We start from the raw sequence: 52,419 nt of genomic DNA on the forward strand, positions 1-52,419 counted from the left end.
TCGAAATTGCGGCATAAAATCATCTCCTTATCATATAAAAATATTATACCAACAAAATGCTAAAAAGTCAGAAAATTAGATTAGTAACTTACCAATCTTGATGTTGCATTTCTTCTGCAACCATTTGAAGATCATAGGCATTGATTTCAATGATTTGATACGGATGGGTTTCGCTAAAGCGTTGAGCTAATTTTTTCACGTATTTTGGAGATGCTTCATTGTCCTCGTCATATATAAGAAGAAGGGCATCTGTATTTTGAATAATAAATTTATCCCTTTCGATAAACTGCCAAGGTGCTTCGTAAGGTCGCTTTGTAACGCTCGTGACAAAATCCGCATGAGCAACAATGAATTGGTATTTTTGTTGCTTTAGTTCATTCCAGTTTTTCTCTTGCTCTAGGAAGGGGGTAATAACAGAGTATTTTATATTATATTCATTTTTAAGTTGGAGTATGACTTCAGCAGCCCATGTTTCAACGCCTTGTTGACCACTAATAACTACCCATTCAAGTCCGTCATCTAACAAAATACGTAATTGGTTTTCAATGGCCTTTTTAATAATTGCTACACCAGGATGTTTATCATTAAAAATCCCCAGCTCATGGGGTCTATATCCAGTTAAATAAATTGTTTTCATTCCTTTCACCTCATGTTTTATCATAACGCAAAAAAGGAAGTATTCGAAAGAATTCGAACACCTCCTAGAAATGGTAAAAAATTATTAGTGTACCAGGTATGCTGTATTAAGCGAAAACTTTTCTAATACGCTCTAGTGCCCAATCGATTTCTTCTTTAGAAATAATTAGTGGTGGAGCGAAACGGATTACAAAGTCGTGCGTTTCTTTACACAATAGTCCTAAGCTCATTAATTCTTCGCAATATTTACGAGCAGGTTCGTTTAATTCCACACCGATGAATAATCCTCTACCACGAACTTCTTTAATAGAAGGGTGGTTGATGGAACGTAATTGTTCTTGGAAGTAGTTTCCGAGTTCAAGGGATTTTTCAGTTAAGTTTTCTTCTTCAAGCACTTCTAAAGAAGCTAATGAAACTGCACATGCTAGTGGGTTACCACCGAATGTTGAACCGTGAGAACCAGGGTTTAAAACACCAAGAATATCATTGTTTGCTACAACAGCTGAAATTGGGAATACACCGCCACCTAATGCTTTACCAAGGATAATGATGTCTGGCGTTACGTCTTCCCATTGGTGAGCGAACATCTTTCCAGTACGAGCAAGACCTGTTTGGATTTCGTCTGTAATGAATAAAACATTATTTTCTTTACAAATTTGTTCTGCTGCTTTTAAGAAGCCTTCTGGTGGCATAACGATCCCAGCTTCCCCTTGGATTGGCTCAAGCATAAACGCCGCTGTATTTGGAGTAATAGCAGATTTAAGCGCCTCAATATCACCATAAGGAATTAGTTTAAAGCCTGGTAACATTGGTCCAAATCCACGTTGGTACTCTTTTTCAGATGAAAGGGAAACAGCACCCATTGTACGACCGTGGAAATTTCCGTTACAGCCGATAATTTCAGCTTTGTTATCTTCAACACCTTTTACTTCATATGCCCAACGACGAGCCACTTTAATAGCAGATTCAACAGCTTCAGCACCAGTGTTCATTGGTAATACCATGTTTTTACCAGTTATTTTCGTTAATTTGTCGTACCAAGGACCCAGTTGATCATTGTGGAATGCGCGAGAAGTTAAAGTAACACGATTTGCTTGATCAATTAACGCCTGAATAATCTTTGGATGACGGTGACCTTGGTTTAGTGCCGAATAAGCAGAAAGCATATCCATATATTTATTGCCTTCAGGATCCTGCACCCATACACCTTCAGCTTCCGAAATAACGATTGGAAGTGGATGATAGTTGTGTGCACCAAGGTTTTCAGTTAACTCAATTACTTGTGATGATTTCGTAGTCATTAAAATTCCTCCTTATTATGTGAACGTCAAAAATCGTTTGTCGCCATTATATAATTGACTGTAAAAAAACTATTATTACATTATTAATTCCCCATCAATCATAAATTATTGATTTATCTTCAAAATGCAATTCGTTATACTTAAAGTATAAGCAATTTTTATGCCAATTAATGAAGCCAGTATTATTGATTAGTCTGGATAAGTTTGCAAAATAATTTTGCGCAAAAAAATTAAAAATAAGCTTTTCGCAAAATAATTTTGCGGATATGATTGTGTTTGAGGTGTGAAAATGAATTTAAAGCAATCAATTTTAACTAACTTATATAAAGAAATTATTGAACGTGTTAGTGTAGGCATTCACGCGGTAGATTATGAAGGTAAAACCATCATATATAATAAAAAAATGCGAGAAATGGAAGCAATGGATGGAGAAGATGTTTTAAATAAAGACGTTCGTGATGTATTTCAGTTTCAGGAAAATCAAAGTAGTACACTATTACAATCACTTGAACAAGGCGAAGAAATTATCAACGTAAAACAAACGTACTTTAATAATCGTGGAGTTGAAATTACAACAATTAATAATACATTTCCTTTAAGAATTAATGGGAAAATCTGTGCCGCGGTTGAGATTGCAACGGATGTTACGAAGATGGAGAAGCTAGTGCGTCGAAATTTGCGCCAAACTAAAACCGACTTTACATTTGAGCATATTATAGGTTCTAGTATTGAGTTAAAAGAAGTTATTACACTAGCCAAGCGTGCAACTCGTACGAACTCCAGTGTATTGATCATCGGTGAAACAGGTACAGGTAAAGAACTTTTTGCTCAAAGTATCCATACCGAAAGCGATCGTGCAAGTGGACCATTTATTTCACAAAACTGTGCGGCATTGCCGGATTCATTGATTGAGGGGATGCTCTTTGGCACAACAAAGGGAGCTTTTACAGGGGCTATTGATAGTCCGGGTTTATTTGAACAGGCACAAGGTGGAACTCTTTTATTAGATGAATTGAATTCACTAAATATTTCACTACAAGCAAAACTTTTACGCGTTTTACAGGAGAGAAAGGTGCGTCGAATAGGCGGAGCAAAAGAAATTCCTATCGATGTTCGTGTGATTGCAACCATTAATGAAGATCCAATTGATGCAATTGCCAATAACCATTTACGAAAAGACTTATATTACCGATTAGCAGTTGTGACTCTTTTTATTCCACCGTTGCGAGAGCGAATTGGGGATATTCCCATTTTAGTAGAGGCATTTATTAAAAAATATAATCAATTATTTAATTTGGATGTACAAGGGGTTTCTAGTCAGGTATTTCAATTTTTTGAATCTCATAGTTGGCCGGGGAATGTTCGAGAGTTGGAGCACGTAATTGAAGCATCGTTAAATTTACTGAACCATGAGCAATTAATTGAGTTTCATCATCTTCCATATCAATATCGAAAAAGTGAACCGAAACAACATATTTCAACTGAATCAATTGAGATTAAAAATAATGCTAAAACTACTTTGCTTGATCAACTAGCTTCTTTTGAAAAGCAATACATCGAGCAATCACTAAAGAAACATAACAATCATATTACGAACACAGCACAAGGTTTAGGAATTAGCAGACAAAGCCTTCAATACCGGATGAAGCGTTTAAATATCAAAATTTAAAGCATTAGGGGGTGTGAAAAATGGATATGACGATGGGGTTACAACAAAAACTAGAAACCAAAATGGCACTTACACCTCAGCTGAAACAATCATTGGAGATTCTACAATATTCATTACAAGAACTTGAAACGTATATTAGAGAGCAAGCAGATTCAAATCCATTGATTGAATTAAAAGAACCTTCAACGATACAGATGGCACGTTTACCAGAAGGAGATTATTCCAGAAATATTAGTAATGAAAATGATTATGACCCATTTAGTCAAATTGCAAGTGGTGAAAATTCACTAGAGCTGTACCTATTAGAGCAGCTTGCGATGCAAAAGGGATTATCGCGAATTGAAAAAAAAGTAATAGTTTACTTTATTCAAAGTTTAAATGATGTCGGGTATTTAGATTGTGATTTAGAAGAGGTTGCTGAGCAATTTGATTTATCTGTTCAGCAATGTGAAACCATACTTCAAATCTTGCAAAGCTTTGACCCAATAGGCATTGGTGCAAGAAACTTGATTGAATGTCTGTCTTTACAATTACGCATTAAAGCTGATGCCCCATCATTGACTTTATTATTTGTTCAAAATCATTTAGAACAATTGGCAGATCGTAAATTTCAACAGTTAGCAGATCAATACGAAATTGAAGTGAAAGATGTTGAGCAAATTTTTACATATATCAAGCAGTTAAATCCACATCCTATCATCGAAGCGAATGTACAAAAAACAGAATATATTATACCGGATATTATCGTAGAAAAATTCAATGGTGAATATATTATTCGAGTAAATGATATTTCTTTACCTCAAATTTCAATTAATTCTTATTATGAAGAATTACTTCGAGCAAATGCAGATGATGAAACAAATCAGTATTTGAAAACAAAACTTTCGGATGCAGTTCTATTAATCAAAGGGATTAAGCAACGTCATGAAACCCTTTATAAAGTAATAAATATTATCTTAAAAAAGCAGAATACTTTTTTAGACCTTGGAAACAAGGGATTAAAGCCATTACGTTTAAAAGATGTCGCTAGTGTTGCAGAACTACACGAGTCTACAATTAGCCGCACAATTCATAAGAAGTACATTCAAACGCCAAAAGGTATTTTTCCAATTAAAGCTCTTTTTGTACGAGGTGTCACAACAGAAAGTGGAGAGACAGAATCGACTATTGTAGTAAAAGAAAAAATTAAATTAATCATCGAAAAAGAAGACACAGCGAAACCATTATCTGATCAAAAGATTACTAAAATATTACTGGATGAAGGTATACAAATTGCAAGAAGAACAGTGGCGAAGTATCGAGAAGAGCTTGGAATTTTGCAATCTACTAAGAGAAAAAAGGCAAAAACGTAAAAAAGGCCATCGCACCTTAGATGGCCTTTTTATGCTTTTGTAATAGCCTTTGAAGAAGGAAATAACTCATGAATATCATCAATAATGATACTGTAAGCCTCAATTTTAGCTTCACAATAATGTGTTAACTCTTTGTAAGTTGAAAACACATCTGCTCGTTCTAAACATTTTTTATGGTATTCCTCTACAAACTTTTTCTTAAATTCTATTCTTTTTAAAAGTTCTTCAATATTTTTCTCCATAAAATCAACTCCCTCCACGAAAGTATGAGTAAATATGTGGAATTTTATACAATATATATGAATAAAATTTCTGTTAGTAATGAAGTGCTCAATAGGGCAATACTAATCATAAAAAATGATGATAGGAGCATAACAATGCCAAGAAAGTCTCCCCAAACAAATGAAGAAACGGATTTAGAGAAAATAGTGCAAATACCAAATAGCCAAATAGAGGAAATCGAAAATTTAACAAGAATGTTAGCTGCTGTGTTAGATTATTTAACAGACGAAGATAATGAGGAAATTGACGTTGAATTTATGTTAGACAATACAGAGGGTCTTCGGGAATGGCATAAACAATACCGAGAAAGTAACCGAAAAGTAATTGAAGAAGAAATTAAAGAATCTCTTGAAAATTTATCTTTTGAGGAACTTCAAAAAATTCGTGAACAAATTAAAGGGAAACCGAACTAAGTAGGGGAAAATGAGTGGATGAAGAAAGAAAAGAACGTTTGGAACAATTATTAGAAAAGCAAAAACAAAAGGAAAGGGAAGTTGAAGAAAAAAGAGAATATGAAATGATACTAGAGGTAGTACAAGACCTATTTCCAGATGGTGCAGTTGAAATTTTATCTAGGGAAGCATCAGATAAAGTTATAGATAAATTATTTGATGAATTCTCATTTGCGTTTACCGGCATTGAATGGTCAGTTATGACTTATAAAGCCGTATTTTCAAACAGTATTGACTATGAAAGTGCATTAGCAGAGTTGCTATTGAAAAATCATAGAATACAAAGTGAATTATGTTATATTATCGATCTGAATCATAAACATGTCATTCAAACGAGATGGATGGAGTTTATTTATAGAATAGAAGAAATTCGAATGTGGGATCGATATATTTATTCGCCCCAACTGAAATTGGTTATCGAATTTCCTTCAAATGATATTAAAGTGGGATGGAAAAAAAGTTAAATATTCAAGTGAACCGAATTGGGCTCAGTTGAACTAAGCTTTTTTAATTAAAAGGGGATAGACAATGAAATTAGAAACTCAAAGACTAATATTAATACCTTGTACAGAAGAGGCATTACAAATGATATCAACAACAGATGAATATAATATAGGCCCTCATATTGATATGTATTTAAGAGAATTAAAAGAGGATTCTTCTCTCATAGGCTGGGGTGTATGGCTTGTTATCAATAAAGAAGATAACACAATTATTGGCGATATAGGATTTAAAGGAAAACCTGATTCAGAAAATACTATTGAAGTAGGATATGGAATGATCCCCTCTGCTCAAAACAAAGGCTATGCAACAGAAGCAGTTAGTGAAATTATAAAATGGGCCTTCTCTTTTGAAAATGTAGAAAAGATAGTCGCTGAATGTTTTAATGATAATCTTGCTTCGATAAGAGTGTTAGAAAAACTGCAAATGAAAAGAACAGAACCTGAGGATAATATGTTGAGATGGGAATTAAATAAAACAAATTGATTCCATGGTCAGTACTTTTTATTAATTTCAAAAAAATAAGCCGTATGAATTCGTACGGCTACTCTTTTAATGGACGTAAAGCGTTTGTTTGTTCGATGTAAATAAAAGCATCGTACCTGCTGCCAACTCTTGAAGGAACGTAATTTCCATAAGCTTCATAATCGGGATCGTATACAACACCGATTGCACGATGGCCAATCCAATCGTTAAATAAATTTCGGTTTTCCTCATTAAAAATTAAAATTTTATCTTCTATACTAGCCGCATGAAGTTGTCCTTCCCACGTTCTAAGTTTTGAGGCAGGAACATCAATGACTTGATAAGGATCCCCCCAACGATCAGCGGCTATAACTGTACCGTGAAACGTACCAAATCCTATAGCAAATGTATTTTCCTTCCCATACTGCTCTCGTATCAGTTGACCTACATTAATCATTTGATCATCTTTCATTGAGGTTTCTGAAGCATCGCCAATATGTGTGTTATGTTCCCAAATAATAATTTTGGCATCTTCCCCGTGATAGTTTAATAATTCATTGATGGCTTCAACCATGTGCCGATCCCGAGTATTCCAAGAAATAGCATCTTTCATCATTTCTCGATAATAGGCTTCTGCATTTTTGGCAACAAGCGCATTCATGAGTACATTTAAATCTTCTTCGTGTTGATCAGAGTACCGTTCTTCATTATTACGTAGAGATGTCAATAAACTAGAAACTTCATTGATACATTCATCCGAAAAATGAGCAGTAGAAAGGGCATAATGTTCAGGCATTCGGTTATAAGGTTCGAAGCAGGTGAAAGCTTTTCTTGCGTGCTCCAAATCAACCTGGTACTGTGGATTTTTCGATAAAAAGTTCAACACTTCATCAATCGATTCAAAGAGACTATACAAGTCAATTCCATAAAAGCCAACTTTATTATCCAATGTGGCGTTCTTTTGTTTTAGCCATTCTGTAAACTGTTCTATCTCTTCATTTGCCCACATCCATGTCGGCCAGCGATCAAAAGACTTTATTAGCACATCTCGAGCTGATTCATTTACTTCTCCAAAACCTTTAACATACCGGTTTACTGCTTGAGCTGATGGCCAATCACCCTCTACTGCAATAATAGTAAAATTTTTCTCAATAATTAATTTTTTAGAAAGCTCTGCACGGATTGAATAAAATTCAGAAGTTCCATGGGATGCCTCACCAATCATGACAATTTTCGCATTGCCAATTGCGTCAATAATCTTGTCCAATCCCTGGTCATTCAATGGAAGGGCGTGTTCCTTTATGGCTGTGACTAGTTTTTTTGGCATGTTTTGTTCCACTCCTCTCGAGTTTAGCATACCCAACCAAGGTCATAGAAAACACTCAAATGTCGGATATGAATGAAAGAACTTACTATGTGGACAAAACGCTACTCTAAGTGAGCAAAACCCTTCTGTAAGTGGACAAAAAGAGCATCTATGTGGACAAAACTTATGCTTAAGTGGACAAAATCTAAGACACCATAAGAAACGCATTAAATTGAACTAGGTTGCCTCCAAAACAGAGCGATAATAATACCAATTATAAGTACAAGCGTTGCAAAATAATATGGGAAGTTTAAATTGATATCAAATAACAAACCACCAATCACTGGCCCAAAGATATTTCCCATACTTGTGAACATCGAGTTCATACCACCGATAAACCCTTGTTCGTTCTCGGCAACTTTTGATAAATATGTCGTGAGAGCTGGACGAATTAAATCAAATCCGATAAAAACAATACAAGACGTTATCATAACAGACCAATATGAATTCACGACGGTCATTGCAAAAACAAGAAGTGCCGAAAGAATAAAACAGTACAATGTAAGCTTTACTTCGCCAAAGTTCCTTGTTAACCAATCAAATAACAAAACTTGGGCAATTGCACCGACTAATCCTCCGCCTGTTACAAAAATTGCAATATCAGTTGGTGTAAACTGAAACTTATGGTCAACAAATAAGCTAAATAAAGATTCAAAGGACGCTAAGCTGAAGGAACTAAAGAAAAGTAACAGAAAGGCAAAAATATAAATTGGTGCAAAAATACGCTTAAAACTAGTTTTGGTTTTAATAGCGTTTGTTTTCTCATGTTTTTGTCTTTCGGGTTCTTTTAAAAATAACAGAGAGATTATAACGGCGACTCCACCTAATATTGCAGCTGCAAAAAAGGGGGCGCGGAAGCCGAAGCCTGCTAAAAATCCACCAATTCCAGGTCCGATAATAAAGCCGGTATTGATTGCTGCAGACATATAACCGAGTGCTTTAGAGCGTTGTTGCTCGGAAGTAATATCCGCAATAAATGCGGTTACTGCGGGCATGATGAAAGCACCACTTATCCCACCTAGTATTCGAGAAATAAACAATACTTCCACAACAGTACCTAAACCGAACAGTAGCTCAGAAAGACTAAAAATAATGAGTCCAGTAATGATCATAATTTTTCTTCCATAACGATCTGTCCATTTACCGGCGATAGGGGAAACAATTAATTGTGCAATGGCGAATGTTGCAACCATATATCCCATAATGGATCCGGTTAAATCCATTTCATTCATAATAGTTGGCATAACGGGAATAACAAGGCCGATTCCGACGAAAGCAATAAATAAATTGCTTAATAAAAGTGCTAATGTAAATTTGGTGTTCTTAGGTATCACTGTCGAATCTCCTTCAATAACTATGTATGTCAATAACATAACAGAAAAAAGAAAGAAAGCCTATTAAGGTGTGTTAATAGGCATATTAAGAGTTCTTATTTTTTCTATTTGTTAGAAGCTAGAGGAATCTCCTTTATGTGGTCCTCTTGGGCGCTTGTGTTTAAATTTTGGGTAGTGATTAGATTCATCCTCTTTAAAGAAATTACTAGATGATGAAGAAGATGAAGAAGACTCTAATAATTCTTCTTTAGGTGGAGTATGGTGTGCATTTAAGTTTAGCAAACCAGGATTTTGCAGTAGAGGAAGTAAATCTAAAAGGGAAATTTCAGGTTTTGCATTCTTTTTGTTGTTAGCAGATGCAGTAGAACACATACATTTACAAACTTCTGGATGTTCCTTCTTATCGTGAGACTCTTTTTTCTCGTTTGAATCCTTTTTAGGAGATTCAAAAGATTTTAGTTTCTCGATAGCAGATTTTAAAAATTCATTTAGAAGTTGAATAGTTTCTTCTGGAAGAATGTAGTCATGACTATTACAACAACTAAAAGAATGAACGTGAGTATGACAATTACAATGTTTATTCAATTTTTCACCTCCTTTCCTGTAACATAATATTCTGTTGATAGAATATGGAATGGACATTTTACCTTAAAAAAGAGAGGAAAATAAAAAACAGTTGCTCTAAGTAGAACAACTGTTAAGAAAGCGATGACGGATTATTTGAGATTTCCGTTATTGGTGCAGGTTGTTTTCGATCATTTAACCCTTTCCCGATTAGTAAAATTGCTAATCCTAATACAACAATTACACCTGCAAACGCTAACGGTGCCTTGAAACTATTAAAATAAGATTCAAACTTACTTGCAAAAATAGGTCCAATTATTTGTCCTAAAGCATAAACAGTAGTTAGAGCTGAAACAACTGCTCCGCTTTGTTTTGGGAATAGCTCTCGGGCATATCCAGTTGATAATGAAACGATCCCGATAAACGTAAAACCAAACAAAAAGGCAGATAGGAAAACGCTCCATGCCGTTTGGAAAAATACCGGTAGTATAATGCCGAAAATCTGTAATATATAAGCAACAGAAAGGACTCTAACTGTTGAAAATTTAGAAATCATTATACTCCAAATAGGAGAGGCAATAGCAGCTGCGACTCCAGTTACGACCCAGCTATAGCCAGCAAATTTTCGTAACCCTTCAATATTGTAGATAATATCAACTAAAAATGTTCCCGTAATGATATAACCTAATCCTTCAAGACCATACGCCAAAATAAGCCATGGCATAAATCCTTGCATAATTTTTGTATCATTAGATTTTTCGACTTTTTCACTATCCTTTATGGAAATCTTCCGCCATAAAACAATCGTTGCAACAAAAAATAGTGCGGATAAAAGACCGAGGCCAATCCACGACCCCTCCCATTGAAAGGACATCTCAATAAACGGTACGAGTAAACCTGATAAAGCAATACCAAAACCAATGCCGGTAAATAAAAAACCTGACCATTTTGTTAAAAAATGTGATGCTAAGTAGTCCATCATAATACTTGAAGTGAGAACAAAAATATATCCTCCTGTAGCACCCGCAATAAAGCGTAAAATAATCCATAACCAAAATGAGTGAGTAAGCCCCATTATTAGGATTGAAGCAACATTTAAAAGTACGTTTATTAGTAAAACGTTCTTTTTATTGCGATAAATAAATCCTGCACCAAGAGCCCCAACAAAGTATCCAATGTAGTTACTGGAAGCTAAATAGCCACCTTCTTCAAACGTAAGCCCTTCATCAATTCTCATAAACGGTAATATCGGTGTGAATGCAAATCGACTAATCCCCATGGCTACAGCTAATAACAATAATCCCCCAATAAGTACCCCTAAGTGTTGACGAGTCATAGAACAACCCCTTTTATTTCAGAAATCTATAAATTTAGAAAACTTTTTTTAATTGTAACATTCTAAAATTTGGAATCAAGAATTATATATTAAAATAAAAGTTTAATCATTCTATAAGCCGATTGATTAACGCGGTAAAAAATGGTGGAATAATTGTAGAAATGAACAATAGAGAAGAGGGTACCACATTGATTTTAAAAGAAATTACTATTCGGCACTTAAAGATGCATTTAAATAGCCCATTTTCTACAAGCTTTGGGACGATTACTGATAAAGAATTTTTACTTCTAGAAGCAAAGGACGAACTTGGAAGAATTGGGTGGGGAGAGTCTGTTGCCTTTGTTGCTCCTTGGTACAATGAAGAGACCCTTAGAACAACTTGGCATATGCTAGAAGATTTTTTAATTCCTATGATTTTAAATAAAGAAATTAAGCACCCAGATGATGTCGGTAAGTACTTTGCAGGTATTCGTAAAAATTATATGGCCAAATCTGCAATTGAAGGCGCAGTTTGGGATCTTTATGCACAATCACAAAATCAGTCTTTAACAGAAGCTCTTGGTGGAAAAAAGGACAAGATTGAAGTTGGGATTAGCATTGGCATTCAACCGACAATTGAAGAACAAATAGCCGTTGTGGATCAAGTAATTAGCGATGGGTACAAACGAATTAAAGTTAAAATTAAGCCAGGCAGGGATGTAAAAGTTATTCAAGCCCTACGTGAGCAATTCCCACATATTCCAATGATGGCGGATGCCAATTCTGCTTACACATTAGATGATATTGGATTACTGAAACAATTAGATGACTACAATCTCATGATGATTGAGCAACCTTTAGCCTACGACGATATTATCGACCATGCCATTTTACAAAAACAAATAAAAACGCCAATATGTTTAGATGAAAGTATTCAATCACTAGAGGATGCGAGAAAAGCAATCGAATTAGGCAGTTGTAAAATTATCAATATTAAAATTGGACGTGTTGGTGGAATTTCCGAAGCAAAAAGAATCCACGATTATTGTGAAGAAAAAGGAATTCCAGTTTGGTGTGGAGGTATGTTAGAGTCGGGTATTGGGAGAGCACATAATATTGCGCTAACAACGCTTTCGAATTTTACATTACCAGGTGACACAGCCGGATCTAGTCACTATTGGGAACAAGATATTATCAAACCAGAAGTAATTGTTGAAGACGGTTATATTAGCGTGCCGAAAAAAATCGGAATTGGTTACGAGCCGAATATAGAAGCGATTAATCATTATACTGTTTCATGTAAAATTTATAATTAGAAATTTCTCCGGGAGTGCACAACAACTCTCGGATTTTTTTCTTTTTTAAGATTAGACAATACGAAAAACCTACAACAATAAAACGTACGTATGAATATAAAAAGAAATCATATCCATATAGAAAGGGGCTTGTTTTAGTATTTCTAAATTTGGAAATGAGGGAATGGGTGAAAAAGAGTTTTCAAATTGGCGGTGCATTCGTAGGGCTTGTGGTAGGAGGTGGTTTTGCTTCTGGACAAGAGATTATGCAATTTTTTACAGGCTTTGGTTTGTATGGGATATTAGGAGCCCTCATAGCCACCATTGGATTTGCTTTTATAGGAATGAATATTGCGCAACTTGGCTATGAGTTACAAACTACATCCCATAAAGAAGTTGTATATCATATCGCTGGTCGACCATTTGGGACAATCTTGGATATACTCATCACATTTTTCTTATTTGCTGTAACCGTGGCTATGTTTGCAGGTTCGGCGTCCACATTTAAACAAATTTTCGGTATTGACCCATACTTCGGAAGCTTATTTATGGCAGCTATAACCGTTTTTACGCTCATGCTCAATGTAAATAGCATTATTAATGTCATCGCAGTTGCTACTCCTTATTTATTCGTCATCATGCTACTAATTGCCATTTACTCAATTTTAACGATGGATTTATCAATAGCTGAACAATCCGCGCTAGCACAACATCAACCAACAGCAGCACCAAACTGGTTAATGGGTAGTTTTCTTTATGTTTCATATAATCTGGCCACAAGTGTCGCCATGCTTACGGTAATCGGTAGTACCGCGCATAGTAAAAAGTCTGCAGGGATGGGCGGAATTATTGGGGGTATTTTACTAGGGATTTTGATTTTATTAATTAACAGTGCGATGTTTGCAAAAATGGATGTCGTTTCTGGTGTAGATATGCCAATACTTGAAATTGCAAAAAGCCTCCATCCGATAGTGGGCATTTTAATGGCAATTGCCTTACTCGGAATGATTTACAATACGGCAGTTGGACTTTTATATTCCTTTATTATTCGTTTTGTTACACCAAAAGATGAAATTTATAAACCAACCGTCATTCTAGTTGGCGCAATTGGTTTTTTGGCAAGCTTTGTAGGCTTTACCACATTAGTAGGAAAAGTGTATTCATTAATGGGGTACTTAGGTTTTGCACTTATGTTAGCGATCATTATTTCTTGGATTAATAGGCGCTAATTGTCTTTTGAAGGAACACCTTCCTAAAGACACTCATTAACTATGGAAAGGACCTTCAGAAAAGAGGATGGAAAATGAATAATTACATTCCTTATATGCAATTTATAGTTGCCAGTAAAGTTGGGGACGTAACAGGTGACGGAATACCAGATTGGATTTACCTGACCGCATTAAAACAAGATCCAAATAGCCCGTATTGGATTAACATAACGCTTCATATTAAAAATGGACGAACAAATCAGACGACTACTTTACCGTTAACTGAAAACCAAGGTTATAATCCGACAATATGGTTAGGTGATTTCACTGGTAATGATGTAAACGATATCTTTGTAGCCATTGATTCAGGTGGAAGCGGTGGCATTGTTTTTGGCTATGTTTACTCATCTATACAAGGTAGAATAACGAATATTTTTGATTCTATTCGGTTTAATGAACAACATCCATATACGGTAAACTACGCAAACAATTATAAAGTAAATGTAAAAAGTGAAAAACCGCCTAAAAAATATATTTTGGACCTTCAATATAAAGGGCAAGAATATTTAAATGAAATTTATCATGCAGACGGTACATTGATACAACCAATCGAAGGCTGGGTTGATCCGGCAAGTGGACTTTACCCAATCGATATTGCGAGAAAAGGTAAATACTATCTACAAGCTCTACAGCAAATTGCAGGTCGTTTCCATGCAGATGGCTTAGGCTATGTAGAAAATTTATTGAACTGGGATGGCTCTCAATTTGTTATTGTACGTCAATCAGTTGCAATTTATGGGGAAGATTTAAAATAACTTCCCGTATAACCTCTAAAAAACGACACAAACTACTTTTATAACAAGTTTAAGGAGGTTATTATGTGAAGAAATTTTTGGCAATCCCATTTGCATTCCTTTTAGCTGGTGCACTAGCAGCCTGTGGTATGACAGATAATGCAGGTGAAAACGATAATGGTGTTATCGACGAAGATTTAACGGATATGAATGACAATACTGGTACTAACAATGGTACTGGTGACGACGGCTTACTCGATGGCAATCAAAATAATGACGGTGCTATTGATACAGAAGATGGAATGGGAACAAATAATAATGGAAATACAAACGGGACAATGAATGGCACTGGTGGAAATACTACTGGTACACCGGGTACAGGAACAGGTACTGATGGAATGGGAACAGGTGGAAACACGAATGATACAGGAACGAATGGCACTGGAAATGCAACAGATGATAATGTAAATACGGATGCTCACAATGGCGTAACAGACGAAGAAAATAATAGATAATTTCATTAAAACTGTAGTTATACTCAAGGAAACGTGAGTGTAGCTACAGTTTTTTAATTCTATTTAGCCGGAAAAACCAATATGTTAAAGAAAGAAATCATTGAAAGTGGGGAAAAAATGATTACATATCCAGTACTAACAAAGCCCGTAAAAATTGGAGTAACTGCACCTTCAGCGGGATTACATTTCGATCAATATTCTTTACTAGAAAGAGCCATTGGGAAATTAACGCAAAAAGGCTATAAGCTAGAAGTAGGAAATACATGTTGGACACAATTTAAAGCGAAATCTGCTCCAGCCAAAGTAAGAGCAGCTGAACTAAATTTAATGCTACATGATGACTCCATTCAAATCATTTTCCCTCCTTGGGGTGGCGAACTCTTAATTGAAATTTTAGAGTTCGTTGATTTTAATTTAAAGAAACCGAAATGGATTTTAGGGTATTCGGATACAAGTGTATTACTTCTTGCCATGACTCTAAAAACAGGACTAGCCACTGCTCATGGAACGAACCTAGTGGACTTACGGGGAGAATTATCAGATCCAACTACCGCTAAGTGGGAGGAAGTATTACACACAAATCAGGGAGAAGAAGTAATTCAATACCCTTCAGAAAAATACCAGTTATTTTGGCAGCATGACTACGAAACGGATTGGATTTATCATCTTACAGAACCAACAAAGTGGAAAACGATATCAAATCAGCCTATGTATATAAAAGGTCGGCTATTAGGTGGTTGTATTGATGTCATTCGGCATATAATTGGAACGGCGTATGGGGATGTTCAAAACTTTCAAACCCATTTTATCAATAATGAACCAATTATTTGGTACTTTGAAAACTGTGAACTAAATGTAACAGACTTGCGAAGATCATTGGTTCAAATGAAGCTAGCAGGATGGTTTGATAACTGTAGTGGAATTCTTTTTGGAAGAAGCGCAGCCAATGAAAAAATGGGAGATTACCATGTGATGGATGTTTATCTCGAACTTGCTGAAGAGTTGAATATCCCTATTGCTTACGACATTGATTGTGGGCACATGCCACCACAACTTACTTTTGTGAATGGTGCTTATGCGGAAATTAGGGTGTATCATACTGGAGGAAGTATGGTTTTGCAGAAATTTATATAATGCAAATAGTGCTCATTCGTATAGAATTGGGCACTTTACTGTTGTAAGATGAATAGACTAGGGGGGGTCACTATGTTCTTATATAAAATTGACGATAATTTATCCTTAAAATTAATTGAATTAAACGATGCAGAAAAGGTTTTGAAGCTAATAGATGCCTCTAGATTGTACTTAAAAGAATGGTTATCATGGCTTGACTCCAATAAAACCATAGAAGATACAAAAGCCTATATCCAAGGATGCTTAAAAGGCTTTGCTGAAAATAATAGTTTAGATACTGTTATTTTATATAACGAAAAGATCGTTGGAGTAGCAGGCTTCACTAACATAAATTGGTCTAACAAAACGGCTACTATTGGCTATTGGCTTGGAGAGGACTACCAAGGAAAAGGGATTATGACAAATGTAGCTAAGGCATTGACCAATTATGCTTTTACTCATCTCAAATTAAATAAAGTAGAAATTCGAGCAGCTGTCGAGAATTTAAAAAGTAGGGGTATTCCCGAGAGATTAGGCTTTGTATATGAAGGTACAATAAGACAAGCAGAATGGCTATATGATCATTATGTGGACCATGCTGTTTATGGGATTTTAGCAGGCGAATGGACACAAAAAAGCACCTAAAGGAATAGGTGCTTTTGTCGTTTCTTATTTTACAATTAAAGCAGGGCAGTTTACACGTTTCATTACTTTATGACTTACACTGCCTAATACCATCTCTTGTAAACTATTTAAACCGCGACTTCCAATGACAACTAAATCGACTTGTTGTTCGTTTGCATAGCGTACAATTTCAGGTCCTGGAGTCCCGCGTAAAATTTTTATTTTATAGGATACATTCGACTCTCGAAGAAGCTGTTCTATGGGAGCAATTTTTTTACGACGTTGTAAATCCAAAGCTTCACTTGATGAAGAATGTAACACGTCAGATTTTGATTTTTCATGGTCTGCCACATAAACAACTTCAATAAGTGCATCATTGCATGTGGCAACTTTTACAGCTTCCTTTGCTGCACGGATTGCATTTTCTGAACCATCTGCAGCTAATAAAATATGCTTATACATGTAAATCCCCCCTTAAATATTGTGTAATTTGGATACCAGCTCTTTACTTGGAGCATCCAATTCGACCACTTCCACGTGTATTCCTTTTTCTCGTAGTAATTCTTCCACTTTTACAAAAGCACCTACACCCGATTCGTCCCATATACGGCAATTAGAAAAGTCGAGTAAAATTTTTGCACTGTTAATTTCATTGTATTTGAAATAATCAATAAAAGAATCAGTAGAAGCAAAGAATAGTTGTCCAGAAACACAATATCGGTCACCGTCTTGTTGAATTTTCACGGATGAAATTTTAACGACAAAGAAAACAGCACTTAAAATAACACCTGCGATAACACCCTTTGATAAGTCATGTGTCCATACAACAATCACAACCGTAGTTAACATGACAATGGCATCTGTTCGGGGAGCTTTTACTAAATATTTAAATGAACTCCAATCAAATGTACCAACACTTACCATAATCATAATGCCGACGAGTACTGGCATTGGGATTTTTATTACAAGATCACCAAGGACCATAATTAAAAAGATTAAAAATAACCCAGCAATCAGTGTAGATAATCGACCACGGCCTCCTGATTTAACATTAATGACAGATTGACCAATCATTGCGCACCCAGCCATCCCGCCAAAGAAACCATTGATCACGTTCGCAATGCCTTGTCCACGAGCTTCGCGATTTTTATTGCTGTCCGTTCCTGTCATGTCATCCACAATTTGTGAAGTTAATAAAGATTCAACTAAGCCCACAATAGCCAATGAAATGGAGAAAGGTAAAATGATTTGTAACGTTTCTAAGTTAAATGGAACATTTGGAATGAAGAAGGTTGGTAATGTTTGTGTAATTGCCCCTAAATCTCCAATCGTTCTTAACTCCACACCGCCATAAATTGCGATGACAGTTAACAATACGATTGCAATTAATGGGGCTGGCACTACTTTAATGAAACGAGGTAGTGTATATACAAGAATTAAGGTGATAGCAACAAATACATATGTCATGGTCGAAATCCCAATAAAATGTGGTACTTGCGCCATAAAAATTAAAATAGCCAAGGAATTGACGAAGCCAATCATAACAGCATTTGGGATAAATTTCATTAACTTTGCAATTTTCAATACGCCGAATAGTATTTGAATGAACCCAGTTAAAATAGTAGCGGTAAATAAGTATTGCAACCCATAATCTCGAACTAATGGAACCATCACCAGTGCCATGGCGCCAGTAGCAGCAGAAATCATCCCCGGACGGCCACCAGCAAATGCAATAATAACTGCAATAATAAATGAGGCATATAATCCTACCATTGGATCAACGCCTGCAATAATGGAAAAGGCGATTGCTTCAGGGATAAGTGCAAGTGCTACGACAATACCGGATAAAATATCGCCACGCACGTTGCCAAACCATTGTTGTTTTAAACTTTGCATGGTAATCTCCTTTATATATTCATTTGTTTATACGAAAAAAATCCTTGATTATCATAACATTTGTATTCCTAAAAAGGAACCTTTTTGGGAAGTTTATTAGGAGCGATAAAATGATTTATGGGTATGTGAGACCTTTATATAATGACAAGCAGTGTTTGAACCAGCTGAATTCGTTAAAAACTGCTTGCGAAAAAATATTTCAAGAAGAGCATGGTGCACCAAAAAAACGGAAAGAGCTTGAATCGTTGTTAATGCAATTACGTTCTGGTGATATCATTATAGTGCAGCGAATGTTTGCTCTTGCTGACACGACAAGCCACTTATTTGAATTACTAAAATTATGTGAAAGAGATCAAGTGACCATACAGTTTTTGCAAGAGGGAATTGAAACAAAAGGCACATTACCATTTAACCTAACCGAACTGGTAAAGGAGTTTTTAAATTTCCAATCGGACATCGTAAAACAATCCACCACTTTAGGAATAGCCCATGCAAAGGAGCAAGGAAAATCCATTGGTCGACCAAAAAAATCCGATGATAATGTGAAAAGGGCAATTTCAATGTATTATTCCGGAGACTATACACTATTAGAAATTAAAAACGAAACTGGAATAAGCAAATCAACACTTTATCGATATTTAGAAGCAGTTGAAGAAAAAGAATAGTATATATTTGATAAAAGGGACTAAAGGTATACTCGACAATAGCGAGTGTATTTTTAGTCTTTTTTTGCGTTTTCAGTTGGAAAGTATTACTTCCTTGTCTTTTCACTGTTACATTAGTAATAACATTTACAGATACTAAAGATGTTGTTTATTTACAAATAATTACACCCTACTGCTCTTGTTATAGATGGGGGTAGATTATATTTCGAAAAAAGTATGCTTCAAAAAGCAGCAGATGCAGCAGCGCTTGCGGGAGCTCAAGAATTACCTTTAGATTCAATTGAAGCAGAGAAGTATGCAAGAGATGTTGCAATAAAAAATGAGATTCTGGATGTAAATACAATCGTTGAATTTGCCTGATAACAAAATGTGGATTAACAACAAGTTCTGATGTACAACTTACTTTTGGAAAAATTTTTGGATATTCCAATGTTCCTGTGGACAGCCACAGCAAAAGTTGAGTTGAACTCTCTATCTTCTGGAACAGGAGTTATACCTCTTGGAATTGATTACAGTGATTATGATAATTGGAGAAGTTGCACAAGTATTGTTCTTAAAATGCTGGAGACAACGGGAATGATAACGGGGAGGGTAATGGCGGAGGAAACGGGAAGGGAAATGACAATGGAGGAAACAACGGAAACGGGAACGCTTTTGTCAGCTCGTTCTTTATTATTTTTCTTTTCACATTTAATATTTTCTCTGCTGCTACTTTAGGTGCGGCATTTGGGGGAATTGCATTTATTGCTCCAAGCTTCTTTTTAGATTATAAAAGAAAGAAAAGAATTAGGTTAATCGAGAAAAACATGGCAGACTTTTTTGACATGGTGACATTATCGATTGAAGCAGGAATGGGGTTAGATCAAGCGATTTCCAATGTATGTAAGCAAATTAAAGGACCTATATCGGATGAGTTTTTAGCCACATTAGAAGATATGAAACTAGGCAAATCAAGAAGAGATGCATTTTTTAAACTGCGCAACCGTGTACCATCTGATCATTTCCAAAGTATTATTACTTCTATCATTCAAGCAGGGGAGTTAGGAATTGGAATGGGTAATTTAATGCGTTCTTTAACTCAACGAATACGAGAGCACCAACGAGAAAAGGTTCGCGAAAAAGGAATGAAAGCGCCCGTAAAAATGCTATTTCCAATGATTTTCTTTATCTTCCCTTCGTTATACATCGTAATACTAGGCCCTTTTGCAGTTGATTTTTTAGTGAATGGCTTATTTTAAAAGACTTGGCCATTAAACCAAGTCTTTTAAAATATTTATTGATAGATGCTTCCAGCAGATTTTTTGAATTCTTCTGCTTTTTCTTGCATTCCTTGTTGGATTGCAACTGCTGTAACGATGTTATGATCTTTTGCGTAATTTCGAATATCTTGTGAGATTCTCATGCTACAGAACTTTGGCCCACACATCGAACAGAAATGCGCTGTTTTTGCTCCTTCTGCAGGAAGCGTTTCATCGTGGTACTCTATTGCGCGTTCAGGGTCCAACGATAAATTAAATTGATCCCTCCACCTAAATTCAAAACGGGCTTTTGATAAAGCATCATCTCTAACCTGTGCACCAGGATGCCCCTTTGCTAAATCAGCAGCGTGTGCGGCTATTTTATAAGTAATTACCCCTTCACGGACATCGTTTTTATTAGGTAGACCAAGGTGTTCCTTTGGGGTAACGTAGCAGAGCATTGCTGTACCATACCACCCAATCATTGCTGCCCCGATAGCAGAAGTAATGTGATCATACCCAGGGGCAATATCCGTTGTTAATGGTCCTAATGTATAGAAGGGTGCTTCTTTACATAGTTGTAGTTGTTTATCCATGTTTTCTTTTATTAAGTGCATTGGTACGTGTCCAGGTCCTTCAACCATAACTTGTACATCATGTTTCCACGCGATTTCTGTCAATTCACCTAAAGTTTCTAACTCTGCAAATTGTGCTTCATCGTTTGCATCACGAATGGAACCAGGACGTAACCCGTCGCCTAAAGAGAAGGCAACATCGTAGGTTTTCATTATTTCACATATTTCTTCAAAATTGGTATAAAGGAAGTTCTCTTTATGATGGTATAAGCACCATTGAGCCATGATTGAACCTCCACGAGATACAATGCCTGTTAAACGTTTTGCTGTTAAAGGAATATAGCGTAATAGTACACCTGCATGGATGGTAAAATAGTCTACACCTTGTTCTGCTTGTTCAATTAAGGTGTCACGGAAAATTTCCCATGTTAGGTTTTCTGCTATTCCATTTACTTTTTCTAGTGCTTGATAAATTGGGACGGTACCAACAGGAACAGCTGAATTACGAATAATCCATTCGCGGGTTGTGTGAATATTTTTTCCTGTAGAAAGATCCATTATTGTATCTGCACCCCATCGAGTTGCCCAAGTCATTTTTTCTACTTCTTCCTCAATTGAAGAGGTAACCGCTGAATTCCCAATGTTTGCATTAATTTTTACATGGAAATGACGTCCAATGATCATAGGTTCTGTTTCTGGATGATTTATATTCGATGGAATAATTGCTCGACCACTAGCTACTTCATTTCGTATAAATTCAGGGTCCATATTTTCTCTAATTGCGATAAATTCCATTTCTGGCGTAATAATTCCTTGTTTTGCATAATGAAGTTGCGTGACGTTTTTACCCTTTTTTGCTCGTAATGGTTTGCGTTTTAATCCAGGGAAAACCTTTTGATTTGCACGAGGATCATTGATATCCTTATAACCATTATCTTCAGGTTGTACTTCCCGACCTTCATATTCTTCAACATCACCACGTTCAACTATCCAATTCATACGTATGTTAGGTAAACCTTTTGTAATGTCGGCTGAAAAATTATTATCCGTATAAGGACCGCTCGTATCGTATACACGTACGGGTACATTTTCTTCCTCACCGAAAGTTCCCGTAGTACGGCTTAGTGAAATTTCACGCATTGGTACTTGGATATCAGGGCGCGAACCGCTTACATATACTTTTTTGCTTCCTGAAAAACTAGACATAATGGAAATATTTTTTTCACTTAATGAAGTTTGTGACATTTGACCAATCTCTCCTTTTGAAATAAAGGACAAGACCTAGATAACAGTGGATGGTAAAAAGAAGTACAAAAAAAGCCGGACCCAAAAAAGAGTAGGACCGGCTACAAATGTAGAAGTTTATATCAAAAGATGTTTTCTAACTTCCCCACGCTGGTATGATCCAGATCAGGTCCAAAGAGTCAAGAAACTTAAACGCGTTTCTTTCTCAGCCCAAGCTATAGGGCTCCCCTAGTTATTTCGATTATTAAATTACAACATTAGTATACATGAACAGTTTCAGGAAAAGAAGGGGTGTTTCGTCCTAATTAATTACCTTAGACGGAGAGTTACGATTAAAATAAAAATTCTGAAAACCCAAAATTTCGTTATAATGGTAGTATCAAAAAATTTGATGGGGGAAAAGGATATGTGGCGTTATGAACATCCAACTGAAATCTTATTTGGACAAGGTGTATCGCAAAATTTAGGTGACTATTTAGAGCGAAAAAATATTAAAAAGGCGCTTCTAATTGCAACGAATTCATTGGTGAAAAACGGCCTGACAGCGGATATTGTAGATAAGAGTGCGGGTAGAATTGTAGGTGTGGTAAATGGTATTGAGCCTAATCCGACAATTGAAAACGTAGAAATGTGTGCAAGCCAAGCGAGGGAACTGGAGGTAGATTACATAATTGCACTCGGTGGGGGAAGTGTAATTGATTGTGCGAAAGCAGTTTGTGCGGTTGTGGCAGAAAACTATACCGCAATCGATTTGATGGAAGGGCAGGACATAACAAAAGCTTTGCCTCTTATCGCGATACCAACCGTGAGTGGCGCAAGTAGTGAAGTTACGGGCACAGCAGTTATTAGCTGGAAGGAGAAAAATTTAAAAAGAGCTTTCACTTCTCCATTGTTATATCCAAAAACGGCTTTTGTAGATCCAGAACTTACCTACAGTTGTCCTAACCATTTAACAGCTATTTCAGGAATTGATATTATCGCTCACTCACTTGATTCTTTAGGAAGTGTGAAGTCTAATCCGTTAACAGAACATTTTGCGGTTCAAGCTGCGAAACTGGCTTTCGAAAATTTAGAAGCTGCCGTAAATGATAATATTGAGGCAAAAGACCAACTTGCATTTGCAGCGATACTAGCAGGCTTTGCATTTTCACAAACAGGTACAACTGCATCTCACGCGTGTTCCTATATTTTAACCGCAAAATATGATATCCCACACGCTGAAGCATGTGCCTTTACATTAGATAGTTGGTTTAAAATTAATGCAGAATATAAACCACTACTTGAAACCCATGCAAAAAATATCGGATATAAAAATGTAGATGAACTAGTGAAAGAATTGAATGGATTAAAAACTAAATTAGGATTACGCACTACTTTAGAAAAGTTAGAAATACCGATTGAGGATTTAGATATTATTGTTCAGCATTCATTAGAAGCTGCGAATATGAAAAATAATATTGCGCCAGTCGATGAAGAAATGGTTCGTAAAGTTTTCCTATCCAAATAAAAGATAAGGGCCATTCAATTTGAATGACCCTTTCGTTTTAATATGCCGTCCAACCAGCATCTGCAGTAACTACTTGTCCATTAATGAAACTTGCCTCATCAGAACCTAAGAACAGAGCAAGATTTGCAATTTCTTCGGGTTGACCAGCACGAGGATTGATTGCCATCCCAAGTTGTTGACGTGCCATACCTGTTTCACTAAGGTTTGTCATGGTACTTCCGATATTTGTAATGACCCCACCAGGAGCAATTCCATTACAGCGAATATTTTTATCTGCATACATAAATGCAGTATTTTTTGTTAGACCAACGACAGCGTGTTTTGAAGCAGTGTATGCAGCGCCAGCACGAGCTCCATATAAACCGCCTGCAGAAATATTATTAACAATTACACCATGACCTTGTTCTAGGAATAAGTTCGTTGCAATACGCATTGATTGCATTACTGCTTTTGTATTCACAGCAAATACTTTGTCCCAACGCTCATCAGAAATTTCCCCAACAGGCTCCATACCATCCATAATACCAGCATTGTTCACTAAAATATCCAACTTGCCATACGCGTTTTTTGTTTCATCGAATAATCTGTTTAAATCATCTAAAGAGGCAACATTTGTTTGAACTGCAATTGCTTCGCCGCCATTTGTTTTAATGCCTTCAACTACCGCTTGTACACCTTCTAAGTTTAAGTCAGAAGCAACAACCTTTGCACCTTCTTTAGCATAGAGTTCCGCAATTGCTTTACCCATACCTGAAGCAGCACCTGTAACAATAGCAATTTTACCTTGTAATCTCATTCGTAAAACCTCCCAATAATTTATAGAACAGCTGTATAATATTTAGTATAAAGGACTAGAGTAACCGCTTTCAATAAGCAGAAGTAGATGAAAGTGTTCAATATTTAACACATTACTAAAAAATGTTCAGTAAGAGGTGAAAAAAGTTGAAGACGGATCTACGCGTCATGAAAACAAAAGAAGCACTTCAAGAAGCATTGCTCACTTTATTAAAAAATAAACCTTTAGAATTAATCTCAATCTCTGAATTATGTAGGAAAGCAAAAGTTAATCGGGGGACATTTTATTTTCATTATGGTCAAATAGAGGATTTATATGAAGATTACTTTCGAGAAATTATGAGGGACTTAGCTAACTGCTACCAAGAACCGTATCGACATGTGGTGAAATTAAAAACAAGTGAATTGGATCCGAAAACCATTAAAGTGTTCCACCATATTGAAAAATACAAACCTTTTTATCGAATTGTTTTTTCTAAAAATATGCCGCTTACATATTATTACCTACTATTTGAAGAAATTAAGAACCTCTTTACGAAAGATCGAGAGGTAAATTACCAAGTTGATAACACAATAAATTCAGAGTATTTTTCCTCCTATCAAGCAAATGCTATTTTAGGAATGATTATTCAATGGAGTATGAATGATTTTAAACAGCCAGCCAGTTTCCTAAATGAACAGCTCGTAAAAATTATTAATCTAGAAGTATAAAAATTTAACAATCAAAGTATCAATCATGTAAAATGGGAGAGAATAATTCGGATTCCGAAATTAAGGAGGCATTTATGCTATCAAAATTTTTCTCCTATTATAAACCGCACAAACGCTTGTTTATTATAGATTTCGCCAGTGCAATCATAGTAGCGATTTTAGAGTTAGCCTTTCCAATCGCTGTCCAATGGTTTATTGACGAACTACTGCCAACAAATGAGTGGAATACCATTGTGAAGGTGAGCATTCTATTACTGTTAGTTTACGTTCTAAGTACAATACTCAACTTTATTGTGAACTATTTGGGGCATAAATTAGGAATTAATATAGAAACTGATATGCGGCAAGATTTATTTAATCATTTCCAAAAGCAATCTTTTCGCTTTTTTGATAACAACAAAACAGGTCATTTAATGAGTCGTATTACCAATGACTTATTTGATATTGGGGAATTTGCCCACCATGGACCAGAAGACTTCTTCATTGCAATCATGACGTTCATTGGGGCATTTGCCATCATGTTTAATGTGAATCCCACGTTGGCCATGGTAGCACTAGTAGCAGTTCCATTGTTAATCGCTTTAGTGACTTATAGCAATAAAAAGATGAATGCCGCATGGAAGAAAATGTACGGCAAAATTGCAGATGTCAACGGAAGAGTAGAAGATAGTGTGGCAGGGATTCGTGTTGTCCAATCTTTTACAAACGAACAATTTGAAATGGAACGTTTTCGCGAGCAAAATGGCTTATTTAAAACGGCAAAACTTTATGCATATAAAGTAATGGCAGGAACACATTCAGGTATTTATATGATGACCCGCCTTTTAACTTTAGTTGTGTTAGTTGTCGGTGCTTGGCTAAGCTTTAATGGAAAACTTTCTTACGGGGAGTTAGTCAGTTTTGTCCTTTATACAAATGTGTTAATTAAGCCAATCGATAAAATTAGCGCATTACTTGAACTATATCCAAAAGGTATGGCTGGATTTAAAAGATTTCAAGAAATGTTAAATGAACAACCAGAAGTACAAGATCGACCAAATGCAATTGATGTTCCTTACTTACACGGTGATATTGCCTTCGAAAATGTAAATTTCAACTATGAAGAAGATAAAACGATATTAAAGGATATTAGCTTTGAGTTAAAAGCTGGGGAAATGACAGCATTTGTTGGACCTTCTGGAGCAGGCAAGACAACGATTTGTTCACTCATTCCGCGTTTTTATGATGTAAATAGTGGGTCAATCAAAATAGATGGATTGGATATTCGAGACATAACAAAACGTTCGCTTCGGGAGCAAATTGGCATTGTTCAACAAGACGTGTTTTTATTTACAGGCACGATTCGTGAAAATATTGCCTATGGAAAACGTGGTGCGACGGAAGCGGAGATAAGGGAAGCACTGAAAAGAGCTCATTTGGAGGAGTTCGTTAATAATTTAACAGACGGATTGGAAACTCAAATTGGAGAACGTGGATTAAAGCTTTCTGGAGGTCAAAAGCAGCGGCTAGCCATTGCGAGGATGTTTTTAAAGAACCCACCAATCTTAATCTTAGATGAAGCAACCTCAGCTCTAGATACAGAAACAGAGAAAATCATTCAAGAGTCGTTAGCAGAACTTGCCGAAAACCGCACAACGCTTGTCATCGCACACCGCTTGGCAACTATAAAAGATGCAGATCGGGTTTTAGTGATTACACCAAATGGTATAGAAGAAGATGGGTCTTATAACGAGCTAATTGAAGAGAATGGTATCTTTGCGAGACTCCACCAGTACCAGTATAATTAACGAGAGAAATTCACTTTACTTTATGTGAAGTGAATTTTTTTCACGCAATAGGAGGTAAATATGAAATCGAATGTCGCAAAAGTTAGTATTAAACCGTTTATGTCGCTAATAGCTGCAACGAAAATACCAAAAACGCCTCTTGTTTTTGGTTTGATTTTAAGTATTTTTACGACACTTGTCGGACTTGTAATCCCTCTTTTAACTCGGGAGCTTGTTGATGGATTTTCCTTTGCCTCTTTAAGTGTGCCACTTATTTTAGCGATTGTCGCCTTTTTTATTGTTCAGGCTGTTTTCGATGGTGTATCGATGTATTTGCTAGCTTATGTTGGGCAAAAAGTGGTGGCAAGACTTCGAGAAATGATGTGGCTAAAACTAGTGCGTCTTCCTGTTTCGTATTTCGATAATCAGAAAAGTGGGGAATCCGTTAGCCGTATTGTGAATGACACAGGAATCGTAAAAGATTTAATAACACAACATTTCCCACAATTTATATCAGGTTTAATTTCAATCATAGGTGCAATACTCATTTTGTTAATTATGGATTGGAAAATGACATTGATTATGTTAATTTCCGTTCCAATAACGGTTGCCATCATGATGCCATTAGGTTCTAAAATGGCGAAGATTTCCCGTGGCTTGCAGGATGAAACTGCCAATTTTACCGGAACCATTCAACAAACAATTAGTGAAGTACGATTAATGAAATCTTCCAATGCAGAAAGTTTTGAAGAAACAAGAGGCATTCAAGGGATAAATATATTATTAAAATTTGGATTAAGAGAAGCCAAAATCTTTGCTTTAATAGGCCCACTCATGCATACGGTGATTATGATTGTAATTGTCATGATTATAGGATATGGAGGTATTCGAGTTGCCAATGGAACAATGACGACAGGTTCACTGGTGGCCTTTCTATTATATTTATTCCAAATCATCTTCCCAATTACATCCTTTGCTATGTTCTTCACTCAGCTTCAAAAGGCGAAAGGAGCAACGGAAAAGATTATCGCCATTTTAGAACTGCCGTTAGAACCCGGGCAAAATGGGATTGATATGGATATTAGTCATAAACCAATACGTTTAGAGAATGTGTCCTTCGCTTATGAAGGGGAAGAGCCGGTTATTCAAAATGTTTCATTTGAGGCTAATCCCGGAGAAATGGTTGCTATTGCTGGTCCTAGTGGTGGTGGGAAAACAACTTTGTTTGGATTGTTAGAACGATATTATGAACCAACTTCTGGTGATATTTTTGTAGGAGATACGTCGATAAGTCAATTATCTCTATCATCATGGCGTAAACAAATCGGCTATGTTTCTCAGGAAAGTGCCATGATGGCCGGGACCATTCGTGATAATCTATGTTATGGTTTAACTGAGGACGTCCCAGATGAAAGACTTTGGGAAGTGGCAAAGATGGCATATGCAGAACAATTTATTCGTGAATATGAACATGGCTTAAATACTGAAATTGGAGAGCGTGGAGTCAAGCTTTCGGGAGGACAAAGACAGCGGATCGCCATAGCCCGTGCATTTTTACGAAATCCGAAAATCTTATTAATGGACGAAGCAACAGCAAGTTTAGATAGTGAGTCAGAAAGTATTGTACAACAGGCATTAACTCGTCTTATGGAAGGGCGTACAACCTTTGTCATTGCACATCGCTTATCAACAATAGTTGATGCCAATAAAATTATTTTTATTGAAAAAGGAAAAATTACTGGAGTCGGAAGTCATGAGGAATTGATAGAAACTCATGAACTTTATCGAAAATATGCAGAACAACAGTTAACATAGATTCTAAGCTAAGGAGGCGTTCGCTTCTTTAGCTTTTTTTAATAGTAGATTATTACTAGAAAATGCAGTGGTGAAAAAGGGGAAAATGATTAAAAATATCCACTCATTGTTATGTTATAATTTCAATATAATGCACCAATTGGCATCAGTTACATATTAATCCAATAATAGTTTCTGAGATTGGCGTAAAAATTTTGTAAGGAGGAACATATGAAGAAGTCAAAAATCTTTACGGTACTTTTTGCATTACTTTTAATTTTGTCTATTCCTTTTGAAAAGGGATTTGCAGCATCATCATTTACGGATGTAAATGGAGACTTCTGGGCAGAAAAGGAAATTAGTAGTTTTGTAGATTTAGGGATTGTAAAAGGATATCCTGATCAAACATTCCGCCCTGAAAATACAGTAACACGCGGACAAGCTGCTATTATGATTGCACGCGGTCTAAAACTTGAGGCATCTAATGTAGGTTCAGTAAACTATACAGATATTAAAGATGATTCAATTAAAGAAATTGCTGCAGTAACAAAAGCAGGAATTATGAAGGGGACTAACGGTAAATTTGAACCGAATAAACCTCTTACACGCGCTCAAATGGCAACAATTTTAACAAACGCTTTTAAATTAAAAGGTGATGGCTCATCAACTTTTGCAGATGTAGCTAAAGATCACTATGCATATGAAGCAATCGATGCGCTTGTAACAAACAAAATTGCAACAGGTTTTGAAGATGGTACATTTAAACCGGAAGATGCAACAACACGTGCTCAATTTGTTGTTTTCCTTTCAAGCGCATTAAACAAACAAGCACAACCAAATGAAGAAGTAACAGAAGAACCAGCTGTTGAAGAAGAAAAAGCAGAAGCAACTGACAATACGATGGCTGAATTATTAAAAGAAGTTTATGCAAATGAATTAGCTTTAAATAGTTATGAGTTTGATGGCAGTATGAATTTAGGTCTTAAATTCTCTAAATCATTAACATCAACTCCTGAAGATGCTGCGATTTTTAAAATGTTCGAGGATATCAAAGTAGATATTAAAGGGGCATATCAAAAAGATCCAATGAAAATGGAAATGACAATGGATCTTACACTTCAAGGTGAAGTTGAAACAAAATTCAGCATCCCAATGATTATGACAGAAGAAAAGATTTGGGTTAAATTACCTCAATCACCTCTTCTTCAGTTACCAGAAGAACTTAATGGTAAGTTTATTGAATTAGATTTTAATGAACTAACTCAACTTTCTGGACAACCAAGTGTATCAATGGACTTAGCATTACAAACAGAATTTACTAAAGCAATTTACGATATCTTCTTCGATGAATTTAGTAAATATTACGAAGAAGTAGACCAAAAATCAGTTGCAATTCCAGCTGATATTAAAGTTGATAAAGTATTAAAATTCGAATTATCGAATGAAGATTTAAAACCAGTTATCGAAACATTATTTAATAAAGTATTACCAAAATTCCTAGAATTATTAGAAAACCCTGAATATGTAAAAGCTTTAGGATTTAAAGCTGAAGACATTGCAATGGTAAAAGAAGGTTTAGCAAGTGCTGATGTATCAATCGGTGAAGTAGCAGGTGAAATTAATAACTTCGTAGATATTAATGAACTTAGCGAATATATTGCTATTCATGAAGATCAATATATTGGATATGACAAATTCAATTTAGATATCGCAATTACAATGGAAGGCGAATCTCTTGGTCTTAAATTATCTTATAATTTAGGGAAATCAAAAGTAAATGAAGCAGTTAATTTCAAAATTGGTACGCCAAAAGCTTCAGAGGTAATCCCATTTAACAAGTTAATGGAAATGGAAGCTATGGTTCCAGAACTTCCACAAAAATAGTATTTTCAAAGCTAAAGAAGCGATTTTGTTTCTTTAGCTTTTTATTATTAACTAGGATCGCTCAAAGCTTGTTAAAATACAGATGTATTGGACTTTAAACAACTTTAGCTCTATTCACCTATTCTAATTACGAGACATTTATACTATTATTCAATTAACTACTTATTTCGAAAATGGGAAAAAGTGTAGAAAGAAGTGGAGAAATTGGAATCGAATAAAAAGAAGTCTAATCTTTTAAAACGTCTTTTTATCAAAGAGTCAGATCCTTCCCCAACTGAAAAGGAAACCGAAATAAATCCTTTATTAATAAGGAAAAGTGAACCTGAAATTGATAAAAGGAAAGTACTCGTAAAAGAAACACAAGTTAATGATTTTGAATTAAGTCTTATGGACAATCTAAATAGCTTCCAATACATCTTTGATAATTTGTCATCTGGTATATGGATGCGTGAATCGCTTAATGGAAAATTTGTATTTGCCTCAAAAGGATTAGAGGATATTTTACAAATACCTTTAAACAAACTGTATGAAGACTCATCGATTTGGCTACAAATGGTCCATCCATCACATCGTAAAGAACTTGATGAAACCTTAGAATTAGTATCAAAAGGGAAAACAGTTCAAATACTTTATCGTTTAACTAGTGGTGAAGGGAAAACGAAATGGTTATTAGAGCAAATTGTGCCAAAAGTTAATAGTAACAATGATGTGCATCAAATTTTTGGGATGGTTACTGACATTACCCATGAAATGCATATAGAAGAGCAATTAAGTTATTTAGAGGAATTTGATTCTCTCACGGACCTCCCAAATCAAAAAAGCTTATTTAAACATTTGGATTTCCTTTGTAGAAGTGAAGAGCCATTTGCTGTTTTATATTTAGACATCGATCGTTTTAATGTTGTTAACAATTCTCTTGGTTATGCGATAGGAGATGAAGCGCTTAAACTCATTGCGAAACGTTTCTCGATGTTAACACCAGTAGACGGATATCTAGCTCGATTAAACGGTAATGATTTTATTATGATTGTAAAAAATTTCACCGACGTTAAAGAAATTTATCGATTTGCAGAAGAGATAAATAAAACGATAGCGCAGCCCTTTACGATTCAAGACTATGTTTTGCATTTATCTACAAGTATTGGTATTACGTTTTATCCAGAAGAGGGAAGAGACCGACAAGCTTTATTAGAAAATGCCCATACAGCACTTTACCAAGCTAAACGCCAAGGAAAAAATAATTATCAACTGTATTCCCACTCAAAAGATATTCCATCATTTAAGAAATATGTCCTTGATCGAGACATGCGTAATGCAATTAATAACGAAGAATTTGAGCTTTTTTTCCAACCACAAGTAGAACCAAGTAAAGGTTTATTAGTAGGAGCAGAGGTTTTAATTCGCTGGCATCATCCGGAATGGGGTGATATTTCTCCGGCCGAATTTATCCCTCTTGCAGAAGAAAATCATATGATTAATATGATTATCGATTGGGAAATTGAACAAATATGTTCTTTATTGAATGAATGGAATCGTAATAATTTCCCTTTATATCCGGTTTCCATCAATGTATCGCCAATTCGTTTTATGAAAAAGGGATTGGTGGAGTATGTAGCAGAACAAATTAAAAAATATAATGTAAACCCTAAATATTTAGAACTGGAAATTACGGAAAGTTCATTATTGAAAACGGATAATAATGTTTTAACGATTTTAAAAGAATTAAAAGAGTTAGGTGTGAAAGTTTCTGTCGATGATTTTGGTACAGGGTATTCATCATTGGACTATTTAAGAAATATCAAACCTGACACCATTAAAATTGATAAAACTTTTACGCAAAATATAAATGCACAAAGCGAAATTGACAAGGGAGTTATTTCTTCTGTTTTATTTTTAGGAAAGCGGCTAGGTATGAAGGTTGTCGCTGAAGGGGTCGAGGAGATTGAACAACTTGAATTTTTAAAGCAAAATGAATGTGACATTATTCAAGGTTATTTATTTTCTCCACCTGTGCCACAAAGTAAATACGAGAAAATGATTCAAGTAGGTTACTTAAAACCTGAAAAGAGATATAAAAAGAAAATAGGTTCAAAAGAAAACCGAAACTTCTATCGATTAGAATTTCCTTTCCACGTAAAGGGGAGAATGACAATTGCTGAAGTGAATAATCAAGCAGTAAATGTTGGCTCCACACCGATTTTACTAGAAAACATGAGTCTAGGTGGCATTAAAATTTTATCGAATTTAAAATTACCCGTAAACTCAAACATGAAATTTGAATTCGAATTTACCATTTTAAATGAAACCATTCGAGTATTTGGTGGGTTAAGATGGATCGACAATGTACATCCAGAAGTATATTCCTATGGAGTAAGCTTCAATCTAAACCGAAGTTTAGAGGATCGGCTTGCGAAAATCATTAACCGTATAACGACATTAAAAATTAAAAACGAAGCAATCCCTGATACAGACTTTATTTATGAACATGCTGTCGTCTATTTCAGAGAACGCTAAATTAAAACCCGATAAGCGCGCTTAAAGCTTATCGGGTTTAATATTAATTTAAATATGGTAGCACTTTTTCTTGTATTACTTGTTCGCCTGCACTTACCCATTTGTTTTGATCTTCAATGGATGCATCTTTGTCAATAGGTTCTTGGAATTGGCTAAAACCTGTCGCATCCATCATCGAACTGCCATCGTGTTCTAACCCCAAGTTTGCAATATGTTTAATGACATAAGGAGTTTCAAAACGAATATATGCATTTGGTGAATCCAGTACGCCTTGTGTCACGACAAAGGGCATACGTAAATAAATTGTTTCACCCTGTTCCCTAGAAAGGATTGAATCGAAAATCCCGCGATCGTAATCCCAATATCCGCCTAAAGTAAATCCAGCGTCCTTAATTGCCTTCTGTATTCTTCCAAATTCTGTGTATTTACCCTCTATATTTGATTCTAATTTTATCATCCTGAAGTCTCTCCCAATGCTTTTTTTCTCAGTTTAGACAGACTCTCAAAATGTAATACGATGTTTGCAAAAATTAATCAGTTAAAACAATTGGGTGCTTTAATAATTGACTTTGAAGCATTTTTAATGACTCATCTGCACTAGAAAAGGGCTCTCTTAAAAGTAATAAACGTTCGATATAGTCTACCAATGAATATGGCAAACGTAATTCCTCTTGCCAGCTCCGTTCTTTCTTTTGAGTAGGTGAATAATTTGAATAGAGAAGGAAAAGAAGGAAATGGCCTATAAAATATAGATCACTTATATGATTTTCTGCTCTTTTTGGATTGTCAATTTTATCGAAGTCTACATCCTCCTTCATATAGCAGGCCAAACCGAAATCGATAATGTATAAATCTTTCTCTTTAACTAATATATTGGGAATGCGTAAATCTCGATGAACAATGCCTTTTTTATGAAGAATCACGACATATTCAAGTAGCTGAGAAGTAATTTGTAAAGATTGTTCAACTGAATACGTTTTTCCATCTCTAAATATTGCTTGCTCAAATGTTTGACCGTCTATAAAGTCCATAATATAAAATGGGACTTCCTCAATCTTACCTTGTTCAATAACAGTAGGGGTATTAGGTAAATCTACTTCCTGAAGCAGTTGAATTTCTAAATTGAATTTATCCCGAAGTTTTTGGTTTTTTCGATGTTTGGCCTTCATCCTTTTTAGGACATAATTCTCTCCTGATGAAAGATGTTGAATTAAATAGGCCACTCCGTATGACCCTAGTCCTAACTCCTCAATATAGCGATATTGGGTTTTGTTATCAATATAGTCTTTAACAAAGTTATGGTATTTATTTTCCTTGAATGTGTTAAACATTTTTAACTTCCGAAGAAACTACCAGAGCTAAAGAAACTTTTTGAACTGAAGAAACCAGAGCGACTTTTATAGCTTTTTTTATAATGTTTATGGCCGTAATAGTTGTGTTTATTAGAATATTTCCTTTTACTGCTACTAGAATAGCGACGTTTACTGTGGCTTCCACCAAACAAGCTTTTTAAAAATTTTTCTAACATCCAATCAATCCTCTCTAAAATGAATAAACCGAAATAATCCTACTAATAATTTATTATACGATTCAAAATAATAGAAGTTTCAAAAATAAATGTACCGGGTACAGAAACAATTCAGAATTGTTTCTGTACCCGGTACGTTAAAAATTAGTCTTCCATATATACTTCGCCGTCTTTGTATGTCATTTGTTCTGGGTAGCGTAAGTTAATAACGGCATCTTGAATTTCTTGTGAAGGTGGTTTCGTTGCTAGGGATACGATGATATTTGTAGCAAATGCAGCAATTGCACCAAACACGCCGGCACCTGTATCGATAATACCTAAGATTGTAAATCCTCCATATTTAGCTGCAAAGATGTAGGATAATGTTACAGCTAAACCAACAAGTAAACCAGCAATTAGTCCTTGTGCATTAGCTCGTTTCCACCATACCCCAAGTACTAAGGCAGGGAAGAATGTACCTGTTGCGATTGCAAATGCCCAAGCAACAATTTGAGTAATTGCACCCGGTGGATCAAGCGCAACGAGACCAGCAAATAATGTTGCAATAACGATTGTTATACGACCAACTTTTAGACGTTGTTTGTCAGTTGCATCTGGTTTTAAAATTCGGTAATAAATATCATGTGCAAATGCTGATGAAATGGCGATTAGTAAACCACCCGCTGTAGATAAAGCTGCAGCCATCGCACCTGCTGCTACTAAACCAATAACAAAGATTCCTAGATTTGCAATTTCAGGAGTTGCCATTACGACAATATCGTTCGCAATTATTAATTCATTCCATTGAAGAATACCATCACCACTAGTATCCGCTACTTTTAATAAACCAGTATCTACCCAAGTTTTTGTCCAAGCAGGAAGTTCAGCAATTTTACTACCAGCCACTTGTGTCATTAAAATGAAGCGTGAGAAAGCAGCATAAGCAGGTGCAGAGAAGTATAATAACGCGATGAATAATAGTGCCCAAGCTCCTGACCAACGCGCAGCCTTCATTGTAGATACTGTATAGAATCGAGCAATTACGTGTGGAAGTCCTGCTGTACCAGCCATTAATGTAAACATAAGAGCAAGGAATTGCCACTTAGTACCTTTTTCAAAAGGAGCAAAATACTCAGAAAGCCCGAGTTCACGATCTAGCTCACCAAGTTTTCCTACAATATCTCCGTAAGATAACCATGGGAGAGGGTTACCTGTAATTTGTAACGACATGAAGACAACTGGAACAAGGTATGCAACAATTAATACAATGTATTGTGCTACTTGAGTCCATGTAATCCCTTTCATTCCGCCGAACGCTGCATAAATAGCAATTAAAACTACGCCAATCATTGTTCCAAGTTTCGCATCAATTTCAAATAATCTTCCAATAACTACACCAGAACCTGATAATTGGCCGATTGAGTATGTGAAACTAATAATCATCGTACAAATTGCCGCAATGATAAGTGCTGTATTACTTTTAAAGCGGTCACCGATAAATTCAGGAACTGTATAACTTCCTGACTTTCTTAACTGAGGTGCAAGTAGGAACGTTAAAAGCAAGTATCCTCCTGTCCACCCCATAATATATGCTAATCCATCGTAGCCTAGCATCATAATTGTACCGGCCATACCGATGAAGGAAGCCGCACTCATCCAATCGGCACCAATCGCCATACCGTTATAAATTGGAGGTACACCACGACCAGCAACATAGAAATCGGACGTTTCTTTTGCTTTATTATAGACAGCAATGAAAATATACAAAGCAAACGTAGCTAAAATGATCGCCAACGATGTTATAAATTGTGTATCCAAAAATCATCCCCCTTTATTTCGAATTCACCTTTAATGATCTACTGTTGTATTCCTACCAATCTCTTCATTTCTCTTATCATCAATGCCGTACTTTTTGTCAATTTTGTCCCCAACAAATGCATTAACAAAAAGTAAAATTATAAAAACTGCTAATGCCCCTTGAGCTCCCATAAAATAGTGGAATGGGAATCCGTTAAAATAAACATTACTTAGTGGCTCAGCAAATAATACAACTCCGTAAGAAACGATTGCCCAAATGATAAAATAGATGACCATATAGGTATTTTTCTCACGGAAATATGCATCCGCCTTAATTTTATCAATCTTTTTCACCATTTCACCCCTGTTCTAAATTTCCCCAATCTACAAAAGTTACAGATTACAATAATAAAATGCTGTAGCTTTTCCTCCTTTGATAAAAATTTATATATTGCTTTGACTCATAAATGAGACAAAGAAATCACCAAGGTTAACGAAGGTTAAAGGAAATAATTTAATAGCTGTGAGTTAGATGGAAAGCTGATAATTTGTCCAAAAACAAAAATTCGGGGAATGAGCTATTGTAGACTAAAGATAAATTTTACAGTTTCAATAAGTGGGGCTGGAACAAGGATAATTTCTACTACAATATAGACTACGATCACCACTACTGGCACTAGTAATAATACGAATCGTTTTTTCCATAATGCAATAGTAAGACAAATGAGAGTAATTAAGAGAAAAAAGTACTGAATGTCCATAACCTCCTTTTCCTGTGATTATCATATTTTTTTTTTTTAAAACTTATGTATAAAAACTTCACAATATTATCAATTTTATAAGAAAAGTTTGTCTAAAGTGATATGTAGATAGTAATAATATTGGAGAGTAATTTATCGTTTTACCATCTAAACTTGAAAATATTCCGGGATGAAAGAAACATTTTATTTAAAACAAAAGACCTTCTACATTCATTTGTAGAAAGGTCTTTAAACTGAATTTAAATAATATATTCCATAAAGTATTCAGCCATTTTTGGTAGGGGAATCTGTAGCTTCATCATAAGAGCAACACAGTTTGCAAGGATTATTTCAGACCCTTCCGAATGCTCTAATTGAATCCCATATTCTGATTCGATGAAATTTGCAAACTCCCATTTCTTCAATGAATTACATTTTTCTCCTCGATAATAACTATCCATTTCTAAATAGAGATTATCAAAAAACTCCTCGAACAGATCACTCCGCCTAATAAGTTGCTGATAAATATTATCTTGAATGGGTGCCTTTGATGCATATATATCATGTGCAACAATTTGAATAATATCTTCAACATCAATATACTCACTTGTTGTCTCCTCGATTTTCCATACTGAGGTAGTGAATAATGGGTGCGAATCAAGGGTTATAATATTTTCCAGTTTTTTACGAAGGAATTTCTTAAAAACAACTCCTTCTTCACGGACAAATAGTACTTCATACTGGAATGTCGTATCGAGATTAGAAGAATTGGATTCTTCTAAAATCGCATAACTTTCACCATAAAGAGTATCAATATACATTTGAATTGGTTCAAACTCGTAATAAATATTCCGATCAACTCTATGACCAAAATATTTTAAATACACATCTTGGACATCCTCTTTACTAGGATTAACAAGACAAAGACTGTACTTTTCTTTTGAAATAACAAATTGAAGCAAGAATTCAGCTCCTTCTAAGTTGTTAAGGACAAAATCGAAAAGGTGGGCAATCGAAAAAGCATGGTCGTTAAATGATATTCATAAAAATACATATTATTCGTAAAACTATTGATTTCGTTGTGCTAAGAAGGGCTTAGGCAATATACCAAAACATAGTGAGTAGGAAAAATTTCCAATATTATATAGGGATGTACAACCTACACGGGCACCTCCTTTTTCACATAGATTGTAGGTAGTTTAAAAAGAAAGGAGGATTTGAGGCTAGTGTATCCTTTTAATTTCGATGATGATCGATTTGATGAATCCCCACGCCGTAGAAGACGCCAACCTGGATTCCCTGGAGGAGGGCAAGGGCAATTTCCTGGTTTCCCAGGCGGGGGTCAACCACCGTTTGGAATGCCGGGTGGAGGTATGGGGCAAATGCAACCTCCAACAGCACCACCACCAAGTTTTACACCGCAAATGTCTACATTCCAACAACAAGAATTTTCCCGCCGTGGTGGAGTAGGCGGAATTAGACGTTGTATGTTCCGAAACACATTTATTTGGATGAGAAATGGAAATGCATTCTGGTTCTTCCCAATGCTTGTTTCAGGTAACCAAATCGTCGGTTTCCGATGGAGAGGAAATAGAGGTTGGGTGTTTGACTCAATCAACCGAAATAACATCATGTTCTTCCAATGCTACTAATACGCTATTAGGGAGAAATCAATACACCTTCGTTAATAAACTTAACGAAGGTGTATTTTATTTGCTATTTAATATAGTTGGTGACGAAGGACAAAACATCAGGAGGACCCAACTAAAACGGTGTTCATATTCATATCACTAGTGACAAAACATATTATCACACGAGAAAGGGGAGAGATTTAGTTTGTAAAAACACCCATATTTTAGGGGGCGGTAAAGATTTGTACAAAGTATGGTTTTTTGTTAGATTGAATATAGTTTTATACATAGAGGATATATAGCAGATAACTTGAGTACAAAATAAATTTGTGGGTAAATAATAATCACACTGATAGAAAGGGGTTTTGTATGACTAACATATTATTAATATTATTACTTCAACTGGTTTATGTACCGCTACTAACGTTAAGAACGATATTTTTAGTGAAAAATTTAACGTTATTTGCAGCGATATTTGGGATATTAGAAATGTTGATTTACGTTTTTGGCCTGTCCTTAGTCTTTAATGGAGATCAAAGTTTATTAGCGATGGTAGTTTACGCAGTAGGATTTGGATTGGGCATGTTTTTAGGAACGAAAATTGAGAATAAATTAGCAATTGGGTATGTTTATATAACAATCAATACACAAATGAAAAATCAAGAGCTCATTGATACATTGCGTACAAATGGATTTGCTATCACAACCTATGTAGGAGAGGGTAGAGATAGTGAACGGTTTAAATATGAAATTTTAGCAAAACGAAATCGAGAAAAAGAACTATTTGCTTTAGTTGAATCAATTGAACCAAAGGCATTTATCATCTCCTACGAACCAAAATCCTTTAAAGGTGGCTTCCTAGTAGATCGAATGAAAAAGCAAGCAAGAGAATTTAATAAAAGAGGGTTTTAGTTATTTTTGATAGTGGGTACTAAAACCCCAAAATAATTTTGAAAAAACTGCATCTCTTTAAAAGAGAATGCAGTTTTTTAGTTATCTTATTATATTGATATATTTGGCGTAAACATAGCCTTTCTTTTGACCATATTGAATGTAATACCAAGAACCTGTTTTGTTCAAAATAAGTACAGTGTTATCCGTTTGGAGCTTACCTAAAGAAGTAGAATTGGTAGAAGCTTTTTGTCGAATGAATACGTTGGAACCATTAATTTTACCAACATATCTTTTAGCAACTGAAAAATTATGTGTTCTTGTTGATTTGTTTCCAGCAACATCTTCTGCAACCACTAATAAAGTATAGGAACCGTTAGCTATATTTGAGACATTCCATAAAGCTGTTTGTTTTCCGATAGATTTTTCAGTATTATTTTCGATTTGTTTTACAATAGCTCCTTTGGCATTCTTCACATAGACAGAAACCATAGCTGCTTCATCCATCGTATAACTTAATGTTACATTTTTTTTGCTATTTTTATAAGTTGTCCCAATATTAGTGATAGCGGGAGCCTTTTCATCTTTTGGTATATTTAATGTGTATTTATGAATTGCAGATGAAACATTACCAGCTAAATCCGTTGTAATAATTCCAAAGGTATATGTTCCGTTTCCAATAGAGGAAACATCCCAAGGTACCACATATTTTCCCGGTGCTTGCTCTAATTTTTTCATAAAATATTGTAATATTACACCATTTGAATCTTTTATATAAATTGACGTGTTAACAGTTTCATTAATTGCATAAGTTAATGTCACCTTTTTTGAAGCATCGTAACTTGAAGAAATTTCACTAATAATAGGTACAGTACGGTCTACGTTGTCATCAACATCTGTTCCACTACCGATTTCCCCGATTGGTTGTTTAATAGGCTCCATTGGGGATGGACTAGAAGTTTTTATTGAAGGTTCATAAACTTTTACAATTGATATGCCTGTATAATAAAACTTCAAAATCTCAGCATAGGTTTTGCCGCCGTTTTCAGCCATTTTCTGTGCTCCCCATTGGCTCATCCCTACACCATGTCCGTCTCCGCGACCTGTAACTTGTACTATATTGGAATCTGTTTTAACTTCATCTACAAGATAACTCAACATAACACGATTCCCAATCATTGCACGAATTCTTGAAGAGTTCACGTTTGAATAGGAGACGCGTTGAGGCACTAACTTCCCAGTAGTATCTACTAAATCTTTAACTAAAAATTCAACAGTAATCGTACCGTTTTTAACACGACCACCTGAACCAGGATTAGAGAGTGCAAAAGTAGGGATTGCGGTAATTTTTATATCTTTATTTGCATATCCATTATTGTTTAACCAAGCTTTAATATTTGAAGCGATTAACGGATCAGCTTCTTTTGTAGAAGCCCACCATGTTGAAGACTTCGATAAATCTAATTTAGTTAAATCGATTTGTGTTTTATTAAAAGAATAATTCCATACAAATTTTGGGTCATAATTGTCTTCCTTAATTGTTAGGTAAGGTACTTGTGTATTTCCCCAAGCATTTGCATTACTTTCTGTCATACCACCGTTACTAGAAGAATATACAGCATCGATTAAACGACCATTATAATGAAGAACTTCTCCTTTAGTTTCGTCTACAGCTTTTGTTGTATTAGGTGTCCATACGTAACCACCATAAACTTGATAGGAAATTGTGTCGTTAATAATTCCACGATTGAGGTAGCTTGTTGCATATGTTCGGGCAGCAACTGCTTGTGTTTTTAAAGCTTCAACATTCCAAGATGGATACATTTCAATTGGAACAACGCCCTTTAAATAATCTTCCATATAAACTGAATTTATTGGTCGAACGTAACTGTTTTCAACAATAAAATCAAAACTTCCTAAATACGGACGATTGTTTATGGAAAGTTGACTTGTTGGAGAATTTGGCTTAACAGAAAAAGTTTGATATGAACCTAACAATGTACCATTTTTATATAAAGATAGTTTTCCACTAACTTGTTTTAATGTATAAGTTTCATTAGCCTTTAACACAACATTTTCATCGCTCGTTAAATAGTCACCATTTGGCTTTAAAGAAATCTCGGTTTTATTTCCTAAATAGTTCACTAATTTTACTTTTACAATCGGTTCACTTTCCTGCGCATTACTTTGTGAAATCGGAAGTAATGATAGACACATAGCTAGAACTACGAGTAAAAGTAGTGCTTTTTTCATTTAATTGTCCTCCGAATCTATTGTTATACTACTATTTAATAGTATATTGATAGTTCCAGAGAAACAATGTTAAATTGTTTCCAATAGAGTTGCAAATAGCATATGACATAAAAAACCAGGAAAGACTAAACGAGACATCTTTCCTGACTTAAAGTTTAATTTCTACTAATGCTTGGTTCAATTTCTTTCTTAAAGGCTTGTATTAATTGCTGGAGACGTTCGGAGTGGGCAGGACCATTTGGGTTAGGGTGATAATAATCGTTATCTTTTGATAGGACACCGAAATACGGGATATTACTTTCCTTTATTAATTCCAGCCATTTCTTCTTCTCTAATTCATAGAATCCAGAATTTTTTCCTTTCTCAACACCCCAACCAATTAAAATCCATGGATGTCTTTGAATTTCACTTAAAGACGGTCTAGTGATGGTAGGGTAATTACCTGTTGACTTTAAAGATTCAAATAGTTCGATTGCTTCTTTGCTTATTGCATTTTTTACATAGAATAAGTTGTAAATGTATAGTCTACCATTTAAATTGGAATGAGTTGCTTTCATAAATTTTACGAGTTGTCTCATAGTACGATCTAAAGATACTTCATCTGTATGTGCCCCAGTTTGGACGAGCTTTCGTCTCACTTCTCCCTTGAGTTGTGCTGAACCAGGATTTAACATTACTGCGGCACCAAGGGATTGACTAGAGGTACCGAATTGAATATACGTATTAGTACGGTAAACTTCTTCCCCGATTTGTTGAAAAGTTGCAATCGCTCTCACATTTTCCAAACAGCTAACCCCCAGTAAAATGTAGTGTTATTCATAATATTCTGTAATAGGGGGAAATATTAGCTTGATATTTTAATATATTTAATATCAATTGCTTGAAATTAATGGAGGGATATGGAAGAATTAATATGTTTCAAATTCAAGATATAGGAGAATAGAAAAATGGTGTTATTACAGGAAAAAGTAAGTGATTTTTATAACGCAGTAAAGGAAAGACGTACATATTATTCAATTAACAATGAAATAATTTTAACGAACGAAGAACTTGAAGAACTAATTAATTTATCGGTCTTACATGCACCATCTGCCTTTAATTCACAAGGTGATCGAGTAGTTTTATTAGTAGGTGAACAGCATACAAAGCTTTGGGACATCACAATCGAAACATTGAGTGAAAGATTGCCTGCAGACAGATTTGCCACAACTGAAGCGAAATTAAATGGATTCAAGAATGGTTATGGAACGGTATTATTTTTTGAAGACCTTGATGTTTCAAATGAACTCCAAGAAAAATTCCCTACGTACAAAGATAATATTCCTTCATGGTTCCAACAAAACTCAGGAATTCTACAATACATTGTTTGGACGGGCTTAGAGCAAGCAGGATACGGTGCTTCCGTGCAGCATTATAATCCACTAATCGATGAAAAAGTGCGTAAAGAATGGAATATACCAACAAGTTGGAATCTCCTTGCTCAAATGCCTTTTGGAAAACCAATTGCCCCTCCTAAGGAAAAGCAATATCAAAGCCTAGACCACCGAGTAAAAGTATTTAAATAAATAATTTATGGACCTTTAAGAGAAATCTTAAGGGTCTTTTTTCTTATTAGATACTTGAATCAAAGTCGTTTCAAAGTTTTCTTTAAAATGTTGACCAATGCCAAACAAATTGATATATTGTTTATATATTTATAAACATATGTAATAATCGTTTGTGGTTTAGGTAAACGAAATCGGAAAATGTTTTGGGAGGGACGTTATGTAATGAATTTAACCGACGTTTTCTGGAATGCCTCACTTGAAGAAATAAAGCGCGGATATAATGAGGATTCCAATCAGTTCACATGCCTGCTATGTGGTGTACATGTAGAAAAAGGTGTTATTTATCCAAACGGTGATGTTCTATATGAGGCTAGTCGCTTCATACGTTTACATGTTGAACAAGAACATGGTTCAGTATTCGAATACTTGCTTAGTCTTGATAAAAAGTTAACAGGTTTAACAGAACATCAAACCGCATTATTAAAACACTTTTATGCAGGAAAAAGTGATAAGGAAATACAACAGGAAATGGAAATTGGCAGTAGTTCAACGATTCGTCATCATCGCTTTGTGTTAAAAGAGAAGGAACGTCAAGCAAAAACACTACTTGCAATAATGGAACTGTTGAAGGAAAAGGATCAGTATGCGCCTGCATTTATCACACCCCATAAACACGCAAAAATGGTAGATGATCGATATGCAGTGACAACAGGGGAACAATCAAAAATATTAGAGAAGTATTTTTTACAAGGATTGGATGGACCATTAAGTAAATTTCCTCCGAAAGAAAAGCAACGCCTAGTAGTATTACGTGCAATTGCAAATCGACTTGATAGCAACATGAATTATTCAGAGAAAGAATTAAATGACATCCTAAAAGAGATATATGAAGACTATGTTTTAATTCGACGCTACTTAATAGAATATGCATTTCTTGAGCGAAAAGCAGATGGTAGTTCATATTGGGTGAAGAAATAAAGAGAGGGTTAAAAAGCATGGATCGAAAAAAAGAACTAAAACATCAATATCAAGAAATTGAAATAATAGCTGGTGTATATCAAATAAAAAATACCGAAAATGGAAAGATATTAATTGAAAGTACGAGAAATTTAAAAACAATTAACGGGGTTAAATTCACGCTAAATAACAATACACATTTTAACAAAAAATTACAGAAAGATTGGAACAAATTTGGAAAAGATGCGTTTTTAATAGAGGTGTTAGAAACTTTGAAGAAGGAGGATTCTCCGTATTTTAATGAAAAAGAAGCATTAAAAGAGCTAGAGGAAAAATGGCTATCTAAATGCCAACCTTTTGATGATGCTGGTTACAATTAAACTTAAATGGAGAAAATCAAAATGGAATTAATTTCAGAACAAGCAAAACCATCTATGTCCCTTCAAAAAATGATGGTTTTCTTTCTCATTCCGGTTGCATTTTCGAGTGTAATTCAATCCTTTGGGCAAGTGATAAGTACAATTATCGTCGGCCAAACATTAGGAGAAGATTCACTTGCTGCAATTTCAGCTTTCTTTCCATTGTTCTTTTTCCTCATATCCTTTGCAATAGGAATTGGGTCGGGAAGTTCAATTTTAGTAGGCCAAACCTATGGGGCTGGTAATATCCCAAAAATGAAAGAAGTTGTTGGAGTAACCCTTGCTGTTACATTGCTTCTTTCTGTTATTGTAGCTATTTTTGGAGGATTTTTTACGGAATCAATTTTAAAAATTATGGGAACTCCTGAAAACATTTTGGAGGAAAGTGCAAGTTATGCCAAAATCTTATTCTTAACACTCCCAATTATGTTCCTTTATATGAGCTACACAACATTTATTCGAGGAACGGGTGATTCGAAAACGCCCTTAATTTTTTTGATTATAAGTATCGTAATAAATGTCGCATTGCTACCTATTTTAATGTTTGGTTGGTTCGGTTTACCGGCCCTTGGGTTAAATGGTGCCGCATATGCATCTGTTTTCTCGAACTTAATAACATTTGTTTTATTACTTATTTATTTACACAAAAATGACCATGTAATTAAGCTAGACAAAATCATTATGAAAAATATCAATTTTAAAGGGGATATTATTAAAACCTTATTAAAATTGGCCATTCCATCCAGTATAAGTATGGTGGCAATTGCAATGGCTGAGGTTGCTGTAATTATCTTCGTCAATAGTTATGGCTCAGATGCAACGGCTGCCTATGGAATTGTTAATCAAATTGCAATGTACGTTCAAATTCCAGGGATGAGTGTCTCCATTGCCATTTCAGTATTCGTAGCACAAGCAATTGGCGCAGGTAATCAAGAAAATGTGAAGGAAATTACAAAACTAGGTTTAAAGTTAAGTTACTTGTTTGGCGGTGTTTTAATTATTATTGTCTACCTACTTGCAGAACCAATATTAAAATTGTTCTTAACAAGTGCAGATACGATTGGAATTGCAAAAGGGCTGATCCTAATTTCCTTTTGGAGTTATTTACTATTAGGACACGTGCAAGCAATTTCCGCGACAATGCGAGCGACTGGGGTTGTACTATGGCCAACAATTTTCTTAATCGGTAGCATTTGGGTTATTGAAGTACCTGCAGCATATTTACTGTCTAACTTCACAAGCTTAGGGATAAACGGAGTATGGTTAGCTTATCCAATTGCTTTTGCTGTTAACTTAGCTGCTCAATATTGCTACTATCACTTTATTTGGAAAAAGAAAACAATAAAATCCTTAGTATACGATTAAGGAAGCGAGTCTAGGTTCTTACTTAAGAATCTAGGCTTTTTTTATTTAATCGTTCATTACTTTTAAAAGGGATTAGTACTATATAGAAACATCAAATATGTAGAAAGGAGTGTACATTCCCTTGAAACTTCTTCACTTACTCTTAATAGCCTTTTGGTTCTTAGTAGGTGGTTGCATGGAGTTAGTGGAAGAGTTCGATGTTGAAACGGAACCAGCTATTATACCAGTTACCGGATTATCCGAGGTAAACGTTCCTAAAGAAGAGGTAATTGAAGAAAAAGTTACACTTCTGGATAACGGGTGTTATAGCAATGAAGTCTATATTGCAGGGGAAGAAACGTGTTCTTTAGTGATTGATTGTAATGATGAAGCTTCCTGTGTTAAATGGGGTAACGAATTGATAAAACAACTGGAATTTGAATATGGATCACTAGTATTAGAACAATCCGTTGCAACAGGAGAAGAGGGAATTACTGTTCTGACTACATATGATGTTGATAATGACGAAGAAACAATATACACCGAAACTGATATATCTGATGAAGAGATGGAATACCATGCCGATTTGTGGTTTAGCTTTAGTTGGCTTATCCCTGAAGAAGAACGAATAGAAATTAATCGTTTTGAAGTATTCGAAAGTGGAGACACGCTTGCATATGTTTCCTTACATGATGAGAATGGAGAGTATTGGACACTGGGCATGAATAATAAAAATGTTGAATTAGCTTCTGAAACTTTAGTTACATACTTACATGAGTATGCTCATTTCTTATCATAAAATCAAAACGAAATCGATTATTGGAAAGACAAAGATGCATGTAACACACTGTATTTACCAGATTCAGGTTGTTTTTATAAAGATGCTTACTTAACAAGTTTCTATCGTGAATTTTGGGAAGTTCCAGGAAGTGGGGATTTACATGATTTCTTTGTTTCCGAATATGCTCGCGTATCCCCAGAAGAAGATTTCGCTGAGTCATTTGCTCATTTTGTCTTAACCCAAACACCAGAAGGGAATACAGTAAAAGATGAGAAAATATTATACTTTTATCAATTTGAAGAACTTGTACAACTGCGAACGAAAATATTATCGCGGGTCGCTACATGGCTTGTGAGAAATGCAATATAAAAAAGAGGAGTCCCGAGGGTGAGGGATCTCCCAAATTGAGGTATGAATGATGGGTCGATATTGGCACTTATAAAACTAAGAAGTGGCTTTGTTCAAGAAAGAGGGGAGTTCTTGCAAGGAGATATCTTTCTTTTGTTTTAGCATATTCAATCTGAAATTGCCTATTAAGGACGTAAGCGGAGGAAGATAGATTATTAGGAAATTTTCTGAAAAAAATCCCCATCAATATTACGATGGGGAATGTGTTTTACTTCTTAATGAACTTTTCAATAGTTGGAATAAGTTCTTCGTGTAAAGGTAATGATGGATCAGTATAAGTAGCGAGGTTCGCATCAACATCGGTCGGTGCATTCTTTAAGACGTGATTCATGCCCTCAATGATTACCGTCTCATCGGCTGATTGTCGTAATGCCTCAACATCTTTGTCAATTACTTGAATATCAGACGTACCATGAATAACAAATTTAGGATTTGTGACTTTTTCTAATTCCTCTTTTGGGTCGTACTTTATCCAGGATGTTAAGTATGGTTGGCTTGGAACAGGGAAGATCATTTTTAATTCATTTGACATGTCTTCAACGATTTCTCCAGCTTTTACCTTTGCTAAAATCTCTTTACTTTCTTTAACTAGTTCAGGAGAAAGTTGTGCGCTTAGTTGATCAATCATGACCTCATCGATTCTACGACCAGTACCTGCAAGTAGTATTAGGGAATCGACTGTCTCTTTTTGTACTGCTAAAGTACTAAGGATTGCTCCTTCGCTATGTCCAATCACATGTACGGAAGTAAACGAATCTTGAGAATTAGCATAAGCGATAATACTAGCAACATCTTTTGCAAAGTCATAGAATTGAACTGCATTCGGGTCCTTCACTATTATTGTATTTTCTCCTATACCACGCTTATCATAACGAATCGTTGCAATATTCTTTTCTGCTAATTGTTCAGCTAGCATTTTGTAGCTATCGGACTTCACCCCTGCAACGGAATTTCCGTTTTTATCTGTAGGACCACTTCCAGCCACGATGATTGCAACAGGGGATGGTTCACCATTTTTTGCTTTTTGAAGGGCAACTTTTAAATCTCCACCTTCTACAGGAATTAAAACTTGCTCGTAACTCGTTTCTTCCTTTGCTGTGCTGTCGTTAGGTGTAAAGATTACCGGGAAAGTTGCTCCATTTTGGGTAAACGTACCTTCAATCTCTCCGTTAGCTATTTTCCCTTTTATTGAAATCTTTTGCCCTTGTAGATTAATCGCAATATCTACTGCATCTTCATTATAACGGATACTTTCAAACGGGAAGTTTTCTAATCCTTGCACAGGTACTGAAAATGTCCCTGTTGTTTCTTCCAGCTTGATGATTACCGGTAGTGGTGAATTTGGTATTTCAATATTTCCTGCCCATTCCCCGAAAAATTGTGTATTCATGGTTTGTTCCTCCTCATTTTTTGATTTTCCTTTATCTGTACCTTCAGCGTTACATCCTACAAGTGTTAGTAATGCAATAAAACATATAGCGAACCATTTTTTCATATTTATTAACTCCTTATGTTAAATTCAAATGATGCTTTAAGTTTAAAATAAGTGCCTTATAATCTTGACGTTCCTGAAGTGGAGCAAGAATAGGGTGGTCTGTAACGTTTGCCAATATATCTTTTTTTATAGAAGCTACATCCCTTGGTGAAAAATCTCCAAGTGCCATTTCTTTTCTCATCCAGTTTTCAAGTAAGTCAAAATAAGCATCACCTTTTAAGTGAATCGGGAATGTCAAACTATTTACTAAACGACCATAAAGTTGCAACATTTTCATTGCTTCTTCATGTCGTTGTTGCATCATATTGCAATAGGCTGCTTTAATATAGAAGACAAGAGCTGCATTTACATTTAGCTTCTCAACATGGAATTCTTTAATGAGTAATTCCATTCGTTTAATGGTTTCATCAAAATGTTCAATATTTTCAACCTCAAGCATTAGCGAATCCGTTGCACTAGAGATGAGGCCGAATAAGTGCTGGTACATACTAATTTGAAGTGTTTCTCTTGCTTTATCCGGTCGGTTCATCATCGTTTGTGCAGTGGCAATAATATTTTCAGTTCCGAATTCAACTTGAATGTGATCACCTAATAGTTCAAGTACTTTTTCTGCTTCATTCAACATTAGAAATGCTGTCGCTTCTACAATCTCCGCTTTATGAACATATTTATATTCTTGGGTGTGATGACGTACACGCTCACATAATTCAACAACTCGGTTTAAAACTTCTTCAGGGTGCTCAGCTTGTTTATGATAATTTAGGTATAGTAAAGCGAGTTCCAGCAATAAGGGGAAGCATGAATAATATTCCTTTACATAGTTTTCTATTTCTTGTTGGACTTCTGTAAATGTTTGAATACTAAACTTTTCCGCGAGTTGGGTATATAATTTCTGAATATTTTCTTGAGTCATTTGTGGTTCGTAACCAAGAAGTGCATCGATTGATAAGTTAAAAAATGTTGCAAGTTTAGGTAGTAACGTAATGTCTGGATAACTTAGCCCAGTTTCCCACTTCGAAACAGCTGCTTTCGACACGCCAACATATTGGGCAACTTGTTCTTGTGTAATACCAATCTCTTTACGCAATGTACTAATGCGAGTAGCAAATTGAAAACCTGTCATATATCCCATCCCTTTCTAGCTCCAGTATATGGGATAATTATAAGGAAAACTAACGAGTGGTAGTTAATAATAGTTGATTAAATCAACTAACGGTGAACTTTCTATTCGTAATAAGCGCAAAAAATCCCCTTCGCCTAATGCGTTGGGGATGTTGTTTTAATGGAAACGATGTATTAATTGTTGTTATAGTTCCCTGTAACTGATAAAGAATGTATGTTAATTTAACCCATTAATGAAAGCTTCAATTTCTTCCTGTGTTTTGCGATCTTTGCTAACGAAACGTCCGATTTCTTCCCCATTATTATAGGCTAGGAAACTTGGAATGCCGAAAATATCTAATTTGATACATAAATCGATATACTCATCTCGATCTACCTTAACAAAGCGATAATCAGTATATTTTTCTTCAATTGCTGGCATAACTGGATCAATAAAGCGGCAATCTCCACACCAATCAGCAGAAAACATGAAAATTGTACGACCATTTAATTTTAATTGTTCAAACTGTTCAAGTGATTGTAAATTCTCCATATAAAAATTCCTCCAAGCATTTTTAAAATTAGGCTTCAATAATAATATCTCATGGATGAGCAAAATAATAAATTGAATTGCAATGTGAAGTCATGGTTTTGTTTTTTTCGGACATTATATTAAAAGAAAGGAGGCTTATTATTGGTTCGACATTTAATACCGCTTTTAATATTAACAATAATCTGTAGTTCCATTTCACCTGAGATTGTACGAGCTAATGAAAAACCTTCTAGAGAGGAAATCATACAGCAGCGAATGTCTATGTACGTACAGTTTCAGGATTATATTGTTCCTTGGTATTACTTAGCTGCTATTGATCAGTATGAACGCAATATACAAGATGTTCGCAAGGATATTCCGAAACGTGACAGCACCGTTGCCATTCAGTTCTCTAAAGAATATTGGGCAGGCGCAATGAACCCAATAATGGATGATACATCGCCTTTTACAATTAAATACTTCGGGGGATTAGGTCTTGATGGCAATGGTGATGGAATCGCAAGTTCAGATGATGATGAAGATATTATGTTTACAATAAGTAATTACTTGAGCAAATTTGGACCGAATGAAGAGGATTTTAAAATTGCTTTATGGGAGTATTACCAAAGTGAACTGGTCGTAAAACAAATCTTATCCATAGCAAAACTATATAAGCATTATAATACAATTGATTTAGATACACATGTTTTCCCGGTTCCTGTTCGAGGCTACAATTATAGCTATAGAGGAACTTGGGGTGCCAATCGTGGCTGGGGCGGAAGACGTATACATGAAGGAACAGACATTTTTGCTGGGTATAGTACACCTGTTGTTTCAACTTCATATGGCGTAATAGAAGTAATGGGATGGAACGAGTTTGGAGGTTGGCGCGTTGGAATTCGGGACAACCATAACACGTATCATTACTATGCACACTTAGCTTATTTCAATAAAGGTTTAAAAGTGGGAGATATTGTAGAACCAGGTACCCTCCTTGGTGGTGTAGGAAGCACTGGGTATGGTAAAGAAGGTACATCAGGTAAATTCCCACCACATTTACATTATGGTATGTACAAATTTAACGGTCGAACTGAATGGGCATTTGACCCATACCCTTCACTAATGCAATGGGAAAAATACACTCGACAACAGCATAAAAAATAGCTTATAAGGTTGTTCCAATTTGGAGCAACCTTTTTATATACTTTTTTACAAAACAATGTTGACATACATTTTCAGGACGTGTATAGTAATACAAGTCGTTACTATGACAAACTTAATTGCGAGAATGATGTTGATATTGAAGATGTTTGTAAATGAAAAATGTTGACAATCGTTTGTAAAATTGATAAACTAATAAAGTTGTTTCGCAAAGCAATTAATTCACTTCTGAAAAGATTTGAAAAAAGTATTGACATTAAAACTTAAAAGATGCTAATATATAAAAGTCGCTTTCGAGATAACGACAATGAACTTTGAAAACTGAACAACAAAACGTTAATGAATATAATTTCTCATTAATTTGAGAAACATTTTGACATCAATTTTGATGCCAGCAAATTTGAGCTTTATCAAATTCTTTTATGGAGAGTTTGATCCTGGCTCAGGACGAACGCTGGCGGCGTGCCTAATACATGCAA

Annotated in this window: 52 protein-coding genes, 1 rRNA gene and 1 riboswitch (1 of these 54 cut by a window edge); of the genes, 30 read left to right on the forward strand and 23 right to left on the reverse strand. The window is 35.3% G+C overall.

All coding sequences use genetic code 11. The features are described from left to right. The 3 genes from CRO00_RS17085 to CRO00_RS17095 all read right to left on the reverse strand — a co-directional run. Positions 1-15 carry the 5' end (the start) of a hypothetical protein gene (locus tag CRO00_RS17085; protein WP_097074883.1) on the reverse strand. It extends 297 nt beyond the left edge of the window, so the window shows 15 of its 312 coding nt (coding positions 1-15); its start codon is at positions 13-15; its stop codon lies off the left edge, out of view. A gap of 73 nt (positions 16-88) precedes the next feature. Further along, positions 89-637 (reverse strand): SLOG family protein, encoded by a 549-nt coding sequence (locus CRO00_RS17090; protein ID WP_097074884.1) that lies wholly within the window; start codon positions 635-637, stop codon positions 89-91. Between the two features lie 106 nt (positions 638-743). Next, positions 744-1,937 carry an ornithine--oxo-acid transaminase gene (locus CRO00_RS17095; protein WP_097074885.1) on the reverse strand — a complete coding sequence of 398 codons (1,194 nt, stop codon included), beginning with the start codon at positions 1,935-1,937 and terminating at the stop codon, positions 744-746. A 289-nt stretch (positions 1,938-2,226) separates the two neighbouring features. Between CRO00_RS17095 and CRO00_RS17100 the strand changes: the two genes are divergently transcribed. Both CRO00_RS17100 and rpoN read left to right on the forward strand, forming a co-directional pair. Beyond that, positions 2,227-3,606: a sigma-54 interaction domain-containing protein gene (locus CRO00_RS17100; RefSeq protein ID WP_097074886.1), complete on the forward strand. Its 1,380-nt coding sequence runs from the start codon at positions 2,227-2,229 to the stop codon at positions 3,604-3,606. A 20-nt stretch (positions 3,607-3,626) separates the two neighbouring features. Beyond that, positions 3,627-4,958 (forward strand): RNA polymerase factor sigma-54, encoded by a 1,332-nt coding sequence (gene rpoN, locus CRO00_RS17105; protein ID WP_097074887.1) that lies wholly within the window; start codon positions 3,627-3,629, stop codon positions 4,956-4,958. A 29-nt stretch (positions 4,959-4,987) separates the two neighbouring features. Here the strand turns inward: rpoN and CRO00_RS17110 are convergent, their stop codons facing one another. Continuing rightward, positions 4,988-5,200: a hypothetical protein gene (locus CRO00_RS17110; RefSeq protein WP_097074888.1), complete on the reverse strand. Its 213-nt coding sequence runs from the start codon at positions 5,198-5,200 to the stop codon at positions 4,988-4,990. A 135-nt stretch (positions 5,201-5,335) separates the two neighbouring features. On the opposite strand from CRO00_RS17110, the gene CRO00_RS17115 reads away from it, so the two are divergent. From CRO00_RS17115 to CRO00_RS17125, 3 genes are all read left to right on the forward strand, one after another. Continuing rightward, the gene (locus CRO00_RS17115; protein WP_097074889.1) at positions 5,336-5,653 is read left to right on the forward strand and encodes a hypothetical protein; all 318 of its coding nucleotides are present in this window, start codon (positions 5,336-5,338) and stop codon (positions 5,651-5,653) included. 14 nt (positions 5,654-5,667) lie between these two features. Next, complete coding sequence (locus CRO00_RS17120) at positions 5,668-6,156, forward strand: hypothetical protein (RefSeq protein ID WP_097074890.1); 489 nt, start codon at positions 5,668-5,670, stop codon at positions 6,154-6,156. A gap of 64 nt (positions 6,157-6,220) precedes the next feature. Next, entirely contained in the window at positions 6,221-6,679 is a 459-nt protein-coding gene (locus CRO00_RS17125) for a GNAT family N-acetyltransferase (RefSeq protein ID WP_097074891.1), read from the forward strand. Positions 6,680-6,737: 58 nt separating this feature from the next. Here CRO00_RS17125 and CRO00_RS17130 read toward each other — a convergent pair whose 3' ends face one another. From CRO00_RS17130 to CRO00_RS17145, 4 genes are all read right to left on the reverse strand, one after another. Then, positions 6,738-7,985 carry an erythromycin esterase family protein gene (locus CRO00_RS17130; RefSeq protein ID WP_097074892.1) on the reverse strand — a complete coding sequence of 416 codons (1,248 nt, stop codon included), beginning with the start codon at positions 7,983-7,985 and terminating at the stop codon, positions 6,738-6,740. Positions 7,986-8,191: 206 nt separating this feature from the next. Then, entirely contained in the window at positions 8,192-9,355 is a 1,164-nt protein-coding gene (locus tag CRO00_RS17135; protein WP_419865887.1) for an MFS transporter, read from the reverse strand. A 114-nt stretch (positions 9,356-9,469) separates the two neighbouring features. Continuing rightward, positions 9,470-9,943, reverse strand: a complete 474-nt coding sequence (locus tag CRO00_RS17140) for a hypothetical protein (RefSeq protein WP_097074894.1) — start codon at positions 9,941-9,943, stop codon at positions 9,470-9,472. Positions 9,944-10,055: 112 nt separating this feature from the next. Beyond that, a complete protein-coding gene (locus CRO00_RS17145; protein ID WP_097074895.1) occupies positions 10,056-11,258 on the reverse strand; it encodes a YbfB/YjiJ family MFS transporter in 1,203 nt (400 codons plus the stop codon). Between the two features lie 188 nt (positions 11,259-11,446). Here CRO00_RS17145 and menC point away from each other — a divergent pair, with 188 nt between their 5' ends. The 6 genes from menC to CRO00_RS17175 all read left to right on the forward strand — a co-directional run bounded on the left by menC (position 11,447) and on the right by CRO00_RS17175 (position 16,807). Beyond that, positions 11,447-12,553, forward strand: a complete 1,107-nt coding sequence (gene menC, locus CRO00_RS17150) for an o-succinylbenzoate synthase (protein WP_097074896.1) — start codon at positions 11,447-11,449, stop codon at positions 12,551-12,553. A gap of 167 nt (positions 12,554-12,720) precedes the next feature. After that, the gene (locus CRO00_RS17155) at positions 12,721-13,761 is read left to right on the forward strand and encodes a YkvI family membrane protein (protein WP_097074897.1); all 1,041 of its coding nucleotides are present in this window, start codon (positions 12,721-12,723) and stop codon (positions 13,759-13,761) included. 74 nt (positions 13,762-13,835) lie between these two features. Then, positions 13,836-14,555 carry a hypothetical protein gene (locus CRO00_RS17160; protein ID WP_097074898.1) on the forward strand — a complete coding sequence of 240 codons (720 nt, stop codon included), beginning with the start codon at positions 13,836-13,838 and terminating at the stop codon, positions 14,553-14,555. A gap of 65 nt (positions 14,556-14,620) precedes the next feature. Beyond that, positions 14,621-15,049, forward strand: coding sequence for a hypothetical protein (locus tag CRO00_RS17165; RefSeq protein ID WP_097074899.1), 429 nt, complete (start codon positions 14,621-14,623; stop codon positions 15,047-15,049). A gap of 117 nt (positions 15,050-15,166) precedes the next feature. Then, the gene (locus tag CRO00_RS17170; protein ID WP_097074936.1) at positions 15,167-16,183 is read left to right on the forward strand and encodes a S66 family peptidase; all 1,017 of its coding nucleotides are present in this window, start codon (positions 15,167-15,169) and stop codon (positions 16,181-16,183) included. Positions 16,184-16,255: 72 nt separating this feature from the next. Next, positions 16,256-16,807 carry a GNAT family N-acetyltransferase gene (locus tag CRO00_RS17175; protein WP_097074900.1) on the forward strand — a complete coding sequence of 184 codons (552 nt, stop codon included), beginning with the start codon at positions 16,256-16,258 and terminating at the stop codon, positions 16,805-16,807. Positions 16,808-16,831: 24 nt separating this feature from the next. Here the strand turns inward: CRO00_RS17175 and CRO00_RS17180 are convergent, their stop codons facing one another. Together CRO00_RS17180 and CRO00_RS17185 are read right to left on the reverse strand one after the other, a co-directional pair. After that, a complete protein-coding gene (locus CRO00_RS17180) occupies positions 16,832-17,248 on the reverse strand; it encodes a universal stress protein (protein ID WP_097074901.1) in 417 nt (138 codons plus the stop codon). A gap of 12 nt (positions 17,249-17,260) precedes the next feature. Further along, positions 17,261-18,682 (reverse strand): SulP family inorganic anion transporter, encoded by a 1,422-nt coding sequence (locus tag CRO00_RS17185; protein ID WP_097074902.1) that lies wholly within the window; start codon positions 18,680-18,682, stop codon positions 17,261-17,263. Between the two features lie 110 nt (positions 18,683-18,792). Between CRO00_RS17185 and CRO00_RS17190 the strand changes: the two genes are divergently transcribed. From CRO00_RS17190 to CRO00_RS17205, 4 genes are all read left to right on the forward strand, one after another. Continuing rightward, complete coding sequence (locus CRO00_RS17190; RefSeq protein WP_097074903.1) at positions 18,793-19,347, forward strand: recombinase family protein; 555 nt, start codon at positions 18,793-18,795, stop codon at positions 19,345-19,347. Between the two features lie 183 nt (positions 19,348-19,530). Next, positions 19,531-19,707, forward strand: coding sequence for a pilus assembly protein TadG-related protein (locus CRO00_RS17195; RefSeq protein ID WP_101918861.1), 177 nt, complete (start codon positions 19,531-19,533; stop codon positions 19,705-19,707). Between the two features lie 30 nt (positions 19,708-19,737). After that, entirely contained in the window at positions 19,738-20,064 is a 327-nt protein-coding gene (locus CRO00_RS17200) for a hypothetical protein (RefSeq protein WP_161946720.1), read from the forward strand. An 89-nt stretch (positions 20,065-20,153) separates the two neighbouring features. Continuing rightward, positions 20,154-20,585 carry a type II secretion system F family protein gene (locus CRO00_RS17205; RefSeq protein ID WP_097074906.1) on the forward strand — a complete coding sequence of 144 codons (432 nt, stop codon included), beginning with the start codon at positions 20,154-20,156 and terminating at the stop codon, positions 20,583-20,585. A 35-nt stretch (positions 20,586-20,620) separates the two neighbouring features. Here the strand turns inward: CRO00_RS17205 and thiC are convergent, their stop codons facing one another. After that, positions 20,621-22,405 carry a phosphomethylpyrimidine synthase ThiC gene (gene thiC / locus CRO00_RS17210; protein WP_097074907.1) on the reverse strand — a complete coding sequence of 595 codons (1,785 nt, stop codon included), beginning with the start codon at positions 22,403-22,405 and terminating at the stop codon, positions 20,621-20,623. Positions 22,406-22,530: 125 nt separating this feature from the next. Then, a riboswitch (TPP riboswitch) is annotated at positions 22,531-22,645 on the reverse strand. Positions 22,646-22,811: 166 nt separating this feature from the next. Here thiC and CRO00_RS17215 point away from each other — a divergent pair. Further along, on the forward strand, positions 22,812-23,912 hold the full coding sequence (locus tag CRO00_RS17215; protein WP_161946721.1) for an iron-containing alcohol dehydrogenase: 1,101 nt from the start codon (positions 22,812-22,814) through the stop codon (positions 23,910-23,912). A gap of 37 nt (positions 23,913-23,949) precedes the next feature. On the opposite strand, the gene CRO00_RS17220 is transcribed toward CRO00_RS17215, so the two are convergent. Next, the gene (locus CRO00_RS17220) at positions 23,950-24,708 is read right to left on the reverse strand and encodes an SDR family oxidoreductase (RefSeq protein WP_097074909.1); all 759 of its coding nucleotides are present in this window, start codon (positions 24,706-24,708) and stop codon (positions 23,950-23,952) included. A 167-nt stretch (positions 24,709-24,875) separates the two neighbouring features. On the opposite strand from CRO00_RS17220, the gene CRO00_RS17225 reads away from it, so the two are divergent. The 5 genes from CRO00_RS17225 to CRO00_RS17245 all read left to right on the forward strand — a co-directional run bounded on the left by CRO00_RS17225 (position 24,876) and on the right by CRO00_RS17245 (position 33,376). Beyond that, the gene (locus CRO00_RS17225) at positions 24,876-25,418 is read left to right on the forward strand and encodes a TetR/AcrR family transcriptional regulator (protein ID WP_097074937.1); all 543 of its coding nucleotides are present in this window, start codon (positions 24,876-24,878) and stop codon (positions 25,416-25,418) included. Between the two features lie 74 nt (positions 25,419-25,492). After that, the gene (locus CRO00_RS17230; protein WP_097074910.1) at positions 25,493-27,205 is read left to right on the forward strand and encodes an ABC transporter ATP-binding protein; all 1,713 of its coding nucleotides are present in this window, start codon (positions 25,493-25,495) and stop codon (positions 27,203-27,205) included. Between the two features lie 60 nt (positions 27,206-27,265). Then, complete coding sequence (locus CRO00_RS17235) at positions 27,266-28,999, forward strand: ABC transporter ATP-binding protein (protein ID WP_097074911.1); 1,734 nt, start codon at positions 27,266-27,268, stop codon at positions 28,997-28,999. Between the two features lie 210 nt (positions 29,000-29,209). Continuing rightward, a complete protein-coding gene (locus CRO00_RS17240) occupies positions 29,210-30,862 on the forward strand; it encodes an S-layer homology domain-containing protein (protein WP_097074912.1) in 1,653 nt (550 codons plus the stop codon). A 204-nt stretch (positions 30,863-31,066) separates the two neighbouring features. Further along, on the forward strand, positions 31,067-33,376 hold the full coding sequence (locus CRO00_RS17245; RefSeq protein ID WP_097074913.1) for an EAL domain-containing protein: 2,310 nt from the start codon (positions 31,067-31,069) through the stop codon (positions 33,374-33,376). 43 nt (positions 33,377-33,419) lie between these two features. Here CRO00_RS17245 and CRO00_RS17250 read toward each other — a convergent pair whose 3' ends face one another. The 6 genes from CRO00_RS17250 to CRO00_RS17280 all read right to left on the reverse strand — a co-directional run bounded on the left by CRO00_RS17250 (position 33,420) and on the right by CRO00_RS17280 (position 38,382). Next, the gene (locus CRO00_RS17250) at positions 33,420-33,833 is read right to left on the reverse strand and encodes a YugN family protein (RefSeq protein WP_097074914.1); all 414 of its coding nucleotides are present in this window, start codon (positions 33,831-33,833) and stop codon (positions 33,420-33,422) included. A 73-nt stretch (positions 33,834-33,906) separates the two neighbouring features. Continuing rightward, positions 33,907-34,707: a serine/threonine-protein kinase gene (locus CRO00_RS17255; protein ID WP_097074915.1), complete on the reverse strand. Its 801-nt coding sequence runs from the start codon at positions 34,705-34,707 to the stop codon at positions 33,907-33,909. Positions 34,708-35,048: 341 nt separating this feature from the next. Beyond that, positions 35,049-36,701: a sodium:solute symporter family protein gene (locus CRO00_RS17265; RefSeq protein ID WP_097074917.1), complete on the reverse strand. Its 1,653-nt coding sequence runs from the start codon at positions 36,699-36,701 to the stop codon at positions 35,049-35,051. A gap of 30 nt (positions 36,702-36,731) precedes the next feature. Then, positions 36,732-37,034 carry a DUF4212 domain-containing protein gene (locus tag CRO00_RS17270; RefSeq protein WP_097074918.1) on the reverse strand — a complete coding sequence of 101 codons (303 nt, stop codon included), beginning with the start codon at positions 37,032-37,034 and terminating at the stop codon, positions 36,732-36,734. Between the two features lie 224 nt (positions 37,035-37,258). Further along, positions 37,259-37,441: a hypothetical protein gene (locus CRO00_RS17275; RefSeq protein WP_097074919.1), complete on the reverse strand. Its 183-nt coding sequence runs from the start codon at positions 37,439-37,441 to the stop codon at positions 37,259-37,261. Positions 37,442-37,680: 239 nt separating this feature from the next. After that, positions 37,681-38,382, reverse strand: a complete 702-nt coding sequence (locus tag CRO00_RS17280; protein ID WP_097074920.1) for a hypothetical protein — start codon at positions 38,380-38,382, stop codon at positions 37,681-37,683. 264 nt (positions 38,383-38,646) lie between these two features. On the opposite strand from CRO00_RS17280, the gene CRO00_RS17285 reads away from it, so the two are divergent. Both CRO00_RS17285 and CRO00_RS17290 read left to right on the forward strand, forming a co-directional pair. Beyond that, positions 38,647-39,072, forward strand: a complete 426-nt coding sequence (locus tag CRO00_RS17285; protein WP_097074921.1) for a hypothetical protein — start codon at positions 38,647-38,649, stop codon at positions 39,070-39,072. 348 nt (positions 39,073-39,420) lie between these two features. Next, entirely contained in the window at positions 39,421-39,963 is a 543-nt protein-coding gene (locus CRO00_RS17290; RefSeq protein ID WP_097074922.1) for a DUF2179 domain-containing protein, read from the forward strand. Between the two features lie 81 nt (positions 39,964-40,044). On the opposite strand, the gene CRO00_RS17295 is transcribed toward CRO00_RS17290, so the two are convergent. Both CRO00_RS17295 and CRO00_RS17300 read right to left on the reverse strand, forming a co-directional pair. Then, positions 40,045-42,195 (reverse strand): SpoIID/LytB domain-containing protein, encoded by a 2,151-nt coding sequence (locus CRO00_RS17295; protein WP_097074923.1) that lies wholly within the window; start codon positions 42,193-42,195, stop codon positions 40,045-40,047. Positions 42,196-42,350: 155 nt separating this feature from the next. Continuing rightward, entirely contained in the window at positions 42,351-42,980 is a 630-nt protein-coding gene (locus tag CRO00_RS17300) for a DUF1643 domain-containing protein (protein WP_097074924.1), read from the reverse strand. A gap of 162 nt (positions 42,981-43,142) precedes the next feature. On the opposite strand from CRO00_RS17300, the gene CRO00_RS17305 reads away from it, so the two are divergent. The 5 genes from CRO00_RS17305 (at position 43,143) to CRO00_RS17325 (ending at position 47,261) form a co-directional block, all read left to right on the forward strand. Further along, a complete protein-coding gene (locus CRO00_RS17305) occupies positions 43,143-43,760 on the forward strand; it encodes a nitroreductase family protein (RefSeq protein ID WP_097074925.1) in 618 nt (205 codons plus the stop codon). A 204-nt stretch (positions 43,761-43,964) separates the two neighbouring features. After that, entirely contained in the window at positions 43,965-44,720 is a 756-nt protein-coding gene (locus CRO00_RS17310; protein ID WP_097074926.1) for a DUF2087 domain-containing protein, read from the forward strand. A gap of 17 nt (positions 44,721-44,737) precedes the next feature. Further along, the gene (locus CRO00_RS17315) at positions 44,738-45,079 is read left to right on the forward strand and encodes a GIY-YIG nuclease family protein (protein WP_097074938.1); all 342 of its coding nucleotides are present in this window, start codon (positions 44,738-44,740) and stop codon (positions 45,077-45,079) included. Between the two features lie 21 nt (positions 45,080-45,100). Further along, complete coding sequence (locus CRO00_RS17320) at positions 45,101-46,483, forward strand: MATE family efflux transporter (protein WP_097074927.1); 1,383 nt, start codon at positions 45,101-45,103, stop codon at positions 46,481-46,483. Positions 46,484-46,604: 121 nt separating this feature from the next. Beyond that, a complete protein-coding gene (locus CRO00_RS17325; RefSeq protein WP_161946722.1) occupies positions 46,605-47,261 on the forward strand; it encodes a hypothetical protein in 657 nt (218 codons plus the stop codon). Positions 47,262-47,859: 598 nt separating this feature from the next. On the opposite strand, the gene CRO00_RS17330 is transcribed toward CRO00_RS17325, so the two are convergent. The 3 genes from CRO00_RS17330 to CRO00_RS17340 form a co-directional block, all read right to left on the reverse strand. Next, complete coding sequence (locus CRO00_RS17330; protein WP_097074929.1) at positions 47,860-49,146, reverse strand: alpha/beta hydrolase; 1,287 nt, start codon at positions 49,144-49,146, stop codon at positions 47,860-47,862. Positions 49,147-49,159: 13 nt separating this feature from the next. Then, positions 49,160-50,269, reverse strand: a complete 1,110-nt coding sequence (locus CRO00_RS17335; protein ID WP_161946723.1) for a helix-turn-helix domain-containing protein — start codon at positions 50,267-50,269, stop codon at positions 49,160-49,162. A 216-nt stretch (positions 50,270-50,485) separates the two neighbouring features. Continuing rightward, entirely contained in the window at positions 50,486-50,800 is a 315-nt protein-coding gene (locus tag CRO00_RS17340) for a thioredoxin family protein (protein WP_097074931.1), read from the reverse strand. A 141-nt stretch (positions 50,801-50,941) separates the two neighbouring features. Here CRO00_RS17340 and CRO00_RS17345 point away from each other — a divergent pair, with 141 nt between their 5' ends. Then, positions 50,942-51,943 carry a M23 family metallopeptidase gene (locus CRO00_RS17345; protein WP_419865886.1) on the forward strand — a complete coding sequence of 334 codons (1,002 nt, stop codon included), beginning with the start codon at positions 50,942-50,944 and terminating at the stop codon, positions 51,941-51,943. A 416-nt stretch (positions 51,944-52,359) separates the two neighbouring features. Continuing rightward, positions 52,360-52,419: ribosomal RNA gene (locus CRO00_RS17350) — 16S ribosomal RNA — on the forward strand; the annotation flags it as partial.

Source organism: Ureibacillus xyleni (genome assembly GCF_900217795.1).
GTDB classification, from domain to species: domain Bacteria; phylum Bacillota; class Bacilli; order Bacillales_A; family Planococcaceae; genus Ureibacillus; species Ureibacillus xyleni.

What these genes read in the sequence shown, in the direction of transcription:
- CRO00_RS17090 (WP_097074884.1), bottom strand. Translation starts at nt 637, where the DNA reads ATGAAAACAATTTATTTAACTGGATATAGACCCCATGAGCTGGGGATT.
- CRO00_RS17095 (WP_097074885.1), bottom strand. Translation starts at nt 1,937, where the DNA reads ATGACTACGAAATCATCACAAGTAATTGAGTTAACTGAAAACCTTGGT.
- CRO00_RS17100 (WP_097074886.1), top strand. Translation starts at nt 2,227, where the DNA reads ATGAATTTAAAGCAATCAATTTTAACTAACTTATATAAAGAAATTATT.
- rpoN (WP_097074887.1), top strand. Translation starts at nt 3,627, where the DNA reads ATGGATATGACGATGGGGTTACAACAAAAACTAGAAACCAAAATGGCA.
- CRO00_RS17110 (WP_097074888.1), bottom strand. Translation starts at nt 5,200, where the DNA reads ATGGAGAAAAATATTGAAGAACTTTTAAAAAGAATAGAATTTAAGAAA.
- CRO00_RS17115 (WP_097074889.1), top strand. Translation starts at nt 5,336, where the DNA reads ATGCCAAGAAAGTCTCCCCAAACAAATGAAGAAACGGATTTAGAGAAA.
- CRO00_RS17125 (WP_097074891.1), top strand. Translation starts at nt 6,221, where the DNA reads ATGAAATTAGAAACTCAAAGACTAATATTAATACCTTGTACAGAAGAG.
- CRO00_RS17130 (WP_097074892.1), bottom strand. Translation starts at nt 7,985, where the DNA reads ATGCCAAAAAAACTAGTCACAGCCATAAAGGAACACGCCCTTCCATTG.
- CRO00_RS17145 (WP_097074895.1), bottom strand. Translation starts at nt 11,258, where the DNA reads ATGACTCGTCAACACTTAGGGGTACTTATTGGGGGATTATTGTTATTA.
- CRO00_RS17160 (WP_097074898.1), top strand. Translation starts at nt 13,836, where the DNA reads ATGAATAATTACATTCCTTATATGCAATTTATAGTTGCCAGTAAAGTT.
- CRO00_RS17170 (WP_097074936.1), top strand. Translation starts at nt 15,167, where the DNA reads ATGATTACATATCCAGTACTAACAAAGCCCGTAAAAATTGGAGTAACT.
- CRO00_RS17175 (WP_097074900.1), top strand. Translation starts at nt 16,256, where the DNA reads ATGTTCTTATATAAAATTGACGATAATTTATCCTTAAAATTAATTGAA.
- CRO00_RS17180 (WP_097074901.1), bottom strand. Translation starts at nt 17,248, where the DNA reads ATGTATAAGCATATTTTATTAGCTGCAGATGGTTCAGAAAATGCAATC.
- CRO00_RS17185 (WP_097074902.1), bottom strand. Translation starts at nt 18,682, where the DNA reads ATGCAAAGTTTAAAACAACAATGGTTTGGCAACGTGCGTGGCGATATT.
- CRO00_RS17190 (WP_097074903.1), top strand. Translation starts at nt 18,793, where the DNA reads ATGATTTATGGGTATGTGAGACCTTTATATAATGACAAGCAGTGTTTG.
- CRO00_RS17200 (WP_161946720.1), top strand. Translation starts at nt 19,738, where the DNA reads ATGTACAACTTACTTTTGGAAAAATTTTTGGATATTCCAATGTTCCTG.
- CRO00_RS17205 (WP_097074906.1), top strand. Translation starts at nt 20,154, where the DNA reads ATGGCAGACTTTTTTGACATGGTGACATTATCGATTGAAGCAGGAATG.
- thiC (WP_097074907.1), bottom strand. Translation starts at nt 22,405, where the DNA reads ATGTCACAAACTTCATTAAGTGAAAAAAATATTTCCATTATGTCTAGT.
- CRO00_RS17215 (WP_161946721.1), top strand. Translation starts at nt 22,812, where the DNA reads ATGTGGCGTTATGAACATCCAACTGAAATCTTATTTGGACAAGGTGTA.
- CRO00_RS17220 (WP_097074909.1), bottom strand. Translation starts at nt 24,708, where the DNA reads ATGAGATTACAAGGTAAAATTGCTATTGTTACAGGTGCTGCTTCAGGT.
- CRO00_RS17225 (WP_097074937.1), top strand. Translation starts at nt 24,876, where the DNA reads ATGAAAACAAAAGAAGCACTTCAAGAAGCATTGCTCACTTTATTAAAA.
- CRO00_RS17230 (WP_097074910.1), top strand. Translation starts at nt 25,493, where the DNA reads ATGCTATCAAAATTTTTCTCCTATTATAAACCGCACAAACGCTTGTTT.
- CRO00_RS17235 (WP_097074911.1), top strand. Translation starts at nt 27,266, where the DNA reads ATGAAATCGAATGTCGCAAAAGTTAGTATTAAACCGTTTATGTCGCTA.
- CRO00_RS17240 (WP_097074912.1), top strand. Translation starts at nt 29,210, where the DNA reads ATGAAGAAGTCAAAAATCTTTACGGTACTTTTTGCATTACTTTTAATT.
- CRO00_RS17250 (WP_097074914.1), bottom strand. Translation starts at nt 33,833, where the DNA reads ATGATAAAATTAGAATCAAATATAGAGGGTAAATACACAGAATTTGGA.
- CRO00_RS17255 (WP_097074915.1), bottom strand. Translation starts at nt 34,707, where the DNA reads ATGTTTAACACATTCAAGGAAAATAAATACCATAACTTTGTTAAAGAC.
- CRO00_RS17275 (WP_097074919.1), bottom strand. Translation starts at nt 37,441, where the DNA reads ATGGACATTCAGTACTTTTTTCTCTTAATTACTCTCATTTGTCTTACT.
- CRO00_RS17290 (WP_097074922.1), top strand. Translation starts at nt 39,421, where the DNA reads ATGACTAACATATTATTAATATTATTACTTCAACTGGTTTATGTACCG.
- CRO00_RS17295 (WP_097074923.1), bottom strand. Translation starts at nt 42,195, where the DNA reads ATGAAAAAAGCACTACTTTTACTCGTAGTTCTAGCTATGTGTCTATCA.
- CRO00_RS17305 (WP_097074925.1), top strand. Translation starts at nt 43,143, where the DNA reads ATGGTGTTATTACAGGAAAAAGTAAGTGATTTTTATAACGCAGTAAAG.
- CRO00_RS17310 (WP_097074926.1), top strand. Translation starts at nt 43,965, where the DNA reads ATGAATTTAACCGACGTTTTCTGGAATGCCTCACTTGAAGAAATAAAG.
- CRO00_RS17315 (WP_097074938.1), top strand. Translation starts at nt 44,738, where the DNA reads ATGGATCGAAAAAAAGAACTAAAACATCAATATCAAGAAATTGAAATA.
- CRO00_RS17320 (WP_097074927.1), top strand. Translation starts at nt 45,101, where the DNA reads ATGGAATTAATTTCAGAACAAGCAAAACCATCTATGTCCCTTCAAAAA.
- CRO00_RS17330 (WP_097074929.1), bottom strand. Translation starts at nt 49,146, where the DNA reads ATGAAAAAATGGTTCGCTATATGTTTTATTGCATTACTAACACTTGTA.
- CRO00_RS17335 (WP_161946723.1), bottom strand. Translation starts at nt 50,269, where the DNA reads ATGACAGGTTTTCAATTTGCTACTCGCATTAGTACATTGCGTAAAGAG.
- CRO00_RS17340 (WP_097074931.1), bottom strand. Translation starts at nt 50,800, where the DNA reads ATGGAGAATTTACAATCACTTGAACAGTTTGAACAATTAAAATTAAAT.